The sequence below is a fragment of the Salinisphaera sp. SWV1 genome (assembly GCF_052044155.1).
Classification (GTDB): Bacteria; Pseudomonadota; Gammaproteobacteria; order Nevskiales; family Salinisphaeraceae; genus Salinisphaera.
In genome coordinates this window covers 113,997-163,080 of sequence record NZ_JBQDYE010000003.1, presented here as the reverse complement: position 1 = coordinate 163,080, position 49,084 = coordinate 113,997, and the positions used below count along the sequence as shown (strand labels likewise).

General features: G+C 66.0%; 45 protein-coding genes. 27 read left to right on the top strand and 18 right to left on the bottom strand.

Annotated elements, in window-relative coordinates:
• Nucleotides 1-292: 292 nt before the first annotated feature.
• Entirely contained in the window at nt 293-1,912 is a 1,620-nt protein-coding gene (locus tag ACS8YF_RS02785) for a peptide chain release factor 3 (protein ID WP_440848692.1), read from the bottom strand.
• Between the two features lie 346 nt (nt 1,913-2,258).
• Nucleotides 2,259-2,531 carry an acylphosphatase gene (locus tag ACS8YF_RS02780; protein ID WP_440848691.1) on the bottom strand — a complete coding sequence of 91 codons (273 nt, stop codon included), beginning with the start codon at nt 2,529-2,531 and terminating at the stop codon, nt 2,259-2,261.
• Nucleotides 2,532-2,587: 56 nt separating this feature from the next.
• Here ACS8YF_RS02780 and ACS8YF_RS02775 point away from each other — a divergent pair, with 56 nt between their 5' ends.
• On the top strand, nt 2,588-3,268 hold the full coding sequence (locus ACS8YF_RS02775; protein WP_440848690.1) for a hypothetical protein: 681 nt from the start codon (nt 2,588-2,590) through the stop codon (nt 3,266-3,268).
• A 30-nt stretch (nt 3,269-3,298) separates the two neighbouring features.
• On the opposite strand, the gene ACS8YF_RS02770 is transcribed toward ACS8YF_RS02775, so the two are convergent.
• The gene (locus tag ACS8YF_RS02770; protein ID WP_440848689.1) at nt 3,299-4,135 is read right to left on the bottom strand and encodes a ParB/RepB/Spo0J family partition protein; all 837 of its coding nucleotides are present in this window, start codon (nt 4,133-4,135) and stop codon (nt 3,299-3,301) included.
• Nucleotides 4,136-4,227: 92 nt separating this feature from the next.
• On the opposite strand from ACS8YF_RS02770, the gene ACS8YF_RS02765 reads away from it, so the two are divergent.
• Genes ACS8YF_RS02765 through plsB form a run of 5 tightly spaced genes read left to right on the top strand, consistent with a single transcriptional unit; the run spans nt 4,228 to nt 10,147 of the window.
• Nucleotides 4,228-5,046 carry a lysophospholipid acyltransferase family protein gene (locus tag ACS8YF_RS02765; RefSeq protein ID WP_440848688.1) on the top strand — a complete coding sequence of 273 codons (819 nt, stop codon included), beginning with the start codon at nt 4,228-4,230 and terminating at the stop codon, nt 5,044-5,046.
• A gap of 3 nt (nt 5,047-5,049) precedes the next feature.
• Nucleotides 5,050-6,117: an NAD-dependent epimerase/dehydratase family protein gene (locus ACS8YF_RS02760; RefSeq protein ID WP_440848687.1), complete on the top strand. Its 1,068-nt coding sequence runs from the start codon at nt 5,050-5,052 to the stop codon at nt 6,115-6,117.
• A gap of 36 nt (nt 6,118-6,153) precedes the next feature.
• Complete coding sequence (locus ACS8YF_RS02755; protein WP_440848686.1) at nt 6,154-6,945, top strand: MlaA family lipoprotein; 792 nt, start codon at nt 6,154-6,156, stop codon at nt 6,943-6,945.
• A 7-nt stretch (nt 6,946-6,952) separates the two neighbouring features.
• Nucleotides 6,953-7,648 (top strand): hypothetical protein, encoded by a 696-nt coding sequence (locus tag ACS8YF_RS02750; protein ID WP_440848685.1) that lies wholly within the window; start codon nt 6,953-6,955, stop codon nt 7,646-7,648.
• Nucleotides 7,649-7,654: 6 nt separating this feature from the next.
• Nucleotides 7,655-10,147 carry a glycerol-3-phosphate 1-O-acyltransferase PlsB gene (gene plsB, locus ACS8YF_RS02745; RefSeq protein ID WP_440848684.1) on the top strand — a complete coding sequence of 831 codons (2,493 nt, stop codon included), beginning with the start codon at nt 7,655-7,657 and terminating at the stop codon, nt 10,145-10,147.
• 155 nt (nt 10,148-10,302) lie between these two features.
• Here plsB and ACS8YF_RS02740 read toward each other — a convergent pair whose 3' ends face one another.
• The 5 genes from ACS8YF_RS02740 to ACS8YF_RS02720 are packed head-to-tail and all read right to left on the bottom strand — an operon-like array spanning nt 10,303 to nt 13,758.
• Complete coding sequence (locus ACS8YF_RS02740; protein WP_440848683.1) at nt 10,303-10,818, bottom strand: hypothetical protein; 516 nt, start codon at nt 10,816-10,818, stop codon at nt 10,303-10,305.
• 48 nt (nt 10,819-10,866) lie between these two features.
• On the bottom strand, nt 10,867-12,213 hold the full coding sequence (locus ACS8YF_RS02735) for an ATP-binding protein (protein ID WP_440848682.1): 1,347 nt from the start codon (nt 12,211-12,213) through the stop codon (nt 10,867-10,869).
• Entirely contained in the window at nt 12,213-12,920 is a 708-nt protein-coding gene (locus tag ACS8YF_RS02730; protein WP_037339052.1) for a response regulator transcription factor, read from the bottom strand. The genes ACS8YF_RS02735 and ACS8YF_RS02730 overlap by 1 nt, the downstream gene beginning before the upstream one ends.
• Before the next feature lie 23 nt (nt 12,921-12,943).
• Nucleotides 12,944-13,345, bottom strand: a complete 402-nt coding sequence (locus ACS8YF_RS02725; RefSeq protein ID WP_440848681.1) for a PepSY domain-containing protein — start codon at nt 13,343-13,345, stop codon at nt 12,944-12,946.
• A 38-nt stretch (nt 13,346-13,383) separates the two neighbouring features.
• Nucleotides 13,384-13,758, bottom strand: a complete 375-nt coding sequence (locus ACS8YF_RS02720; RefSeq protein ID WP_440848680.1) for a glycine zipper 2TM domain-containing protein — start codon at nt 13,756-13,758, stop codon at nt 13,384-13,386.
• A 181-nt stretch (nt 13,759-13,939) separates the two neighbouring features.
• On the opposite strand from ACS8YF_RS02720, the gene dusB reads away from it, so the two are divergent.
• Both dusB and ACS8YF_RS02710 read left to right on the top strand, forming a co-directional pair.
• Complete coding sequence (gene dusB, locus ACS8YF_RS02715) at nt 13,940-14,926, top strand: tRNA dihydrouridine synthase DusB (RefSeq protein ID WP_440848679.1); 987 nt, start codon at nt 13,940-13,942, stop codon at nt 14,924-14,926.
• A gap of 94 nt (nt 14,927-15,020) precedes the next feature.
• Nucleotides 15,021-15,833, top strand: a complete 813-nt coding sequence (locus ACS8YF_RS02710; RefSeq protein ID WP_440848678.1) for a universal stress protein — start codon at nt 15,021-15,023, stop codon at nt 15,831-15,833.
• Nucleotides 15,834-15,867: 34 nt separating this feature from the next.
• Here the strand turns inward: ACS8YF_RS02710 and ACS8YF_RS02705 are convergent, their stop codons facing one another.
• The 3 genes from ACS8YF_RS02705 to ACS8YF_RS02695 form a co-directional block, all read right to left on the bottom strand.
• Nucleotides 15,868-16,191: a chaperone modulator CbpM gene (locus ACS8YF_RS02705; protein ID WP_440848677.1), complete on the bottom strand. Its 324-nt coding sequence runs from the start codon at nt 16,189-16,191 to the stop codon at nt 15,868-15,870.
• 1 nt (nt 16,192) lies between these two features.
• The gene (locus ACS8YF_RS02700) at nt 16,193-17,176 is read right to left on the bottom strand and encodes a DnaJ C-terminal domain-containing protein (protein ID WP_440848676.1); all 984 of its coding nucleotides are present in this window, start codon (nt 17,174-17,176) and stop codon (nt 16,193-16,195) included.
• Between the two features lie 86 nt (nt 17,177-17,262).
• Complete coding sequence (locus ACS8YF_RS02695) at nt 17,263-18,132, bottom strand: universal stress protein (protein WP_440848675.1); 870 nt, start codon at nt 18,130-18,132, stop codon at nt 17,263-17,265.
• Nucleotides 18,133-18,318: 186 nt separating this feature from the next.
• On the opposite strand from ACS8YF_RS02695, the gene ACS8YF_RS02690 reads away from it, so the two are divergent.
• A complete protein-coding gene (locus ACS8YF_RS02690) occupies nt 18,319-19,005 on the top strand; it encodes an OmpW/AlkL family protein (protein WP_440848674.1) in 687 nt (228 codons plus the stop codon).
• Between the two features lie 73 nt (nt 19,006-19,078).
• On the opposite strand, the gene ACS8YF_RS02685 is transcribed toward ACS8YF_RS02690, so the two are convergent.
• The gene (locus ACS8YF_RS02685) at nt 19,079-19,822 is read right to left on the bottom strand and encodes a helix-turn-helix domain-containing protein (protein ID WP_440848673.1); all 744 of its coding nucleotides are present in this window, start codon (nt 19,820-19,822) and stop codon (nt 19,079-19,081) included.
• 192 nt (nt 19,823-20,014) lie between these two features.
• On the opposite strand from ACS8YF_RS02685, the gene cydD reads away from it, so the two are divergent.
• The 5 genes from cydD to ACS8YF_RS02660 are packed head-to-tail and all read left to right on the top strand — an operon-like array spanning nt 20,015 to nt 26,497.
• Nucleotides 20,015-21,760, top strand: a complete 1,746-nt coding sequence (gene cydD / locus ACS8YF_RS02680; RefSeq protein ID WP_440848672.1) for a thiol reductant ABC exporter subunit CydD — start codon at nt 20,015-20,017, stop codon at nt 21,758-21,760.
• Nucleotides 21,753-23,531 carry a thiol reductant ABC exporter subunit CydC gene (cydC, locus tag ACS8YF_RS02675; RefSeq protein WP_440848671.1) on the top strand — a complete coding sequence of 593 codons (1,779 nt, stop codon included), beginning with the start codon at nt 21,753-21,755 and terminating at the stop codon, nt 23,529-23,531. The genes cydD and cydC overlap by 8 nt, the downstream gene beginning before the upstream one ends.
• Nucleotides 23,532-23,575: 44 nt before the next feature.
• A complete protein-coding gene (locus ACS8YF_RS02670; protein ID WP_440848670.1) occupies nt 23,576-25,162 on the top strand; it encodes a cytochrome ubiquinol oxidase subunit I in 1,587 nt (528 codons plus the stop codon).
• 3 nt (nt 25,163-25,165) lie between these two features.
• Nucleotides 25,166-26,299: a cytochrome d ubiquinol oxidase subunit II gene (cydB, locus tag ACS8YF_RS02665; protein ID WP_440848669.1), complete on the top strand. Its 1,134-nt coding sequence runs from the start codon at nt 25,166-25,168 to the stop codon at nt 26,297-26,299.
• 9 nt (nt 26,300-26,308) lie between these two features.
• Nucleotides 26,309-26,497, top strand: a complete 189-nt coding sequence (locus tag ACS8YF_RS02660) for a hypothetical protein (protein ID WP_424822102.1) — start codon at nt 26,309-26,311, stop codon at nt 26,495-26,497.
• 120 nt (nt 26,498-26,617) lie between these two features.
• Here the strand turns inward: ACS8YF_RS02660 and ACS8YF_RS02655 are convergent, their stop codons facing one another.
• A complete protein-coding gene (locus tag ACS8YF_RS02655; RefSeq protein WP_440848668.1) occupies nt 26,618-27,175 on the bottom strand; it encodes a YIP1 family protein in 558 nt (185 codons plus the stop codon).
• A gap of 157 nt (nt 27,176-27,332) precedes the next feature.
• Here ACS8YF_RS02655 and ACS8YF_RS02650 point away from each other — a divergent pair, with 157 nt between their 5' ends.
• Nucleotides 27,333-28,253 (top strand): lipid kinase, encoded by a 921-nt coding sequence (locus tag ACS8YF_RS02650; protein WP_440848667.1) that lies wholly within the window; start codon nt 27,333-27,335, stop codon nt 28,251-28,253.
• 7 nt (nt 28,254-28,260) lie between these two features.
• Nucleotides 28,261-30,438, top strand: coding sequence for an acetyl-CoA hydrolase/transferase C-terminal domain-containing protein (locus ACS8YF_RS02645; protein WP_440848666.1), 2,178 nt, complete (start codon nt 28,261-28,263; stop codon nt 30,436-30,438).
• Between the two features lie 20 nt (nt 30,439-30,458).
• Here the strand turns inward: ACS8YF_RS02645 and ACS8YF_RS02640 are convergent, their stop codons facing one another.
• The gene (locus tag ACS8YF_RS02640) at nt 30,459-31,553 is read right to left on the bottom strand and encodes a DUF5924 family protein (RefSeq protein WP_440848665.1); all 1,095 of its coding nucleotides are present in this window, start codon (nt 31,551-31,553) and stop codon (nt 30,459-30,461) included.
• 152 nt (nt 31,554-31,705) lie between these two features.
• On the opposite strand from ACS8YF_RS02640, the gene lipA reads away from it, so the two are divergent.
• On the top strand, nt 31,706-32,701 hold the full coding sequence (gene lipA, locus ACS8YF_RS02635) for a lipoyl synthase (protein ID WP_440848664.1): 996 nt from the start codon (nt 31,706-31,708) through the stop codon (nt 32,699-32,701).
• Between the two features lie 93 nt (nt 32,702-32,794).
• Here the strand turns inward: lipA and hmpA are convergent, their stop codons facing one another.
• A complete protein-coding gene (gene hmpA / locus ACS8YF_RS02630) occupies nt 32,795-34,021 on the bottom strand; it encodes an NO-inducible flavohemoprotein (protein WP_440848663.1) in 1,227 nt (408 codons plus the stop codon).
• 87 nt (nt 34,022-34,108) lie between these two features.
• Between hmpA and ACS8YF_RS02625 the strand changes: the two genes are divergently transcribed.
• Complete coding sequence (locus ACS8YF_RS02625) at nt 34,109-34,540, top strand: RrF2 family transcriptional regulator (protein ID WP_440848662.1); 432 nt, start codon at nt 34,109-34,111, stop codon at nt 34,538-34,540.
• Nucleotides 34,541-34,605: 65 nt separating this feature from the next.
• Here ACS8YF_RS02625 and ACS8YF_RS02620 read toward each other — a convergent pair whose 3' ends face one another.
• The 3 genes from ACS8YF_RS02620 to ACS8YF_RS02610 all read right to left on the bottom strand — a co-directional run bounded on the left by ACS8YF_RS02620 (nt 34,606) and on the right by ACS8YF_RS02610 (nt 37,216).
• A complete protein-coding gene (locus tag ACS8YF_RS02620) occupies nt 34,606-35,376 on the bottom strand; it encodes an SDR family NAD(P)-dependent oxidoreductase (protein ID WP_440848661.1) in 771 nt (256 codons plus the stop codon).
• A 133-nt stretch (nt 35,377-35,509) separates the two neighbouring features.
• On the bottom strand, nt 35,510-36,343 hold the full coding sequence (locus ACS8YF_RS02615) for an SAM-dependent methyltransferase (RefSeq protein WP_440848660.1): 834 nt from the start codon (nt 36,341-36,343) through the stop codon (nt 35,510-35,512).
• 15 nt (nt 36,344-36,358) lie between these two features.
• Nucleotides 36,359-37,216 (bottom strand): glycine/sarcosine N-methyltransferase, encoded by an 858-nt coding sequence (locus tag ACS8YF_RS02610; protein ID WP_440848659.1) that lies wholly within the window; start codon nt 37,214-37,216, stop codon nt 36,359-36,361.
• Nucleotides 37,217-37,470: 254 nt separating this feature from the next.
• On the opposite strand from ACS8YF_RS02610, the gene ACS8YF_RS02605 reads away from it, so the two are divergent.
• The 9 genes from ACS8YF_RS02605 to ACS8YF_RS02565 all read left to right on the top strand — a co-directional run bounded on the left by ACS8YF_RS02605 (nt 37,471) and on the right by ACS8YF_RS02565 (nt 48,673).
• Entirely contained in the window at nt 37,471-39,102 is a 1,632-nt protein-coding gene (locus ACS8YF_RS02605) for an ATP-dependent DNA ligase (RefSeq protein ID WP_440848658.1), read from the top strand.
• A gap of 68 nt (nt 39,103-39,170) precedes the next feature.
• Nucleotides 39,171-40,079: a LysR family transcriptional regulator gene (locus ACS8YF_RS02600; RefSeq protein WP_440848657.1), complete on the top strand. Its 909-nt coding sequence runs from the start codon at nt 39,171-39,173 to the stop codon at nt 40,077-40,079.
• Nucleotides 40,080-40,292: 213 nt separating this feature from the next.
• A complete protein-coding gene (locus ACS8YF_RS02595) occupies nt 40,293-41,717 on the top strand; it encodes a gamma-aminobutyraldehyde dehydrogenase (RefSeq protein WP_440848695.1) in 1,425 nt (474 codons plus the stop codon).
• Entirely contained in the window at nt 41,717-42,766 is a 1,050-nt protein-coding gene (locus ACS8YF_RS02590; RefSeq protein ID WP_440848656.1) for an ABC transporter ATP-binding protein, read from the top strand. Before ACS8YF_RS02595 ends, ACS8YF_RS02590 begins: the two co-directional genes overlap by 1 nt.
• A gap of 47 nt (nt 42,767-42,813) precedes the next feature.
• Nucleotides 42,814-43,986, top strand: coding sequence for an ABC transporter substrate-binding protein (locus tag ACS8YF_RS02585; protein WP_440848655.1), 1,173 nt, complete (start codon nt 42,814-42,816; stop codon nt 43,984-43,986).
• A 60-nt stretch (nt 43,987-44,046) separates the two neighbouring features.
• A complete protein-coding gene (locus tag ACS8YF_RS02580; protein WP_440848654.1) occupies nt 44,047-44,964 on the top strand; it encodes an ABC transporter permease in 918 nt (305 codons plus the stop codon).
• A 10-nt stretch (nt 44,965-44,974) separates the two neighbouring features.
• On the top strand, nt 44,975-45,772 hold the full coding sequence (locus tag ACS8YF_RS02575) for an ABC transporter permease (protein WP_440848653.1): 798 nt from the start codon (nt 44,975-44,977) through the stop codon (nt 45,770-45,772).
• A 155-nt stretch (nt 45,773-45,927) separates the two neighbouring features.
• Nucleotides 45,928-46,191, top strand: a complete 264-nt coding sequence (locus ACS8YF_RS02570; protein WP_440848652.1) for a hypothetical protein — start codon at nt 45,928-45,930, stop codon at nt 46,189-46,191.
• Nucleotides 46,184-48,673 carry a ligase-associated DNA damage response DEXH box helicase gene (locus ACS8YF_RS02565; RefSeq protein WP_440848651.1) on the top strand — a complete coding sequence of 830 codons (2,490 nt, stop codon included), beginning with the start codon at nt 46,184-46,186 and terminating at the stop codon, nt 48,671-48,673. The genes ACS8YF_RS02570 and ACS8YF_RS02565 overlap by 8 nt, the downstream gene beginning before the upstream one ends.
• Nucleotides 48,674-49,084 lie beyond the last annotated feature (411 nt).

Here is a 49,084-nt window from a genome sequence, read left to right as displayed (position 1 = left end):
CGCGGAGAACAAAGCGCAGGCAGCCGTTCGCGCCACGATCGAACCAGTGCCCCCAAATGACTCACCGCCATCTGCGTAAATCTGTGAAATCTGCGGATAAATGTCTTAAAGAACGAAGAGACAGGTCACGTGGCGCCTCGAAACCATAGAGATCTCGAACCCAATCCGCCATTTGCGTTCATTGGCGGACTGAAAACGTGAAATGCCAACCCTCAACGACCCACCACCACCTGCGTGAATTGTGGACAATGTGGTGGGTTTACACGCTTGGGGTTGCGCCGCGGGTGGTCTCTCATGCCTGGGTGCCGGTGTTGAACTCGCGCACGTTGGCAAACGTGATATCCGGCCAGCGTTCCTCGGTGAGCTGTAGCTTGACCCGAGAGGGGGCCAGATACACCAGTGCCCCCGAGTGGTCTTCCGCCACGCCGGTATCCATGCGATTACGGAAGCGCTCGATCTCGCGGGGCTCACCGTAGATCCAGCGGGCGGTGTAGACCTCGATTCCCTCGAAGCCGGCGTTGACGTTGTATTCCGTGCGCAGGCGCTCGGCGACCACGTCGAACTGCAGCGTGCCGACCGCCCCCAGAATTACGTCGTTGTTGTGCAGGGGCCGGAACACCTGGGTCGCGCCTTCCTCGCAGAGCTGGTCCAGACCCTTGTGCAAGGCCTTGGCCTTGAGCGGGTCGCGCAGGACCACGCGCTGGAACAGTTCCGGCGCGAAGTTCGGGATGCCGGTGAAGGCCAGATCCTCGCCTTCCGAGAAGCAATCGCCGATGGCGATGGTGCCGTGGTTGTGGATGCCGATGATGTCGCCCGGCCAGGCGGTGTCGGCTGCCTCGCGGCGGTTGGCCATGAAGGTGATGGCATCGCCGACGCGGATATCCTTGCCGGCGCGCAGATGCCGCATCTTCATGCCTTTCCTGTAATGGCCCGAGCAGATGCGCATGAAGGCGATGCGGTCGCGATGCTGCGGGTCCATGTTCGCCTGGATCTTGAACACGAAGCCCGACAATGGTTCTTCGCTGGGGACGACTTCGCGCGAGGTGGCTTCGCGCGGTCGCGGCGCCGGCGCCCATTCGACAAACGAATCGAGCAGGGGCCGGATGCCGAAGTTGTTGACCGCCGAGCCGAAGAATACGGGCGTGACCTCGCCGGCCAGATAACGATCAAGGTCGAAGCCGGAGCCGGCCTCGCGCACCAGCTCGATTTCCTCCAGCAGTTCGTCGTAGTAGTCGCCGGCGATTTCCTTGAGGCGCGGATCGTCCAGGCCGTCGAGGGTCACGGTCTTGCCGCCGGCCTCGTTGTCGGAGCCCTCGTAGAGATGCACCTTGTCCTCGAGCAGGTGATACACGCCCTTGAACGCCCGGCCCATGCCGATCGGCCAGGTGATGGGCGCGCACTCTATCTTGAGAATCTCCTCGATCTCGTCGAGTACCTCGATCGGCGGCCGGCCGTCGCGGTCCATCTTGTTGATGAAGGTGAAGATCGGCGTGGTGCGCAGCCGACAGACCTCCATCAGCTTGATCGTGCGCGGCTCCACGCCGCGGGCGATGTCGATCACCATCAACGCCGAGTCGACCGCGGTCAGCGTGCGATAGGTATCCTCGGAGAAATCCTCGTGGCCCGGCGTGTCCAGCAGGTTGACGATGCGTTCGTTGTAGGGGAACTGCATCACCGAGGTGGTGACCGAGATGCCGCGCGATTGTTCCATCGCCATCCAGTCCGAGGTGGCATGGCGGGTCGCCTTGCGGCCCTTGACCGTGCCGGCGAGCTGGATCGCGCCGCCGAACAACAACAGTTTTTCGGTGAGGGTGGTCTTACCCGCATCCGGGTGCGAGATGATGGCAAACGTGCGTCTCAGCGCTGCCTCCTGCGCGGTCTGACGGGTGTGGGCAGTGGCGGCCTGGTTCATTTTGCACTCCGATCGGACGACCGAGCGTTCGTATGTCGCTGAGTCGACTCGAAATAATAGCTGTATAGTGCAGCTCTATGTTGCCTTGAGAGAATTTCAATTAGCCGCGGTCGCGGCCGGTGACTATATTTTCATCCAACGGCGACGGCGCAATACCGTTGCCATCGCAGAACCGGTGTTCCCCCTTCACCGACTCTGCCCGCGCAGCCGCACCCTACCCGAGTCGAGCGGCTGCGCTTACAGGGTGCCGCCCGCCCCCTGGCGGTGCCCACTGGCTGGCCCGGATCGGATGCCCTCCCGATTCGGGCCTCTTTTTAGGTGCGAAACAAGCCGGCATGCCCCCGAGTCAGGCCACCGTGAACGGCGATGGCAGATCGATTTCGTCGGCGGCCTGTTCAGAAACGTCGCCGACCCGGGCCATGCCGGGGCCTTCGTGCAGCCAGTCGCGCAGTGCGTCGAGATTCCCGGGCGCACCGCGAGCCATCAACTCCACATCGCCGTCGCCGCGATTTCGCACCCAGCCGTCGAGAGACAGCTTGCGGGCGGTGTCGCTGGTCGCGGCTCGAAAGCCCACGCCCTGAACCCGACCGCGGACACGGAAATAACGTGTTTCGGACATGGCGTCTTGCAGGCGTATACTCAAAGCCGAGATTGTACATGTTCGGAGACACGTGCATGTGGCGAGCCATCAAGCATCGGGCCGCCCGGCTGGGCGGTCTGGCGACGGCGGATCGGTCTGGCGCGCGCGAGGCCAGTCTTCGTCTGACCCTGCCCAATCCCTATGGCGGGCCCGCGTGGGTCACCGCCACGCTGGCGTTGTCCGCCCGTCAGCGGGGCATGGGCGAGACGGTGCGGGTGCGCGGGCATATCGACAGTTGTTTTCGCATGCCGGCACATGGTGCCGATCGTGTCGCACTGGCGCACGAAACGACCGCCGATGCGCATCCATTGACGCGTTACGCGCGCCGGGCGGCGGCCTCGTTGACGCGTCGGGCGGTGGCGCGGTTGCCTCGTGGCGCCGGTCTGCAGCTCGCTGAACAGCGCCGGCGGCGCTGGATCGACATGCAGATCAGTACGGCGCCGCTGGCGGCCGGGGCCGCTGCCTTGATGCCGGAAGCCCTGCGCGCCGTCTATGGCGATCGGTTGCCCCAGGCCATGCCGGGCGGTCCGCGTGTGGGGGTCTGGTCGGGGCCGGCCGGTGGCCCGCGTGGTGGCCTGGCGCGGCTGGCCATGGTCCAGTTCGATCAGCGTGATCGCGACGGGCACTATGGCAGCGACGCGGATGAGCGTTTCAGTCTGAATCTCAGTCTCGCCGAGGTGGTCGAGCCGGCCGGCGACAGCGATCACCCGGAGTAGGCAGGACGCCGGCACCGGTCGCGGCAGCGGCTACGCGCTGTTGTCCTGTTCCGGGTTGAAGCCCAGCCGGGCGAGCAGCCCTTCGAATTCATCGAGATCGTGGAACGCAATGCGCAGTTCACCCCGACGCCGGCCCGGGTCGTACTGGATGTGCACCGCATTGCCCACGTGCTCTGCCAGCCGCTGTTCCAGGTCTGCCAGTTCGGGCGGGACGCCGGTGGTGGTCGCGCGCGGCTGACCCTGTTCGCGCACCCAGTGTTCCAGCCGGCGTACGCTGACGCGCTCGGCCACGGCGCGCCGGGCCAGCCGGATCTGGGCCGGCACATCCAGCCCGGCCAGAATCTTGCCGTGCCCGATCGACAGTCGGTTCTCGTCGAGCAGGGCCTGGACCGGTGCGGCGAGCTGGCGCAGGCGCAGGAAATTGCTCACGTAGGCGCGTGATTTGCCGATGCGCGTGGCGATCGCGTCATGGGTCAGGCCATGGATCTCGCCCAGTCGGGCCAGGCCGTGGGCGGTATCCATCACGCCGAGCGATTCCCGTTGCAGATTCTCGATCAGTCCGAGTACGCGGGCCTGTTCAGGATCGAGATCGTTGCGCACGATCGCCGGCAGTTCGGCCAGCCCGGCGCGCTGCGCCGCGCGCCAGCGCCGCTCGCCGGCCAGCAGCCGGTAACCGTGTCCGGCATCGCCGGTCACCACGATCGGCTGGATCACCCCCGATTCGCGGATCGAGGCCGCCAGTTCGGCCAGGCCGGCCTCGTCAAAGCGTGTGCGCGCCTGATTTGGGTCGCGCACAATCGATTCGATCGGCAGTCGCGCGATACGGTGTTCGGCAGACGGAGCTGGTTTGTCGATATCGGGGGTCAAGATGGGTGGGGTCTGCGTGCTAAGCTCGAACCAACTGAGCCAGTGTAAACCCCGGCGGCCTGGCGGACCCCGAGCCGCGAGCGAGGAGTGATATGCGCATTCGGCAGTATCTCAAGCCGCGGACCGTATCGCGCGAGGTCGAGTCGATCGTGGATCGGTTGCCGATGGGCAACATCGGCAGCCTGGGGTACGACCCCTGGGGGCTGAATCCGGATACCGCCAAGATCACGTTCACGGCAGTGCGCTGGTTGTACGAGAACTACTTCCGGGTTCAGGCGCATGGTCTGGAGAACGTGGCCGCCAGCGGTCGACTGCTGATCGTCGGCAACCATAGCGGCCAGTTGCCCATGGACGGGGTGCTGGTATCGTTTGCCGTCGCCAACAAGGGCGACGGGGCGCGCCTGCCGCGGTCGATGATCGAGCGCTGGTTTCCCTCCGTACCGTTTCTCGGCAACTGGATGAACTCGGTCGGCGGTGTGATCGGCGATGCCAAGAACTGCGCCAAGATGCTCGAACGGGAGGAAGCGATCACGGTCTTTCCCGAAGGCGTGCGCGGTTCGGGCAAGCCGTATCGGCTGCGCTATCAGTTGCAGCGCTTCGGCCATGGTTTCATGCATCTGGCGATGGAGTACAACACGCCGATCGTGCCGGTCGGTGTGGTCGGTTGTGAGGAGACCATGCCGTCGCTGGTCAATATCCGGCCGCTCGCGAAGATGCTGGGCATGCCGTATTTTCCGCTCTCGCCGCTGGTGCCGCTGCCGGCCCGGGTGATTCTGAATTTCGGCCCGCCGATGCATTTCCCCAACGACGTCACCAGCGAGCGTGATGTGGAATGGCGGGTGGAAGAGGTCAAGGACGCCATCCGCGACCTGATCGATGCCGGCATCGCCCAGCGCAAGAGTATTTTCTAGATCATGAGCGCAAGCGACGACAACAAGGACGACAAGCCTTCCGCGGGGCCGGCCGGCCGGGACGCCCGCAAGACGCCGGCGCGCCGCGGCCCGGTCGGCGCGCCGAAGCCCCGGGCCTCGAAAGTCGGCATGGGGCACGGTGATCGCGGCAAGATCATGGTTACCGGGGCGGCCGGCGCGCTGGCCCAGCATGTGATCGCCGATCTGACCGAGCACGGCTACCAGGTGGTCGGCGTCGAATTCCGGGGGGTCCAGGATGAGTACCCCGATACCGTCGACTACGTCGTGGATTTCAATCAGCGTCCGTTCGAGGACGTGTTTCGCGAGCATGACTTCGTCGGGATTGCGCATCTGGGCCGTATCCGGTTCACCCAGTCGACCCGCGGCCGGCGCTATTCGGCCAATGTGGTGGGTACGTCACGTCTGTTGCGGCTGGCGCGCAAGTACGGCGTGGAGAAGGTGCTGGCGTTGTCGACCTTCCACGTCTACGGTGCGGATGCGCGTAATCCGAGCCTGATTGACGAGGAGTATCCGATGCGGGCGGCCAATCTCATGCCCGAGATCGTGGATGCCGTCGAACTCGAAAACCTGTTCAATATTCACCTGTACAAGCATCCGGAGCTCAACATCGTGGTGCTGCGCCCCTGCAATATCGCGGGTCCGGGTATCAAGAACGAAATCAGCCGCATGCTCGCCCAGCGGGTGGCGCCGTGCCTGGTCGGGTTCTCGCCGTTGATGCAGTTCATTCACGTTGCCGACATGTCGGCTGCCGTGGTCGCGGCGTTCGAGCAGAACCACCCGGGCGTATATAATGTGGCACCAGACGATTACGTGACCTATCAGGACGCCCTTCAGCTGGCAGGATGCCGCCGCCTGTTCCTGCCATCGGTTCCTCCGGCACTCGCTCGACGCGCGGTTCGCACGCTCGGTCGGTTGGCGCCGCCCGAATACCTGATCGACTTCTTCAAGTATTCGGTGATCATCGATGGTGGCCTGTTCTCACGTACCTATGACTTCACACCGCAGTATTCGCTATCGGAGTTGTTCGCCCACTATCGCGCCTTGAAGTAGCGCGGGGGCTGCGCCCGTTCCGAGGTTGAGAACTTCATGCCTACTACGTCGCGTTTCCATTTCGCCCTGGTCAGTCTTCTGTCCGTGCTGGTCCTGGCGGGCTGTGTCCACAGCCCGCCTTCGGATCCGTGGGACCCGTTGGAGCCGGTCAACCGCTTCGACTTCAAGCTCAACAACAAGGCCGACCAGTACGCCGTCCGGCCGGCGGCCAAGGTGTATAACAAGGTCGTCCCGGCGCGGGTCCAGGCCAGCGTGACCAATTTCTTCGACAATGCCAGCCAGCCGGTGACGATGGTCAACAGCCTGCTGCAGTTGAAATGGGGCAAGTTCAACCAGTCCCTCGGCCGTTTCATGATCAACACCTCGGTCGGTTTGGGCGGGCTGTTCGATGTGGCGAGCAAACTCCACGTGCCGCACCCGGACGAGGATTTCGGCCAGACCCTGGGCTACTGGGGGTTGGGTCCGGGCATGTACATCTACCTGCCCCTGCTGGGGCCGTCCGACGGGCGTGATCTGATCGGCAAATTCGGGGATCAGTTCACCAACCCGATCAACTACATGAGCCAGGTCAACGCGATCAGCAACGACTATCCCTGGGTGCCGTATGCGCTGCGCGGGATCGAGGGCCTGAACCTGCGGGCCAGCCTGCTTGGCTTTGATTCGACGCTCAAGCAGCAGTTCGATCCCTATGCCTTCGTGCGCAGCTATTATCTGGAGAGTCGCCAGAAGGCGGTGTACGACGGCAACGTGCCGGCTCGCCTGACGCGCTCCGACGACGGTTCCAGCGATTTTCCGGCCGCCGCACCCGACTCGGGCAAGAGCAACTAGTCGATTCGTGTCCGATGACGCGGATATGGCAGCGCTCATGCAGATGACGCGCGATCAGCTGCATGCGGCCGCGACGCGCTACTACAAGACCCGCGGTCCGACCGAGCCCGATGTTGTACTGATCGAGTACGGTGCGGCGCGCGCGGTGTTCAAGGACTACGGGCGCGCGCCCGGTTGGTTCAACCGCTGGCTTGCCCCGGCGCTGCTCTGGCGCGAGGTGAGCGCACTGGTGGCGCTGGATGGCCTGGACGGCGTGCCCCGTTTGTACCGCCGGGTCGATGCGCGTGGCGTGCTTGTCGAGTATTGCCCGGCGGCGCCCTGGGCGCGGGCGCGCCCGCGCGATGTGGCCTACCAGCGGCTGGATACGCTGGTGACGGCGATGCACGCGCGCGGCGTGGCGCATGGCGACCTGCGGGGCGGCGGCAATATCCTGGTCGATGATGACGATCGGCCCTATCTGGTCGATTTCGTGGCGCGCGTGCGTCGCGGTCGGCGCTGGAATCGGCCCTGGAACTGGGTCTTCGACCAGTTGGCCGCCGCGGATCGCAGCGCGCTGGCCAAGCTGCGGGTACGTCATGCGCCCCATCTCGCGAGCGCCGAGGACTATGCGCGACGCCATCCGAGCACCGGCTTCGCGCGTTTCGCACGGCGCCTCGGCCAGCGTATTCGCCGCGGCGTGCGTTTGTTCGGGGCACGCGGCTGAGCGCCCATGCTTCGATTCGTTCTGCGTCTGTTGCTCATATTCATGCCGCTCGTGCGCTGGCCGCTACGCGCATGGATCGGCACCCATGTATCGCCGTCGGACCTCAACGAGCTGGCGCTCGATATCAGCAAGCCGGTCTGCTATGTGCTGCCGGTGAACAGCCTGCTCGACTGGCTCGTGCTGGAGGCGGTCTGCGATAGCCACGGGATGCCGCGGCCCCATCTGGCCGGCAACCGGTTGCCGACGGCCCGGCGCGCGGTGGTGCTCGCCGTCCCGGTGGGGCGCTCGCGCCAGCGCTCCGAGCTGCAACGCATCGTCGCCCGGGGTCTGCACGATCAGTCGTTCGATGTGCAGCTGGTGCCGGTGTCCGTGTTCTGGGGCCGCAATCCGGTGCAGGAAACCTCGATCTTCCGGATACTTTTCGCCGATTCCGAACGCTCCAGCCGGTTGCGCAAGATACTGATCGTGGCCGCCAACGGCCGTAACACCCTGGTGCACTTCGGCCAGCCCATCGATTACCGCAATGTGGTCGACGAATCCGCCACGCCCGGCGTGCTGGTACGCAAGCTGGTGCGCGTGCTGCGGGTGCATTTCCGGCGCCAGCGCGCCGCCACGCTGGGACCGGGGGTGTCGCGCCGGGCCCAGCTTATCGACACCTTGATGGCCAGCCCCAAGGTGGTTGCCGAAGTCACGGAAACGGCGCGTCGCGAGCGCAAGAACGTGGCCGCGATTCGGGTGCGCGCGCGCGAGTATGCCGACGAGATCGCGGCCGACTACTCGAATATTGCCATCGGCTTCATGTTGCGGGTGCTGACCTGGCTTTGGCATCGCATCTACGACGGCATTGACGTCAAGCATTTGCCGCGGCTGCGCGAGGCGGCCCACGACAACCGCGAGGTGATCTATCTGCCGAGCCATCGCTCGCATATGGATTATCTGCTGCTGTCGTACATCCTCTATCAGGAAGGGCTGGCGTTGCCGCAGATCGCGGCCGGCGTGAACCTGAACTTCTGGCCGGTCGGCGGCCTGCTGCGCCGTTGCGGGGCGTTCTATCTGCGCCGCAGCTTCAAGGGCGACCGGCTGTATGCCGCCGTCTTCCGCGCCTATGTCGAGACGCTGGTCGCGCGCGGCCAGCCCATGAAGTTCTACCCCGAGGGCGGGCGCAGCCGTACCGGTCGTCTGCTCGCGCCCAAGACCGGCATGCTGCAGATGACCGTGGCCAGCGCGCTGGCCACCAGCGGTCACGCCCCGGTATCGGTGGTTCCGGTGTATATCGGCTACGACCGGGTGATGGAGGTCAAGGGCTACTTCGACGAACTGCGCGGCACGCGCGTCAAGAAGGGCGAGACCATGGGGGATCTCGTGCGCGGTTCCACCCGGGTGCTCAAACGTAAATATGGCCGTGTGTTCGTCTCCTTTGGCGCGCCGATCGAGCTGCGCGGATTCGCCGATACCCACCAGCCGGACTGGCGCGAGCGCGTGGCCGAACTCGGCGTGGATTCGCGCGCCAAGTGGCTGCAGGAGTTCACGGATACGCTGGCCGCCGAGGTCATGCGCGGCATCAATGCAACCGCCACCCTCAACGCCACCGGCCTGGCTTGTCTCATCCTGCTCGGCGCCCCACAGAAGTCGGTGGCCGAGGACGAGATGATCCACAGCATGACGTTGCTGGCCCGGCTGGCGCATGTCTGCCCGTATTCCATCGATGCCAGTGCGCCCGAGCCCGACGGCGCGGCACTGCTGGCCGAGGCGGAGCCATTGATGCGGCTGATCCGGGCGCCGCACGCCTGGGGCGATATCCTGACCGTGGATTCACGCCAGGCCGTGTTGCTGACCTATACCCGCAACAACGTCATGCATCTGTTCGCGTTGCCGTCGCTGATCGCGAACTTTTTCGCCCACTTCGAGCAGCGTAACGAAAAAGCATTGCTCGACGACGCCGTCGAACTCTACCCACTGCTGGCCTCCGAGCTGTTCCTGCGCTGGCAGGCCGACGAATGCCGCTCAGCGTTGGTCGATGCGGTCGAGGGCATGATCGAATGCGGCCTGTTGTGGCGCACCGAAAAGGGGGCGCTGCGCCGCCCGGTGGCGGGCAGCCAGGCCTTTGCCGCGCTGATGAGTCTGGCGCGCATCATGCGGGAATCGCTGGAACGCTATGCCATGACCGCCATGCTGCTGAGCCACAATCTCGAGGTCGGCGTGGTCGAACGCGGTCGCTTCGAGCGCCAGTGCCAGCTCATGGCCGAGCGCATGGCACTGTTGACCGGTCGCAACAGCCCGGAATTCTTCGACGCGCGCTTGTTCCGCAACCATCTGCAGACCCTGGTCAAGGCGGGATTGCTGCGTCAGGAAGGCAACCGGCTGTATATCGACGAATCGCTGCGGCATCTGGCCGAGCATGCCTTGCGTCTGCTCGGCTCGGACATTCGCCAGACCATTGCGCACCTGACATCCATGCCGCAGCTCGAAGACGCCGCGCCGGGGCAGACGCTGGGCTGAGCCCATGACCGGCGCTGGCTCATGCGTCTGGCGCCGAGTCGATTAACGCGCGCAACGGCGTCCGGCGCGCACTGCCAGCCGGCGGCTGCCGGCCATGCCGCGGGTGCGCGCGATGCCGGGTCGTATGCCGGCGCCGGGACGGCAGACCCGGCCCATCAATGGGCCTTGCTTTGCCAGGTTTCGATTGCCGCGATCATGTGTTCGCAGGCCTGGGTCAGGCAGTGGTGGGCATCCTTGCGCTCGTCGTCGTCCAGATGCGACCAGGCCATGGCGATGTAGCGCACGCCGGGATCGAGCACGGCCTGCGCATTGATCTGGTTGTAGGCGGTCTCGAGCGCCGCCAGGCACTGGCCGATGGCGTCCGGCGGCAACTCGGCTTCCTGGAAGACCATGACGCAGGCGGCGGTCGCCGCCCTGTCGATCAGATCGGCCTTGTCGGTGGCGGCTTCGGGATGGTGCTCGCGATACAGGTCGGCGAGCCGGGTCACCATATCGACCAGCGCCAGCATGGCCGGCATGTCGTCGAACAGATACTTGTGCCCCCGCTTGGCGGCGGTTTCGGCCGCGGCCTGCAGCGCCGGCCCCACCACGCGGTGATAGGTTGCGGGATCCAGGGCCTCGGGCGGGATGGATTCAGGGTCCAGCGGCGTGTCGTTTTCGTTGCTGCTCATCGGATCACTCTGTCATGCCGTTCAAGATAAGAGGGGGGGCGGGTCGGGTCAGCTTTCCGCGATGGTGACCAGCACGCGGCCGCCACCCATGTCGCTTCGAGTCAGCTCGATCTCGCCGTTGTAGGAATGCACGATCTCGGCGGCCACCGCCAGACCGAGCCCCTGGCCTTCGCGCGTGCGGTCGGCGCGTACGCCGCGCTCGAGCAGGCGGTGCGGCTGGGATTCGCTGAAGCCGGGGCCGTTGTCGTCGACCCATAGCGACAGCATGCCCTGGTCGCTGCGCCGGGCATCCACGATCACGCGGTCCTTGCCGTACTTGGCCGCGTTGTCCATCAGCGTCCCCAGCAGTTCCGTGATGTCGCCCTCGTCCACGGGCACGCGCAGGGTCGGCGGGATTCGGATGTCGAAGCGGATGCCGGATTCGGCGTAAACCTTGGCCAATGCCCGGCCGAGGCGCTCGGCGATGGGGGCGAGCGCGAGTCGACGCGTGAGACTGCGCTTGCCGGCGGCGGCCGCCTTCTGCAGTTGATAGTCCAGGATGTCATTCATGCGTGCCAGCTGGGATCTCAGCGCGCTGCGTTGTTCGCCGGACAGCGTCGGGTCCTCGGCAATGCCGCGCAGAATGGCCATGGGCGTCTTCAGGCTGTGCGCCAGGTCGCCGAGCGCGTTGCGGTAGCGGGTCAAGCGTGCCTGGTCGTTGACCAGCATGGTGTTCAGGTTGCTGACCAGTGGCTGGATCTCGTCCGGGTACTGGCCTTCGAGACGCCGGTCGTCATCCGACTCCAGATTGGCGAGGTTGCGCGCGAGGCGGCGCAGCGGGGCCAGCCCCCAGCGCAGGATCAGCAACTCGACGATCAGCAGAATCAATGCCGAAACCGACAACAGCGTCCACAGCACGCCCTGAAAACGCTGCATTTGTTTGGCAAAGGTGGAGGTGTTCTCGGCCACGACCAGGGTATAGCGATAGTCCTTGCCGCCTTCGGTCACCCAGCGGAAGCCGAACGACAGGGTGAGCAGCTGATTGCCATTGTCGCGTTTGAGGCGCATTTGCTGCCACTGGCCGACGGCCGGCAGGGCCGGCATGTCGATGCTGCCGAGCAATGAGGGCGAATGCCAGATCATCTGTTTTTTCTTGTTGAGCACCATGGCGTAGAGGCCGGAGTCGGGGCGGGAAAGATCGGACTCCGGCAGGACCCGCGGCGCCAGGTTGAACTGGCCGTCGTTGGTGATGTCCGCGCTGCCGAGCAGGGCATAGGACAATCCCTGCAGGCGGTCGTGCTCGGCCTGCTCGGCGCGCTCGCGAACCGCGGTCTGCAAGGCGACGCCGGTCAGCCCGATAAACGCGACCAACAGCACCGCGGTCGCGGCCAGCAGCCGCGCCCGCAGTGAGTTCATCACGGCGCGGCGCTATCGGCGGTCGGCCGCGGGCGGTCGTCGCGGGCCAGGCGATAGCCGCGGCCACGCAGGGTCTCGATCGGCTTGCGCGTGCCGTCCGGATCGAGCTTGGCACGCAGGCGACGCACGAACACCTCGATCACGTTGGAGTCGCGCTCGGCGTTCTCCTCGTAGATGTGCTCGGTCAGGGCCGTCTTCGAGATCACCTCGCCGGCGTGCAGCATCAGGTACTCGAGTACGCGATACTCGTAGGCGGTCAGATCGATCGATTCCTCGCCAACGAAGACTTCCTGGCGCGAGGTGTCGAGCACGATATCGCCGGATTCCAGCCGCGGTTGGGCCCAGCCGCGCGAGCGCCGGACCAGCGCCTGAATCCGGGCCGACAGCTCTTCCGGCTGGAACGGTTTGACCACGTAATCGTCGGCGCCGGCTTCCAGGCCCTCGACCTTGTCCTGCCAGCGGCTGCGCGCGGTGAGGATCAGAATGGGGTAGTCCAGCCCGGCTTCGCGGACTTCAGCAATGATGTCCAGACCGGTCGGGCCCGGCAGGCCGAGGTCGATGATCGCGATGTCGATCGGGTATTCCTTGGCATAGAACAGGCCTTCTTCGCCTTCGCCGGTCTCGTCGACTGCAAAGCCTTCCGAGCGCAGACGCTCGCAGACCTGGGTGCGCAGTTCGACATCGTCTTCGATCACCAGAGCTCGCATGCGTGCTTACCTTGCGGCCGGGGTCAACGGCGTGCGTCGATATCCACCACGCGAACCCGGCCATTTTCCAGAAGTTTCACCCGATAGTAAGGCCCGCCCGGTCCGTGTTCCAGTATCACGTTGAGCACGCGCCCGCCGAAGCGGTGGCGGGCGCGTTGCGCGGCCTGCTCCGGCGTGATCGCCGGGCGTTGCCGTTTCTCGCTGTTCTGGCGCTGTTGCCGGCGACGGTCGTTGTCGCCATGCGGGCCGTTGGCGTGGTCCGGCCGGGCATGAAAGTCGGTTCGCAGCAGCAGGCTGGCGTCGCCGCGCGGCGGGGTCGAACGGGTCGCCGGATCGGCCGCCGCGTTGACCGCATACGCAAGCAGCGCCAGCGCGCACATCAGCACATAGGCCAACTCGCGCGGGCCGATCGACCGCTGCATCATGCCGACGCGCCGGGCCGGGCATGCGGGCGGACGATGCATCAATAGCCCGATTGCTGGCGTTGTCGACACTGCTGGTAACGATTGTCGGCCATGCGGTTGGCGTTCCAGTTGCCCGCGGCCACACCGGCGGCAGCCCCGGCGCCGGTGGCGATATCCTGGCCGGTACCGCTACCGAACTGATTGCCGACCAGCCCGCCGAGCGCGCCACCGAGCGCTGCCTGTCCCAGCGGGCTGGTCAGACTGCGCACGAGCACATTGCGATTATCCGGAGCGTTGGCGCAGGCATAACGCCCGCCGGGCACGGCGTTGAATATCGGATCCACCTGCGGGCCGTTCCGTGTGGCGCAGGCGGCCAGAGCGAGTACGGCACCGATCAGAGCCGTCGACAGGATGGGGCGGAGCGAATTGCGCATGGTCGAGCCTCGTTTCGACGCGAAAATACAAGGCCAGCGCTGAATCGATCCTGAAGCGAGGTCGTGGTCTCGTTGTCGTCGGCAACCGGCAGCGGCCGTTCCCGCCGGCCGGTCCGGGCGCCCCGCCAGTGAGCGCCGCGCGATCTCGTATGTCGCCGTCACAGGCTCTACACTGCGCGCCATGGAGATCGCGGGTTATCGTTTCCCCAATGCACTGGCGCTGGCACCGATGGCCGGGGTGACCGACCGCGTGTTCCGGCGCCTGTGTCGCGGCTTCGGCGCGTCGCTGACGGTAGGCGAGATGGTTTCGGCTCGCACGGAATTGCGCGCTACCCGCAAGTCGCGGCTGCGGCTGGATTTCTCGGGCGAGCCCGCGCCCCGGGTCATCCAGATTGCCGGAGGCGATGCGACCGATCTGGCCACGGCGGCGCGTATCAACGCCGACGCCGGGGCCGACATCATCGACATCAATATGGGCTGCCCGGCCAAGAAGGTCTGTCGCAAGGCGGCCGGCTCGGCGCTCATGGCCGATACCGACAATGTGGCCCGGATTCTGGAGGCCGTGGTGGCGGCCTCGCCGGTACCGGTCACACTGAAGATGCGCACCGGCATCTCGGCCGATCGAATCAACGCGGTCGCCATCGCGAAGCGGGCCGAGCAGGCGGGCATTGCCGCGCTGGCCGTACACGGGCGAACCCGGGATCAGCATTATCGCGGGGTAGCGGAGTACGCCACCATCGCGGCGGTCGCGGCCTCGGTTTCGATTCCGGTCTGGGCCAACGGCGATGTGGATTCGGTCGATCGCGCGCGCGAGGTGCTGGCGGCAACCGGCGCCGACGGCCTGATGATCGGGCGCGCGGCCGGTCGCCGCCCATGGCTGTTTCGTGAGCTGGCCGCCGCCATGGCGGGCAGGGTGGCGGTCGCGCCGGATCTGGCGGACGAGGCCGAAATCGTTCTGGGGTTGATCGAACAGGTGCACGATTTCTACGGTGAACAACAGGGGGTGCGGGTGGCCCGCCGGCACATCGGCTGGCTGTGCGAGCGCCGCGCGCCGCATCCGGCCCTGTACATGGATCTGATGACCGCGGCGAGCGCGGCGCGCCAGATCCGCCTGATCGAGCGTTACTTCGACGCGGCGGCTGCCGTGGCCTGGCGCGATGTGAGTTGATCCAGATCAGGTCCCGAGTGCCGGACCGGCGTTAATCTGGTGGTATGCCCGGCACTCGATCGGGTCGTGTCCGGATCACGCAGGGAACACTGCCATGAGCTACAAGAGTCTGATCATTGCCATCACGGAGGTCTCGCTGGATCGCGCCGCGATCAATCAGGCCGCCGCGCTGGCCGCGCGCTTCGACGCCCACCTGACCGGCTTGTACGTCTACGAGCCGCCGTATTATCGCTACCCGTTGGCCTACCCGAATATCGCCGATGTCGATCCCGAGGCCGCCAGCGGCCGGGATGAAGCGACCCTGGCGGCTCGCGAGGCCTTCGAGGCCGCCTGTCGGGCGGAAGGCGTGGAAACCAACGAATGGCGTTTCGTGCGGGGGGAAACGCTGAATACGCTGGCGCTGCATGCGCGTTATGCGGATGCACTGGTCATGAGCGGCGGCGATCTCGCGGCGCGGCTCGCGATCGTGTCGTCGCGCCCGGTGATCGCGGTGCCGGAAGCCGACCGGGACCGACCCCTGGGCCAGCGCATCATGTTGGCCTGGAACGCCAGCCGCGAGTCGACCCGGGCCGCGACGGCGGCGCTGCCGCTGATGGCGCGCGCCGAACAGGTGTGCGTGCTGGTGATCGATCCGGATGGCTCTGCCCATCGCCGCCTGGGCGACAATCCCGGCGCCGACATCGCGTTGTATCTGGCGCGGCACGGCATCGAGGCCGAAGTGCGTCTTGCGGACAGCGACAGTGTCGGTGTGGCCGATACGCTGCTCACCGAAGCGATCGAGATGAACGCCGATCTGGTCTGCATGGGCGCCTACGGCCACTCGCGGCTGCGCGAACTGGTGCTGGGCGGGGTGACGCGGGATGTGATCGACGCGCCGCCCCCGGTGCCGTTGTTGCTGGCGCACTGAGCCCGGCCTGCCCGCGGGCGGCGCCAGCCGCGCATCAATGTGCGTCTGGCGTCTCCCGTGCGGCCAGCTGGCTGCGCAGCGTGCGGATTTCGTCGATCAACTCCAGCGCCAGTGCGATGCCCGAGGCGTTGAGGTCGAGATCCTGTGCCAGCCGGCGCGCGGTGTGCACGCGCGGCAGTTGCGCGATGGCGAAGCGCCACTGGCGTTCGCGCGGCGCGACCGGATCGAGCACGCCATGCTCGACCAGCAGGGCGACCCATTCCGCATGGACGCCGCAGGACCGGCAAAGTTCGGCGAAGGTCAGTGTCTCGCCATGGTCGACGAGCTCGCAGGTCAGCGTATAGCGCGTGTCTTGCATGTCAGACCCCCAGTGTCTTGCGGGGATTGAAGTCGCTCTCGCGCGCCAGGCGCTCGTAGAGCGTACGGGTCTCGTCGTCGAGGCGTTCCGGCAATACGATCTTGAGGATGGCGATCAGATCGCCCGGCGTCTTGCCCGGCATGCCGCGGCCTTTCAGACGCAGTCGCCGGCCGGCGTTCGAGCCGGCCGGAATCTTGAGATCGACCGGCCCGGCCGGCGTCGGGGTCTTGACCGTCGCGCCGAGCGCGGCTTCCCAGGGGGCAACCGGCAGCTCGAGGATCAGGTTGCGGTCGTCCAGACGGAACAGGGGATGGGGGCGGAATTCGATCTCGAGATACAGGTCGCCAGCGTCGCCGCCACCGAGGCCGGGCATGCCCTGGCCGCTCAGCCGGAGCTGCTGGCCGGCACGCACGCCCTTGGGGATGTTCACCCGCACGGTGCGTTCGCGGTTGACGACGCGGCCTTGCGCATCGACTTCCGGCACGCGCAGCGACAACATTTTCTGCCCCCCCTGAAACGCGTCCTCCAGATCCAGCGCGATGCGAGCGGTCTGGTCCTGGCCGCGCATGGCGCCTCCTGCGGAGGCCCCGGGGCCCCGGTTGCTCGCGGCCCGGAATCCGCCGCGGCCGAAAAGGGATTCGAAGAAATCGCTGAAATCGCCGGCATCGGCACCGGTATAACCGCCGCCGTGAAAATCGAAGTTCGATTCCCAGCCCGGCGGTGGCTCGAAGCCGGCCCCGTCGTCGCCGGGCGCGCCCGCGCGCGGGCCGCCGCCGCGGCCGAGCTGGTCGTAGGCGGCGCGTTTTTCCGGATCCTTGAGCACCTCGTAGGCTTCGTTGGCCTCGCGGAACTTCTCGGCGGCGCCTTCCTCGCTGCTCACGTCCGGATGATACTTGCGGGCGAGCTTGCGGTAGGCCCGCTTGATGTCGTCTTCACTGGCGTCGCGCTCGACGCCGAGAATCTTGTAATAGTCCTTGTATTCCATAGGCCCGGATACGACTTTCGGCGTGGATACGATGGCTCGATTATAGGCCGGTGGCGCGGTCCTGTGGACCCGGGCCACCGGCGTTTTCAGGCACCGATCAGCGTGGGCACGGGCAGGCGTCGCAGCATCTCGTAGGTGGTGCCGCCGAGGAAGAACTCACGCAGCCGCGAGTGGCCGTAGGCCCCCATGCACAACAGGTCGGCGCCGCGTTCATCCACCTGCGCACACAACGCCTCGGCGACCGATCGCCCGCGGCAGCCGACCCGAGAGATGTCGACGGATACGCCGTGGCGGGCCAGATAAAGCGCGATATCGGCACCGGGCTCCTCGCCGTGCGGCGACACCCAGGCATGGTTGTCGTCGACCACGAGCAGAGTCACCGACTCGGCATCCTGCAGCAGCGGCAGGGCGCCGCTGATGGCGCGCTGTGCCTCGCGCGACGCATTCCAGGCGAGCACGACATGTCGGCCGAGGTCGGCGAACGGTGCATCGCTGGCCGGCAGGACCAGTACGGGCCGGGCCGAAGCCTGGGCGACGAGGGCGGCGGTGTCGGCGCTCGTATGGTCACGATCGGACGGCGCCGGGCGGCCGAGCACGACCAGATCGTGTGTCCGTGCTTCCTCGGCGATCAGGTCCGCGGTCTGGCGCCCGGCCAGGTCCGCCGTGCGATAGCGCCAGTCGTGGTCGGCCACATGCCGCGCCTCGACGCGTTCGGCGAAGGCGCGAGCCAGGTCCGTATCCCGGTCGCGCGCGGCCGCGTCGTCCTCGGCGACCACGGTCGGTGACGGCGCCACCGGATACTCGCCGGTGGCGACATAGCTGTTGTAGGTCGGGACATGGGTATGCAGCCCGGTGACATGGGCTCGCCAGCGCGCTGCCAGGACGGCGGCAGTGTCGGTGAACACGGCCTGGCTGGGCGTGTCCTGGACATGGGCGAGAAGGCTGGCGTAGCGCATGACGGGGCGTTCGGTTGGGGGTCTATCGGCGTCATCATGCCATGCGCGCCCCGGCTGACGATTGACCTGAATCAAGCGCCCTCGGGCGGCGCCGGCAAGACCGCACCGACTTGATCTGTGTCAACCCGCCCGGGCGGTCACGGGCCTAGATTCGCTCCCGGATTCATTCGACCAAGGGAGTACATCATGCACAGAAATACCTGGATCGGCGCCGGTGCGGGGCTGGCGCTCGTGCTGGGCGCGAGCGCCGCGAATGCGGCCCCCGTCTGGCACGCGGGCGACGTGATCGTGCGCGGCGGCGCCAGCGCCGTGGTTCCCGACGAACAGACCCACCGTAAATCCGGCACGCTGGCGCCGGCGCTGGCGGGCACCCATGTCGCGGTCGGCAACGACGTGAAGCCGAGCGTGACACTGGCCTACATGATCACCGATCACATCGACGTCGAATTGCTGGCGGCCTGGCCGTTCAAGCATGACGTGAAGTTGCAGGGCGGCGCGCTGGGCGGGACCGATCTCGGCTCCATCAAGCACCTGCCGCCCACGCTGAGCTTCGATTATCACTTCGAGACCGGCACGCCGTTGTCGCCCTATGTCGGCGTGGGCGTGAATTACACGCTGTTTTTCGACGAGCATGTTCACCGTCAGGCGGCCGCCGCGGGGGTGACCGGGCTCGATCTGAGCAATTCGTTCGGCCCCGCCGCCCAGGTCGGCCTGGATTACCGGATCGGCGATCACTGGCTGGTGAACGCCAACGTGCGCTACATAAGCATCGATACCAATGCGCACGTCGACACCGCCGGCGGCGGGCACACCAAGGTGAACCTCGATATCAATCCGTGGGTGTACACGGCAGCGGTGGGCTATCGCTTTTAAAGGATGAGCGGGTACCCGGGCGACTCCGGATCGGGCAGAGCCACGATCCGGAGCGCCCTGCGGGCCGGTCGGGTTATTGGTCGGCCACCCAGGCGCCGCGCGTGGCCCATGCTTCCAGCGCGTCGAAATCGAGAACCGCGACATCCGCACGATCCACGGCGATGATCCGGCATTCCTGCAGTCGGCGCAGTACGCGGCTGACGGTTTCGATACGCATGCCGAGAAAGTTGGCCAGATCGGCGCGCTTCATCGACAGGCGGATCGGCGAGGCCGGCAATCCGCGCATCTTCCTCCGCCGCGACAGGCTCAGCAGCAGCGTCGCGATCCGGCCTTCGCTGCTCTTGCGGCCCAGAGTCAGCAGAAGCTGCTCGTCATCGGACAGGGCATGGCTCATCAGGCGCATGAGCTGGCGGCGCAGGCCGGGCACCTCGTCGACCAGGTGATCGAGTTGATCGAACGGAATGCGACAGATCTGGCTGTCCTCGAGTGCAGTCGCCGTGCAGTGGTGAACTTCATCGCCCATGCCGTCCAGGCCGAGCAGATCGCCGGGATAGTAGAAGCCCATGATCTGTTCCAGGCCTTCGGCGTCGATCATCGAGGTCTTCATGGCCCCCGAGCCCACCGCGTACAGGGCGCTCAACCGGTCGCCCTGGGTGAACAGTTCGGTGCCGCGGGCCAGCGGCCTGCCGACATCCACCAATGTTTCCAGGCGCTGGATATCGCCCGTGCCGAGCCCGTAGGGCAGGCACAAATGCGCCAGCGAGCAGCGGCCGCAGGCCTGCTGGACGTCGTCAAGATGTCGGAATGTCGCCGGCATGTACGGCTCCGGTCGACGGTGGGAGGGATAGCCCATCACTGTACCCAAAAATTCGTTCGGATCGGAGGTGTCCAGTCCACCATCATGTTGTGCGCGTCAGATTGATGATTGATCCAGATCAACGCTGTTGATCGGGTGACCGATTAGTGTGGCCCCCGTCTGCTTCGACCGGCGGCTCGGCCGCACCGCATGATGAGCCATTCCGCTGCCACGCCCACGCTTGTCTGGTTGAAATCCAACCGGGCGCATATCCGTCGCCCGGTCGCGATCACGGTCGGCCTCGGCCTGGCCGGCGGCCTGCTGCTGATCGTTCAGGCGAGCGTGCTGGCGCATCTGGCCAATGCGGTGATTTTCGACGGCGCGGCATTGCCCGCGCTGGTGTGGCTGCTGGCCGGGCTGGCCGCGATCGTGCTGGTGCGGGCCGGGCTGGTCTATTTGGCGCAACAGGCCGCCTTTGCCGCCGGGCGTGCCATCAAGACCGAGATCCGGGCCCGGCTGGTGGCCCGGCTGGCCGGGCGCGGCATCGTCTGGCAGCGCAGCCAGGCCACCGGCGATCTGGTCAACACGCTCAGCGACGGGGTCGAGGCACTGGAAGCCTACTATGCCCGCTATCTGCCGCAGAGCGCGCTGGCCGCGCTGGTGCCGTTGGCGATTCTTGCCGTGATCGCGCCCATCGACTGGATCTCCGGGCTGATCCTGGTGGTGACCGCGCCGCTGATCCCGGTATTCATGATTTTCATCGGGCGCGGCGCCGAAAAGCTCAACCAGCGCCAGTGGCGGCGCATGGGGGTGTTGTCGGGGCATTTCCTGGACGCGTTGCAGGGGCTGACCACGCTCAAGCTATTCAATCTCGGTGCGCGCGAAGCCCGGCTGATCGCGAAGCTGTCGGATGAATACCGCCTGGCCACGATGCGCGTGCTGCGGCTGGCGTTCGTGTCGTCGCTGGTACTCGAATTCCTGGCCACGGTCAGCATCGCCATGGTGGCGGTATTGATCGGGTTTCGTCTGCTCTGGGGCGATATCGGCTTCACCTCCGGTTTCCTGGTGCTGCTGCTGGCGCCCGAGTTCTATCTGCCGCTGCGCAACATGGGCACGGTCTACCACGCGCGCATGGAAGCCATCGGCGCCGCCGAGGGGATCGTCGCCCTGCTGGATGCCCCCGTCGATGCGAATCCGGGCAGCCGTTGCGACGGGCTGGTGGCCGGGCGCGCGCCGGCTGTCGTGCTCGATGCGGTGTCGTACGCCTACCCGGACGGCACCCAGGCGCTGACCGGTGTGGATCTGTCGATCGCGCCGGGCGAGACGGTGGCCATCGTCGGCGCCTCGGCGGCGGGCAAGAGCACGCTGGCACTGGTGCTCATGGGGCTGCTCGCGCCGACAACCGGCCGCGTCACGGTGGATGGCATCGATCGCGCGACGTTGGCCCCCGACTACTGGCGGCGTTGGTGTGCCTGGGTACCCCAGCAGCCGCGGTTGTTCCATGGCAACGTGCGCGACAACCTCACGCTCGGCGCGATCGAGGTGCCGGACGATGTCCTGTGGCAGGCACTGGAGCGTGCCCAGGCGCGGGCGTTCGTGGCCGCGCTGCCGGACGGTCTCGATACGCCGATCGGCGAACGCGGGGTGCGCTTGTCCGGCGGCGAAGCCCAGCGGCTGGCCATCGCCCGGGCGTTCGCGGCCGCCGCACCCTTCGTGGTGGTCGACGAAGCCAGCGCGCATCTGGACGCCCCCAACGAACAGGCGCTGACGGCGGCGCTCGGCGAGCTGGGCGCGGATCGCAGCCTGGTGGTCATCGCGCATCGTCTGGCCACCGTCCGCGAGGCCGATCACATCGTGGTGCTGGATGCCGGCCGGGTGGTCGAGACCGGCCACCATGAGGCGCTGGTGGCGGCCGGCGGGCGGTATGCCGCCATGCTCGCGGAGGGCCGGCATGAGTGATCTGCGCTGGTGGCTGCAACTCGCCCGGCCGTATCGCGGGGCGTTTGCGCTCGGCGTCGTGCTCGGCATTGTCACGGTCGCCTCCAACATGGCGTTGCTGGCCGTTTCCGGCTGGTTCATTGCCAGCATGGCGGCGGCCGGGCTGGCCGCCGCCGACATGAATTACTTCACGCCGGCCGCGGCCATCCGCGGCCTGGCGATCGCGCGCACCGGCGGACGTTATCTGGAACGGCTGGTCACCCACGACGCCACGTTGAAGCTGCTGACTGGCCTGCGGGTGTGGTTCTACCGCCAGGTCGAGCCGTTGTCGGCGCATCAGTTGTCCGGCCTGCGCAGCGGCGATCTGCTGGCCCGCGTGCGGGCCGATATCGACACGCTGAGCGCGGTCTATCTGCAGTTGATTCTGCCGGTGACCGTGGGCGTGGTCTGTGTGGCGGGGGCGGTCGCGGTCTGGGCCTGGTACAGCGTGGCGGTGGCCCTGGCCAACCTGGCGCTGCTGCTGATGGCCGGGGGGCTGTTGCCGTGGTGGGTGGCACGCGCCGGGCGCGCGCCGGGGGCGCAGTCGGTGGCGATCGCCGCCCGGCTCAAGGCCCAGCTCGTGGACATGGTCGAAGGTCTGGGCGAATTGGTGGTGTTCGACGCCTTCGCCGCGCGTGAATGCAAGGTCGCCGCGTTGACCGCGGCCCATCTGGACAGCCAGGCGCGTCTTTCGCGCCTTACCGGGCTCGGCCAGGCCGGCATGCTGCTGTTGATCAATGCGGCGGTACTGGCCTCGATCGGGCTGATCGTGCCGGCGATTCGTACCGGCGCGGCGGCGCCGATCGATTTCGCGCCGGTCGTGCTGCTGGTGCTGGCGAGCGTCGAGGCCGTGACCCAGATGCCCGCGGCCTGGCAGGCGCTGGGCCAGCTCCAGGCCGTAACCCGCCGGCTGCGCGCCTTCGAGTCGCTGCGTCCGGCCATCGTCGAACCCGAGACGCCGCGGCCGGCGCCGGTCGATCACCGTTTGGTGTTCGAGCATGTCTTCGTCCGCCACGCGCCGGATACACCCTGGGCACTGGCTGATGTATCGCTTTCGATCGCACCCGGTGAGCGCGTCGCGATCGTCGGCGCCAGCGGGGCGGGCAAGAGCAGCCTGGTGCATTTGCTGACCCGGATGACGCTGCCCGAGCGGGGTCAAGTGACTTGGGGCGGCGCCCCCGTGACGGCGTATCGCAGCGCCGATCTTCGGGCCGCGATCGCGCTGGTGCCGCAACGTATCTACCTGTTCCACGCCACGGTGACCGACAACATCGCCGTGGGCGACCCGGACGCCGACGAAAACGCGATCATCGCCGCCGCGAGGGCCGCCGCCATTCATGACGAAATCATGGCGTTGCCCGAAGGCTACGCCACGCTGGTCGGCGAGGAAGGACTGCGCCTGTCCGGCGGCCAGATCCGCCGTATCGGTATCGCCCGCGCGCTGCTGCGCGACGCCCCGGTGGTGATCATGGACGAGCCCGGCGAAGGGCTGGACGGCGCCACCGGCGCGCGGCTGTGGTCCGCGGCCGCCGCCCGCCTGTCCGGCCGGACGCTGATTGTGGTGTCGCATCAGCCGGAATGGGTGGCCCACTGCGAGCGCGTGATCGTGCTCGATCGCGGGCGGGTCGTGGGCGACGGCGCGCCGGGCGATCTGGCCGAGACCTGTGCCGAATATCGTCGTCTGACCCGTCCGGGTTATCGCCTTGATTCAGATCAACGACCCGCCGCCGGGACCCTTTTAACCTTGCCCTGAACGGCCGCTGTCTGGCCGGGCCGCCTTGATCGGAGACGTGACCGATGCACTCCCTGGATACTGTTGTCGACCTATCGCGCTGGCAGTTTGCTGCCACCGTGCTCTACCACTTCATATTCGTGCCGCTCACCCTCGGGCTGAGCATGCTGCTGGCGGCCATCGAGACGGTGTATGTCATCACCGGTCGCTCGATCTACCGCCAGATGACACACTTCTGGAGCAAGCTGTTCGCGATCAACTTCGCGCTCGGCGTGGCCACCGGGCTGACCATGGAGTTCCAGTTCGGCACCAACTGGTCGACCTATTCGCACTTCGTGGGCGATATCTTCGGCGCGCCGCTGGCCATCGAGGGCCTGATGGCGTTCTTCCTCGAATCCACGATGGTCGGGTTGATGCTGTTCGGCTGGGGCAAGCTGTCGCGCGGCAAGCATCTGCTGGTGACCTACATGGTCGCACTCGGCTCGAACCTGTCGGCGCTGTGGATTCTGATTGCCAACGGCTACATGCAGTCGCCGGTGGGGTCCACGTTCAACCCCGCCACCATGCGCATGGAGTTGACCAGCTTCACCAATCTGGTGTTCAACCCGGACGCCCAGGCCAAGTTCGTGCACACCAGCATCGCCGGCTATCTGACCGCGGCGATGTTCGTGCTGGGCATCAGTGCCTTCTACATGCTGCGCAAGCGCCACATCGAGCTGGCCAAGCGCTCGTTCCGGATGGCGGCCCTGTTCGGTATTTTCGCCAGTATCGCGGTGATCTGCCTGGGCGATGCGCTCGGCTTCATCAACGGCGAGGACCAGCCGACCAAGCTGGCGGCGATGGAAGGGCTGTGGAAGACCGCGCCGGCACCGGCGGGCTTCAACGTGATCGCCTGGCCCAACCAGGCGGCACAGAAAAACGAGTTCGAGCTGCAGATTCCGTATCTGCTCACGCCGCTGGTCACACACAGCTTCAGCAAATCGATCCCCGGCGTGGACGATCTGGAAAAACAGGCCGCGCAGCGTATTCGCAACGGCATCCCCGGGCTGGTGGCGCTCAAGACCCTGCGTGAGCACCCGAACGACGCGGCCGCCCGCGCCCGGTTCAATGCGCACAAGGACGATCTCGGCTATGCCCGGCTGGTCCAGCGCTACGCGCCGAACGTCGCCCATGCCACCGATGCCCAGATCGAAAAAGCCGCGCGTGACGCCATCCCGCCGGTGGCGCCCGTGTTCTGGAGCTTCCGGATCATGGTGGCCGCCGCGTTCTTGATGCTGGCCTTCCTGATCCTGGCGGTGAATTATTCGCTGCGCGGCACGATCGCCGACAAGCGCTGGTTCCTCAAGGTCGCACCCTGGATGATCCCGGTCCCCTTCATCGCCAACGAGGCGGGCTGGCTGGTCGCGGAGCTCGGACGCCAGCCCTGGACGGTCTACGAGCAGCTGCCGACCTGGGTTTCGGCCTCGACCCATTCGGTCGGCTACATGATCTTCTCGCTGACCGGCTTCGTGCTGCTGTATTCGATCTTCATCGTCATCGAGATGTTCCTGATGGTGAAGTACATCCGGCTCGGGCCGGACGATCCCGACGACGGCCATGGCCAGACTGAGCCGGCCACCCCACCCCGCATGTCGCAGTGGAGCGAGGCATAAATCATGGATGCGTATGTTGTACTCAAATTGATCTGGTGGGCGCTGCTCGGCGTCCTGCTGATCGGCCTGGCCGTGATGGTGGGCATGGACATGGGCGTCGGGGCGGCACTGCGCTATTTCGGGCGCACCGATGGCGAGCGGCGTGCGGCGATCAACATGATCGCCCCGCACTGGGACGGCAACCAGGTGTGGTTCATCCTGGGCGGCGGCGCGGTGTTCGCGGCCTGGCCGACGATCTATGCCACCGCGTTTTCCGGCTTGTATGTGGTCATGCTGCTGCTGCTGTGGGCGATGATCGTGCGGCCGCTCGGCTTCGAATACCGCAGCAAGATGCCCAGCATGGGCTGGCGCAATCTGTGGGACTGGACATTGTTCATCTCCGGCGCGGTGCCGATGATCGTGTTCGGCGCGGCCATGGGCAACATGCTCGAGGGCGTGCCCTTCCACTTTTCCTGGGACATGGTGTCGTACTACACCGGCAGCTTCATCACGCTGTTCAATCCGTTCGCGATTCTGTGCGGGCTGGTGTCGCTGGCGCTGGCGCTGTATCAGGGATCGACCATGATCATGGGCCGCGGCGAAGGCGTGATCCGTGAGCGTGCGATGCGCCTGGCCACGGTCAGCGGCCCGGCCGCGCTGGTGCTGTTCACCATCGGCGGCGTCTGGGTCGCATTCATACACGGCTATGTGATCACCGCGGGCGCCGATCCGGGTGGGGCCGCGCTCCCGTTGAACAAGACGGTGGTTCGCGAAGCCGGCGCCTGGCTGCATAACTACGGCGCCGTGCCGGCGCTGTGGGCGATCCCGGGGCTGGTTTATGTCGCGATCGTGGCGGGCGTTGTTGCCGCGCGCCGCGGCGCGGCGATCGTCGCCTGGTGGGCGGGGGCCGTCGCCTGGGCGGCGACCATCGGCACCGTGGGCGCGGCCATGTTCCCGTTTCTCATGCCGTCGTCGAGCAACCCGAGCCAGAGCCTGACGGTCTGGGATGCGTCATCCAGTGCCGGCACGCTGGGCTGGATGCTGGTGTTCACGCTGATCTTCGTGCCGATCATCCTCGTCTACACCAGCTGGGCGTTTTACGTGATGCGGGGCAAGGTCACACCGGCCTCGATAGAAAACGACGACCACGCCTACTAGGAGAGCGTCATGAAAACCGTATTGCAACTCATCTTCTGGTTGCTCGTGGCCTTTGTCGCCCTGTTCCTGGCCATCGTGCTGGGCGAGCGCGGCGCCTGGTACCTGGCCTGGGTGCTGGGCACGGTCATGATCATCCTGATTGCCGTGGCCGGCACGGTCATGCTCGATGCGCGCTATGAGGACGAGCCGCTCGAGTAAAACGAGAGGGGAGAGGCAGGGGCTGCCGAGGCGTGGGGCAAAACCTTGGCGGGCCCCAAAAAGGGAGCGGGAGAACGCCGGGCGACCGCCCGGCGTTTTTTTTGTCCGTTGTGCCTGCGCTCAGACCGCGCCACCGCCGCCGGCGGGCGGGCCGCCCATGCCGTAGATGGCCGCGCCGCCGATCAGCCAGGCGATCAGCAGCTGGATGACCCAGCCGATCACCACTACGCCGATCGCGCGCCAGGTGTTGTCGTAGTCGAGTGCCTGGCGTACCGCGACGATCATGGCGACCAGCATCCAGATCGAAACCACCAGCGCGACCAGGCCGCCGAGCACCGGCACGATCTCGAACAGGCGCAACAGGCCGGGTGAGGCGGCGAAGCCCATGGTGCGCAACAGTTGGCCGATATCGGCCTCGGTCTGGGCCTGCGGCAGCATCTTGGTGCCGACGAACCAGACAATCACCGCCCAGATCACCCAGCCCAGCAGCGCCCCCACCAGCGCCAGGATCAGGCCGCCGAAACCGGCGTGGCCGAGCGCGCCGATGCCGGCCGCGATCGAGGCCAGGATGACGACACCGGCGGCCTGCCCGGTGGCCGCGCTGTCATGTTCGACTTCCTCGTAGATCGGCACCTCAAGCCTGGCGGCGCCGACCATGCGTTCAATGAATCCACTCATGTAATGATCTTGGTTTGCGTGAACGCGTCACAGCGTGGCGCAAACCGTCGGTGAAGACCAGCCGGCCCGCGTGACCGCGGGCCGCCCCGGCCGCGGCAATTCTCGATTGCCCTGTCCGCGACAGCCGCTTACGCTAGCAGCACATGTTTCGATCAGGGTGACCAGCCTGCGCGCTCTATTGCTCATCAACCGCGAATCGCGCCAGGGCGAGGCCAATGCGCGGGCTGCGGTCGAACACCTGGCCGCGCGCGACGTCGACGTCGTCGAGGCCCGCTTCGACCGGCCGGACCACGTGCCGGCCGCCATCCACCGCCAGGCGGGGGATGTCGATGTGGTGGTGCTCGGCGGCGGTGACGGGACGCTCAATCTGGCGTCGAAGGCGATGCTGGACTGCGGCAAGCCGATGGCCGTGCTGCCACTCGGCACCGCCAACGATTTCGCCCGGACGCTATTGATACCCACCGATCTGGCCGCAGCCTGCGACAACGTGGTCGACGGCATCGATCATGGCATCGATCTGGGCCAGTGCAACGACGTCTATTTCCTTAACGTCGCCAGTATCGGTCTGGCCGTGCGGGCTTGTGAGTACCGCTCCGATACGGCCAAGAAATGGCTGGGTTCTCTCGGCTACGCCACCAATGTTTTCTCCGCGGTGCGGGATACCGAAGCCTTTCGGGCCGAAGTCCGTTTCGAGGGGCGCAGTGAACATCTCGAATCGATTCAGATTGCCGTCGGCAACGGGCGCTATTTCGGCGGAGGGCTGGCGGTGGCCAGCGACGCCGCGCTCGACGATGGCCGGCTTGATCTGTATAGCCTCAAGCCGCAGCCGCTGCCCTCGCTGATCGCGATGCTGCCGGGGCTGGTGCGCGGGCCGCACAAGGCCATGCAGGGCGTGCAGCTGTTCGAGAGCACGGCGTTCGAGATTCACACCGAGCAGCCGATGGCTATCAACACCGATGGCGAGATTCTCACGGCCACGCCCGCGACCTTCCGGGTGTGGCCGCGGGTGCTGACCGTCAAGGTGCCGCGTGCGTACATTGATCGTTACGGTCGCGCCAAGCCGGCCTCGGCCGCGTAGGTGTCCGGTGACGCGTGCGCCCGAACGATTCACCGATGCCGAGGCGCTGGTCGACTGGCTGATCGGGCGCGTCGGTCGCAGGCTGTGTGTGGGTGCGCCGTTGGGGCTGGGCAAGGCCGCGACACTCATGAACGCGCTGTATCGGCGCGCCTGTGCCGACCCGGCCATTGATCTGACCTTCATCACGGCGCTTTCACTGGATGTGCCCGAGCCGTCCGGCGATCTCGAACGCCGGTTGATGGGGCCGATCGTCGAGCGCGTGTTCGGCGACTATCCGGGGCTGGATTATCTGCGCGATCTCAAGCGCGGCGCGCTGCCGGCCAACGTTACCGTATCGGAGTTTTTCTTCCAGCCCGGCGCCATGCTCGGCAACACCTATGCCCAGCGCCATTATCGCTCGGTGAACTACACCCACGCGGCGCGCGATCTGCTCGATGCCGGGGTGAACGTCCTTATGCAGATGGTCGCGCCCGGCATTCGCGATGACGAAATCTCGTTGTCGTGCAACACCGATGTCACGCTGGATCTGATGCCGGTCGTCGAGCGCATGCGCGAGGCCGGCACCGCGCCGCTGATCGTCGGCCAGGTCAACCGCCGGTTGCCGACCATGACCCGCAGCGCGCTGGTGTCCAGCCGCCGGATGGATGCATTGTTCGAGGGCCCTGCCGCCGACTTCAAGCCGTTCGGCGCGCCGGCCGCGCCCGTGCCCGACGCCGATTACGCCATTGCCGCACGCGTGGCGGCGCTGGTGGCCGACGGCGGTACGCTACAGATCGGCATCGGCAGTCTGTCCGATGCCATCGCCTATTGCCTGGCGCTGCGCCACAACGACAATGCCCGCTTTCGCCGGCTGATCGGGCGCATGCCGGCGACCGCCGCCGAACACGTCCTGGTCGATCGCCATGCCGGTCGGGGCGTGTTCGAGCGCGGGCTCTATGGCTGTACCGAAATGCTGGTGGATGCCTATCTGCAGCTGCATCGCGCCGGGGTGATCAAGCGCGCGGTCTACGACGACCTGACCGTCCAGACCCTGCTCAACGCTGGCGCCATCGACGAGGCCGTCGGTCCGCGCACGCTCACCGCGTTGCAGGATGCCGGCGCGATCGATGGCCAGCTCAGCGCGGATGATGTCGCGTATCTGAAGTCCATCGGCGTGTTTCATGCCGGGGTGGTGTGGCTGGACCGGCACCTGTCCGCTGGCGACCACGAGCCGCCGATCGCGGCGAATCTGGCTGATCGCGACGCCCGGAGCGAGATCGAGGCGCGTTGTCTGGGCACGCATCTGGCCGGGGCGACGCTGGTCCACGGCGGTTTCTTTCTCGGGCCGAACGACTTCTATCAACGCCTGCGCGATCTCGACGCCGACACGCGCGAGCGTTTCCACATGACCAGCGTCGGCGAGATCAATCATCTGTACGGCCACGAGGCGCTCAAGCGCGCCCAGCGCACCGACGCGCGCTTTATCAACACCGCGCTCAAGGCTTCGCTGGACGGCGCGGTGGCGTCCGACGGCCTCGAGTCGGGGCAGGTCCTGTCCGGCGTGGGCGGGCAATACAATTTCGTGGCGCAGGCGCACGAACTGGCGGGCGCGCGTTCGATTGTCTGCGTACGCGCGGTGCGGTCGGGGGCGAGCGGGCCCGAATCCAACATCGTGGCACGCTACGGCTACAACACCATCCCGCGCCACCTGCGCGACATCGTGGCCACCGAGTACGGCGTGGCCGACCTGCGCGGCAAGACCGACGAAGACGTCGCCATCGCCCTGATCGAAATCGCCGACGCCCGTTTCCAGGACGAACTGCGCGCGGCCGCGGTGGCCGCCGGCAAGCTATCGCCGCGTTATCGCATCCCCGCGGCGGCCCGGGCCAACATGCCGGCGGCCGTGCATGACTGGCTGGCCCCGGATCGCCGCGAAGGCGGCTTTCCCCAATATCCCTATGGCTGCGATTTCACCGATATCGAGCGGGCGCTGATCGGCGCGCTGCGCTCGTTGCGCTCGGCCCCGCCGGCCCGGCTCGTCGCCGTGGTGGCCCGCAACGCGCCCAGGCTGGGCCGCGCGCATGCGGCGGCCGTCCCGTATCTCGAGCGGATGGATCTGGATCGGCCCAGGGATTGGCGCGAGCGCTGGCAGGCCCGCCTGGTGACGATGGCGCTGCTTGAATCCGGTGCCATCGACGGCCACTGAGGCCGATCGCGACACGCGCTTCAATCGCCCGGGCCGTTGCCGCGGGCAGGACCGACGGTGAAGCGTTCCGCGCCGATCAGCTGGCCGTCGTCGGTGACCACGGCGACCCGCCAGTGGCCGGCGGGGTTCGGGCCGAGCGAGGTCTTGTGGCTCCAGGTCCGGAAACCGTTGTTGCGTGTGCCGCCGCGGATATGCAGCGGGATCCGGCTCACCACCTTGCCGTCATGCGACCACACATGCAGCACCTTCTGGTGCAGACCGCGCGGCGCCTTGATCGCCGAGAACGCATACAGGCCGTTGGCCCGCAGTTGGGCTACGGTGAAATGATGCCGGTCCGGTCCGGGTTGTCGATTGGCGGTGTCCATCCGGGTGGTGATGGCCATGTGCTTGGCGTTGAGCGTGGCCGGCGGGATCCAGAAACGTGCCATCCAGGCGCCGCCGCCGAGCGCGACCGACAGGCCGGCGAGTACGAACCAGCGCGACCAGTGCCGGGCCCGCAGCACATCGTTGAAACTGGGCAGGGCGCAGACCCCCATCACCGCGGAGGCGAGCGCGATGGAGTTGCCCGTGGTCAGGGACAGAATGATCGGCCCGCCGGCCAGGATGGCCGCGAACAGCGTGAAGGCGTGGTAGCCGAGAAACAGCCAGCGCCGGCGCGCGATGACGTCGTAATACAGCGGATCGATCGCCGAGGCCACGGCGGCGATGACGATCAGCCCGGTGAATACGCATTGCGCCGACTGCCAGGTGGTGGTGGTCAGGAAAAACGGCAGGACGAAGAACAGCGTTTCCTGGTGCAGCACCTGGGCGGCATAGCGCACCAGGATCTGCGGTACACGCTCGCCGACGAAGCGGGCCAGAACGCGACACAACAGACCTTCGAACAGCAGCGCCAGCCAGCCCAGCAGCATGAGGGCGGTCAGCCACTGGGCCAGGGCGTTTTGGCGCTGGATGAGAAAATAGCTGCCCAGGCCGATCGCGAACGACGCCACGGGTACCAGGCGTCGGAACCGATAGGCCAGCTGCCCGGCGCGGCTGTTCATTACGCGCGCGATCAGCTGATCGGTGCGGCTCGCCGGGACGGTGGTTGCAAGCGCGGAATCGGAACGCGACACGGGCGGCGAGGGCTCGTCGGCGGGCGGCGAAATCAACGCGTCATCATAGCAGCGGCGCGCGGCGGCAACGACTTACGCGACACGCGCATGGGCCGAATCGGTGAGTGTTATCATGATCGGCCGATCGATAACCGCCAGACCGGATCGAGGATATGAGCGAGTTCAAGGGCATTCCCGTGGTCACCGGGACCAAGGTGAGCAAACCCAACGGCACGCGCGCCATCAAGAACGGCATGAAGGCCTCCAAGAAGGCGGCCGCGGTGCCGATCGGGCGCAAGCCGGACTGGCTGCGCGCGCGCCTGCCCTCCGGCGGCGAGTACGCCAGGGTCAAGGACAATGTGCGCCAGCACAAGCTGGCCACGGTGTGCGAGGAGTCGATGTGTCCGAACATCGGCGAATGCTGGACCCACGGCACCGCCACCATCATGATCATGGGCGATACCTGTACCCGCGCCTGCAAGTTCTGCGCGGTGGACACCGGCAATCCGCACGGCTGGCTGGATGCCGACGAGCCGGAGCACTGTGCCGACTCGGTCGAGATCATGGGCCTGAACTATATCGTGCTCACCTCGGTCGATCGCGACGATCTGGCCGACGGCGGCGCGCAGCACTATGCCGATTGCGTGAAGGCGATCAAGCGGCGCACGCCGGAAACACGGGTGGAAGCGCTGGCACCGGACTTCCGCGGCGTGGAAGCGCATGTCGAGACCGTGGTCGATTCGGGCCTCGAGGTATTCGCCCAGAACGTCGAGACCGTCAAGCGCCTGACCCATTACGTGCGTGATGCGCGCGCCGGTTACCAGCAGACGCTGGACGTGCTGGCGCATGCCAAGAAACACAATCCGGACGTGTTGACCAAGACATCGGTAATGCTTGGGCTGGGCGAGACCGAGGACGAAATCGCCGAAACGCTGGACGATCTGGCCGCCATCGGCGTCGACATCGTCACCTTCGGCCAGTACCTGCGCCCGACCGTCAATCACCTGCCGATCGATCGCTATGTCCCGCCGGACGACTTCAGGAAATATCGGCAATGGGGCCTGGCGCGCGGTTTCATGGAAGTGGTCTCCGGGCCGCTGGTGCGCAGCTCCTATCGCGCCGATCGGGTGTTCGACCAGAACAACGCCGGGCTGGAGGAAACAGCCTGAGCGCCCTATGCGCTTGTCCCCGCGGCCCCGAGCCCGATGCCGCCGATGCCGCAGCGACCGGCCGTGCCGCCGGTCGCTCTGTGACATAGACGCTCAGGCGGCTTGGTCGAGGCCGTCGGCCGGACCGAAGAACTCATAGTGCATCGCCGAATCCGGCACCCGGCGCTGGTCCAGGAGTCGCCGCATCAGGGCCAGCATCGGCTTGGGGCCGCAGAAGTAGTAATCGGCCGGCCGATCACCGACCAGCGCATCGAGCAGGGCGTGGTCGATCAGGCCGCGGCTCGCGTCGTCGCTATCCGTCGGATCATCGGCCGCCGGCTCGCTGTAGCGGACATGGATGCGCAGGTTGTCGTGTGCGGCGGCGAGCGCGTCGATTTCGTCGCTGAACGGGCGCAGTCGGCGTTCACGCACGGCCTGTACGAGCACGATGTCGCGCTTGGGGTCGGTTTCCACGGCGGCATGCAGCATCGACAACAGCGGCGTGATGCCGACCCCGCCGGCCAGCAGTACCAGCGGTCGTGAGGCGTCGTCCGCCTGCAGGGTAAATTCACCGCAGGGCGGGCTGAGCCGAACATGGTCGCCGACGGCCAATTGGTCGTGCGCGTAGTTCGAGAATTTGCCGTTGGGCGCGTTCGCCGCCGGGGCGTCCTCGCGTTTGATGCTGATCCGATAGTACGGCGTGCCCGGTGCGTTCGACAGGCTGTAGTTGCGCAGCGCGCTGTCGCCGTCGGGCAATTCGGTCTGGATGGCCACGTATTGCCCCGGGCGATGTGCCGCCAGCGACTGGCCGTCGACCGGTTCCAGATACAGCGACACGATATTGTCGGCGGCCGGTTCGCGGCGCGTGACGACGAACCGCTTGAAGCCGGACCAGCCGTCGCGGGCCGCCTGCTCGGCGTAGATCTGGCGCTCGCGCTCGATGAAGATATCGGCCAGTTGGCCGTAGGCGGCGGCCCATGCATCGATGACTTCGTCGGTGGCGGCCTCGCCCAGTACCTCGCGGACGGCGGCCAGGAGATTCTCGCCCACGATCGGGTAGTGTTCCGGTGCGATTCCCAGCGAGGCATGCTTTTGCGCGATCAATTCGACCGCATCGGCCAGGGCCGACGGGTTGTCGATGTGCTGGGCATAGGCACAGACCGCGTTCGACAAGGCTTTCTGCTGGCGGCCGGAGAGCTGGTGGGCCGGGTTGAAATAGGCCTTGACCTCGGGATTGTGACTGAACATCCGCGCGTACATGGTGCGGGCCAGCGTTTCACCGTGTTCGTTGAGAAGCGGGACGGTTGCCTTGATCGCGGCGGTCTGCTGCGCTGTGAGCATGGAGGGCTCTCCTGGGTTTAAAAAAGCATGTGATATACCAATTTAAATGAGTATATATTCTGCCGATTCAGAGTCAAGATTCCGCCCATGCAACTGACCACCCATACGGATTACGCGCTGCGCCTGCTGATCTATCTCGGCGTGCGCGATGCCACCGAGCCGGCTCGTGTCCAGGAGGTCGCGGCTCGCTATGCCATATCGAGCCATCACGTGGCCAAGGTGGCACAGACGCTGGTGCAGCTCGGCTATATCCACAGCTATCGGGGGCGCGGGGGCGGGCTGTTGCTGGCCGTACCGGTTGAGAGCATCAATATCGGCACCCTGGTGCGCCAGACCGAGAATCTGCGACTGCTGGAGTGCTTCGGGCCGGATTCGACCTGCCCCATCGATCCGGTTTGCGGTCTCAAGCACGTGCTGGGGGCGGCGCAGCAGGCGTTTCTGGCGGTGCTGGACGGTTATACGCTGGATCGCCTGGTCTCCAACCGGGCGGAGCTGTCGGCGTTGCTCGGGCATCCCTGACCCGAAAAAAGCAAAAAAACCCGGCGCGCCGAGGCGGGCCGGGGTGTGACGGTCTGGCGCCGGGATCAGGCCAGCGGCGGCTGCCCGTTGGAGGCCGACAGGCCGCCGTCGACCGGCAGGTTCACGCCGTTGATGAAACGGGCATCGTCGCTGGCCAGGAACACGATCACGTCGCCGACTTCCTCGGCCTCGGCACCGCGACCCATGGGAATACGCTCGGCGAACTTCGCCATCAGGTCGTCTTTTTCGAACATGTCGTCGGTGAGCTCGGAGCGGGTCAGGCTCGGGCAGACCGCGTTCACGCGCACGCCGGTATTGACGTAGTCCAGTGCCACCGCACGGGTGAAGTTGCTCACCGCGCCCTTGCTGGTGTTGTAGGTGGCAAACGACCAGTCGCCGCCCAGGCCCGACACCGACGACGTGTTGACGATGGAGCCGCCGGTCTTTGACAGATGCGGCATGGCGGCGCGCGTGCAGTGGAATACGCCGTCGACGTTGATCGACATCACTTTTTTCCAGTCGTCGTCGGAGACCTCGGAGATCGGACCGCCCGAGGCCACGCCGGCGTTGTTGACCAGCACATCCAGGCGGCCGAATCGATCGATGACGGCCTTGAACAGCGCGTCGACCTGATCGGCATCGGAGACGTCGGCGGCATGGATCATCAGCGTGTTCTTGTCCGCGACATCGCCGAACAGGGCCTCGAGTTTTTCGCGGGTGCGCCCCACGAGCACCACGTTGGCGCCCTCGGCAGCGAATCGCCTGGCGGTGGCGGCGCCGATACCCGAGCCGGCGCCGGTGACGACCACGGTCTTGCCGGAAAATCGTTCAGTCATGGATCCATCCTTTCGATAAAAAAGCGCCGCCGGCTGGGCCGGGCGGCGCCTTGAAGCCAGTGACCGCGACTATGACGCGTTGTGCGTCACAACCCAAGTCCGGGCCGCTACGCTACGGCAGGGTAGCGTTCGGTCAGTTGTCGAACACCATGATGCCCCAGGCCAGCCGGCCGGCCGATCCGGCGTCCACCCAGTGCTGCAGGCCTTTCTTCATGTTGGCGATATAGGTCTCGGATATCCGGCCGTCGAGCTCGCCGCGGCGGGCGTCGAGTTCACGGTGGATCCGGTCATAGTGGCGCGGGACCTGCTCGGTGTGGTCCTCGAAGGTGCGCTCGGTCAGACCGCGCCGCGTCAGCTGTTCGCGGTAGAAGCCGGGCGAGCCCATGGTCTCCAGCTGAATGCGGTCAAGCACCGGCTGCAGGACCTCGGCTGCCACGCCGTCGGCCGACATCGGGTCGGTGAATACGAACACGCCGCCCGGCTTCAATACGCGCACGACCTCGTCGAGCACGCGCGGCCGATTGCCGGAATGCAGGATCGCATCCTGCGACCAGACCACATCGAAGCGGTCGGCATCAAAGGGAACATTCTCGAAATTGCCGTCGACGATGGTGACCTTGTCGTCCAGGCCGCGTTCGGCGGTCTGCCGGCGACCGCGCTCGTTCTGGACCTCGGACAGGTTCAGCGACACGACCTCGGCGCCGTATTTCCCGGCAATATAGCGGGCCGACCCGCCATAGCCGCCACCGATATCCAACACCCGGGCATCCGGGCCGAGCTTGTCGGCCACCAACTCGGCCATGCGGGCGACGGTGCGATGGCTGGCCTCGGTGACCGGCTCGTCGTCGGACTGGTACAGGCCGATGTGGATATCCTCGCCGCCCCAGAGGCTGGAGTAGAAATTATCGGCGTCGTCGCTGTTGTAGTAGTTCTGGGCGGTCCTGACCGCCTCGGAATACTCGCTCATCGGTTCCCCCTCGTTTTATTCGCTGACGTCGTCGTCTTCGTCGGCCGAGAGATAGCTCTTCTCCGCGACATTGATGAAGAAATCCGGATCGTCCTCGCGATAGCTCGACTGGAAATCGCCGAAGGTGGTCACGCGCTGGAAACCGACCTGGTGCATCAGGTCGTGCACATAGGCCTTGCGTAGCGGGAACATGTTCAGGTGGTAGACGGAGCCGTCGTCCGAGAATTCATAACGGAAGCGCGCCAGACCCTCGTCGACATGCTCGGGCTGGGCGGACACGCCTTCGCCGCAGTAATAGAACTTATGGCTCGGGCCGCCGGTCTTGCCGTCGAGCAGGGCATCGTAATTGCGCTGGTCGAGGATGAGGATGCCGTCGTGCTTGAGCATCGAGTAGAACTCGGCGAGCGTGCGGCGCCGGTCGTGTTCGTTGAAGATATGGGTGAAGGAGTTGCCGAGACAGATGATCGCGTCATAGCGACCGACCATGTCGCGGGTCATCCAGCGCCAGTCGGTGTGTACGGTCTTGAGGATGAAGCCGCGCTCGCGGGCGTTATCGAACGCCTTGCTGAGCATCTGGGGGCTGCCGTCGACGCTGGCGACTTCGAAGCCGGCGCGCAGCAGCTGGACGGAATGGAAGCCGGTGCCGCAGGCTGCATCGATGACCGTCTCGCAGCCGTACTTCTTGAGTACATCGATGAAAAAACTGCCTTCGCTGGCCGCCCGGCCGTCCCAGTCGATCAGGTCGTCCCAGCGTTCGACGAAATCGTGCACGTATTCGTGCTGGTAGTGGTCGGTTTCGCGGATTTCGGTCGGCTGGTCGCCAAAGTCCTGCGTGCGTTGAAACATGGGATCGACCGTGGGATCGCTAGTCATACGCAAATGCCTCCGTAGCAGCCGTTGCAGCGCTTCAAGCGCCGGCCGCGAGCTTTTCAAATGATGCCCTGTCACCGTATGCACAGACCGCACCGACTTCAATTTGCCGCGCACCCCGCTGCGCGCGGGCCGGCCCGCGTTGATCGCGCTGCAAGCCTGTCTGGACAAGGCATCCGCAGGAATACGGAGTTGACAAGTCAATCGTGTACGGCCGATTTGAATCGGGCTGTCATCTGCGCAAACAATATTGCTTGATGCAGCTATTTACCGCCCTCTACGCACGTCTCGATGCCACCACGGCGACCAACTCGAAGGTGGCTGCGATGCGCGATTACTTCGCCGAAGCGCCGCCGGCCGATGCCGCCTGGGCGGTATCATTCCTCTGCGGACGGCGGATCAAGCGGCTGATCGCCGGGCCGAAGCTGCGGGAATGGGTGGCCGAGGCGATCGACATGCCGATGTGGCTGGTCGAGGAGAGTTATGCGGCGGTCGGCGATTCGGCCGAAACCATGACGCTGTTGCTCGACCAGATCGGCTCGAGCGAGGCCGGGCTCGACGTGCCGCTGCACGAGTGGGTCGAGAACCGCATTCTGCCGCTCAAAAACCTCAGCGAGGCCGAACAGAAAGCATGTTTGTACGGCTATTGGCGCGAACTGCCGACCGAGGCACGTTTCACGCTCAACAAACTGCTCACCGGCGCCTTCCGTGTGGGCGTCTCGCGGCGGCTGGTCACGCGGGCGCTCGCCGAATATGCCGGCATCGAGCCGGCCCGGTTGGCCCGTCGATTGATGGGACGCTGGCAACCCACCCCGGAATTCTTCGAGCGCCTGGTCGACCCTGAGGACCACGGTGAGGATGCGGCGCAGCCGTACCCGTTCTTCCTGGCCTCGCCGATCGAGAATGCGCCGATCGAGACGATCGCCGACCTCGGCCCGGCCGGAAACTGGCACGCCGAATGGAAATGGGACGGCATCCGGGCCCAGCTCATCCGGCGTGCTGGAGAATGTCATATCTGGTCGCGCGGCGAGGACTTGATGGAAGGCCGCTTTCCGGAACTGGAGGCCGCCGCGGCCGCGCTGCCCGACGGCTGTGTGCTGGACGGCGAGATCCTGGCCTGGGCCGCCGGCGACAGCCTGCCGCTGCCGTTCGCCCGCCTGCAGCGCCGTATCGGCCGGCTCAAGCCCTCGGCCAACATGCAGCAAAAACATCCGGTGCGGTTCTTTGCCTACGACCTGATGGAACACGAAGGCGTCGACATCCGTGAACAGCCGCTGGAGGATCGGCGGGCGCGCCTGGGCGACGTGCTCGTTGGCATCGACGAACGCATCGCGCTATCGGAAAGCCTGGCCGCCGGCTCCTGGGACGAACTCGCCGCCCTGCGCGAGCGCGCCCGCGAATATGCCACCGAGGGTTTCGTGCTCAAACGGCTTGGCTCGCCGTATCGGGTCGGGCGCATACGCGGCGATTGGTGGAAATGGAAGATCGATCCGTTTTCGGTGGATGCGGTACTGCTCTATGCCCAGCCGGGCTCGGGCCGGCGTTCGAACCTGTTGACCGACTATACCTTCGCCGTCTGGGACGGCGACGCGTTGGTGCCGTTCGCCAAGGCCTACTCCGGGCTTACCGACAAAGAGATTCGCCAGGTGGATGCCTGGATCCGAAAAAACACCAAAGAGCGTTTCGGCCCGGTGCGCTCGGTGACGCCGCAACATGTCTTCGAGCTGCATTTCGAGGGCATCCAGGCCTCGAACCGGCATAAATCCGGTATTGCCGTGCGCTTCCCGCGCATCGCCCGCTGGCGTACTGACAAGCCGCTGGAAGAGGCGGATACGCTCGACAATGTCAAGGCGCTGCTGCCGCCCAGCGAACGCGCCGAACTCGGCTGAACGCGATGGTCTGTTGTCGTGTCCGGTTCCGGTAGCATCGCGGCTTCAAGGCGAAGCGGGCGTGGCCGATGAGTTTTTCCTTCCAGCAACTGCGTTATTTCGTGGCCGTGGCCGAGATCGGTTCGATCTCCGGTGCGGCGCGCGAGTTGTTTGCCTCGCAGTCGACGATCACCGAGGCGATCAAGTCGCTGGAGTCGGACCTGGGCGTGACGCTGGTGCAGCGCCATGCCCGCGGCATGGCGCTCACCCATCGCGGCCATACCTTCCTGCGTCATGCCCAGCGTATTCTGGCCGAGGTCAGCCATGCACGATCGGCGTTCAACGCCGGGCGCCAGCGCATCACGGGTACGCTCAATCTGGGCGTCACGTCTCTGGTGGCCGGCTACGCGCTGCCGGAACTGCTGGCGCGCTATCGACGGGCATTCCCGGCCACCGCGGTGTCGGTGTATGAAGACAGCCCCGAATATCTCGAGCATTTCCTGCTGGGCGGCGAACTCGACGTGGCGTTGTTATTCCTGTCGGCGCTTGGCGAGCCTTCGGCATTCAACAGCGCGGTGATTCAGCGTTACCCTTTCCGGCTCTGGGTGCCGTTCGGCCACCGCCTGGCCGAGGAAGGGCGGGTACAGCGCGCCCGGCTGGTCGACGAGCACTATGTCCTGCTCAATCTCGACGAAATCCAGGCTTCGACCGAAGCGTTATGGCGCGACATGCGCCAGACGCCGCGCATCGCGTATCGCACGACCTCGGTGGAGGCCGTGCGCAGCCTCATCGCAACCGGCGCCGGCGTGTCGGTGTTACCCGATCTGATGTACCGCCCCTGGTCGCTGGAAGGCGATCGCATCGGCGTGGCCGAGTTGGTCGATGCGCTGGAGCCGGTAGCGGTCGGCGTGGTTTCGCGTCGCGGCACGCGGCTGTCGGCGGCAGCGTCGGCCTTCGTGGAGATGGCGCTTGAAAAGACTTCGCCCGGGCCCGGCTGAATCGCAGCCGGTTGGGTCGACCGGCGCATTTGAATGCAGGTCTTTGTCGGGGCATAGGTTTCGTTTTTTCCGATAGCGCTTTTCTATTTTTTGTTATTGCGATAACGCGGCGCGTTTGCGGATACTCGAATGAACACGGATTGACGCGGGATGCTGCGTCTGATCCGCGATCATTCGAGGAGAGCAGGCATGCAGCAGGGCGGCCAGAACAATATCCCCACCGCGCTCCTGATCGGCGACGAGAACGTCGCCGGCCAGGGCGATTCCGAGACCATTCTCAACCCGTTCACAGGGGCGGCGATCGGCGCGATCCCCGAGGCCACCGCCGGCCAGGTCGATGCCGCGGTGGCAGCCGCGCGAGCCGCGTTCGAGCCCTGGTCGCGCCGTACGCCGGGCGATCGCTCGGCGGTACTGCTGGCGCTGGCCGATGTGATCGAGCGGCATGCCGACGAGTTCGTGCGACTGGAAGCCATGAACTGCGGCAAGCCGGCACATATCGTGGCCGCCGAGGAGTTGCCGGCGACCGTGGATGTGATTCGCTTTTTCGCCGGGGCGGCGCGCTGCATGTCGACCAGCGCGGCCGGCGAATACATGGCCGGCTACACCTCGATGGTGCGGCGCGACGCGGTCGGCGTGATCGGTTCCATCGTGCCCTGGAACTACCCGTTGATGATGGCCGCCTGGAAATTCGCCCCGGCGCTGGCGGCCGGCAATACGGTGGTCCTCAAACCCTCCGAACAGACGCCGCTGACCGCGCTGCTGCTGGCGAAGATCGCCGGCGATGCGCTGCCGGCGGGCGTGCTCAACATCGTCACCGGGCGCGGCGAGACGGTCGGCGATCGGCTGGTAAACCACGATGGCATCGACATGGTCTCGCTGACCGGCGATATCGCCACCGGCAAGAAGATCCTGACGGCTGCCTCCAAGAGCGTGAAGCGCACCCATCTGGAACTGGGCGGCAAGGCGCCGGTGGTGGTGTTCGACGATGCCGATCTGGCGGCGGTGGTCGAGGGCGTGCGCACCTTCGGCTATTTCAACGCCGGCCAGGACTGTACGGCCGCCTGTCGCGTCTATGCCGGGCCGAAGATCTACGACCGGCTGGTCGCGGATCTGTCGTCGGCGGTTTCCGGCATCGCCTATGGCCGGTCCGAGGATGCCGCCAACGAGATCCCGCCACTGATCTCCGCGCGCCAGCGTGATCGGGTGGCCAGTTTCGTCGAGCGCGCCTCTGAACTGCGGCATACCGAGATCACCACCGGCGGCCGGGTTGCCGACGGCGATGGCTTCTTCTACCAGCCGACCGTGATCGCCGGCGCGCTGCAGGAAGACGAGATCGTGCGCCGCGAGGTGTTCGGGCCGGTGGTGTCGGTCACGCGTTTCGACCACGACGATCAGGCGATCGCCTGGGCCAACGACTCCAGTTACGGTCTGGCTTCGTCGGTGTGGACGGCCGACGTCGGCCGGGCGATGGATGCGTCGGCCCGCATGCGCTATGGCTGCACGTGGGTGAACTGCCACTTCATGCTCTGCAACGAAATGCCCCACGGCGGCATCAAGCAGTCCGGCTATGGCAAGGATATGTCGATGTATTCGCTGGAGGATTACACCGCCGTCCGGCACGTCATGGTCAAGCATTGATGAACGGCTCCGCGCCCGCTCGCGCAACCGTCACGGCCGACGACAGCATCGTCCGGCTGGCCGGCGTCGGCAAGACGTTTGGCGCCACGGTGGCGGTGGAAACGCTGAATCTTGATATCCGGCGTGGTGAGTTCTTCACGCTGCTCGGCCCGTCGGGCTCGGGCAAGACGACGACCCTGCGCATGATCGCGGGTTTCGAGCGGCCGAGTGCCGGCACGATCGATATCGACGGGCGCGATGTGACCAAAACAGCGCCCTATGACCGCGATATCAACACGATCTTCCAGGACTATGCGCTGTTCCCGCACATGAGTGTGGCCAAGAACGTGGCCTACGGCCTGCAGGCCAAGCGGGTCGGCCGGCGCGAGATTCCGCAGCGCGTGGCCGAGGCCCTGCGGGCGGTGCGGCTGGAGAACTACGGCGAGCGCAATCCGGCGCAGCTCTCCGGCGGTCAGCGCCAGCGCGTCGCACTCGCCCGGGCGATCGTCAACCGACCACGGGTGCTGCTGCTCGACGAGCCGCTCGGTGCGCTCGATCTTAAGTTGCGCCAGGAGATGCAGCACGAGCTCAAACGCATTCAGGCCGAGGTGGCGATCACTTTCATCTACGTAACCCACGACCAGGAAGAAGCGTTGACCATGAGCGATCGCATCGCCGTGTTCAACGAAGGCCGCATCGAACAGATCGGGGACCCGGTGGCGCTTTACGAGCGGCCGGCAAGCGAATTCGTGGCCAACTTCGTGGGGACATCGAATTTCGTCAAGCGTGGCGGTGCCCGTTTTGTGCTGCGGCCGGAGAAGATCCGGCTGGCCCTCCATGCCGAGGCGTTCGCCGCCGACGGCTGGCAGGTCGAGCCGGGACGGATCGAGTTCAAGGAATTCGTGGGCATGTTCGCGCGCTATACGGTCGCGCTCGATGCCGGCGAGCGGGTCGTGGTGACCGAACAGAATCTACCGGGGCACTCGGTCTTCGACCGCGTGGCCGCGGGGGACGCCGTGCACGTCGCATGGCACCGGGACAGCCTGTATGCGCTGCCCGGCGACGTTTGACTTAACAATCTGGGTGACTCGGACAGTGTCCGAGGGAGGGTGGATCGATGAAAATAATACGTAATCGGGTTTCAACGGCCGTGGCCGGCGGCATGACGGCGGTATGGCTCACGCTGGGCGTGGCGGCCACGGCGGCCACGGCGGCGCCGGTCAAGGCCGATTATCCGGCCAAGGTGGGCAAGGGCGAGGGCCAGCTCAATCTGGTGGCCTGGGAAGGCTACGCCCAGGATGAATGGGTCAAACCATTCGAGAAACAGACCGGCTGCATGGTGCATCGAAAATATGCCGGTTCCTCGGACGAGATGGTCGCGCTCATGCGCCAGGGCGGCGGCGGCGAATATGATCTCGTGTCGGCCTCAGGCGATGCCTCGCTGCGGCTGATCTACGGCGGCGATGTGCAGCCGGTGAGCGTGAAGCTGATCCCGGCCTGGCAGGATTTCCTGCCGCAGCTGAAATCGCCGCCGAACAACACGGTCAACGGCCTGCACTACGGCGTGTCCTACGAGTGGGGCCCGAACGTGCTGCTCTACAACAGCAAGAAGGTCAGCCCGAAACCGGCCAGCTGGGATGCGATCTACAGCGCGGACCACAAGGGCCAGATCACGGTGCCCGACAACCCGATCCAGATCGCGGACGCCGCGCTCTATTTGAAAGCCCACAAGCCGGAGCTGGGCATCAAGGATCCCTACGAGCTCACGCAGAAACAGCTCGCCGCGGCGGTCGATCTGCTGCAGAAGCAACGGCCGCTGATCAAGAAATACTGGGCCCAGGCCTCGGACGAGATCGAGCTGTTCAAGAACGGCGACGCGGTGGTGGGTGCGGCCTGGCCGTACATGACCAACGCGCTGCAAAAAGACGGCGTGCCGGTCGCGGACACCATCCCGAAGGAGGGCGCGACCGGCTGGTCGGATACCTGGATGCTGTCGGCCCACGCCAAGCACCCGAACTGTGCCTACAAGTGGATGCAGTATGTCTCCACGCCCAAGGTACAGGCCGAACAGGCCATCTATTTCGGCGAGACGCCGGCCAACAAACAGGCCTGCAGCGCGATGGACAAGATCCAGGATGGCGCCTGCCACAAGTTCCATCTCGATGCGCCGTCGTCCTACTTCGACCAGATCTATTTCTGGAAGACGCCGCGCACCCAATGCGCCGATGGCCAGCACGACTGCACCAGTTATCGCGACTGGCAGCGGGCCTGGCAGCGGGTGAAAGGCTAGCGATGTGGGGCCGGCCGCTGCGAAAAGCGGTCGGCCCGGTCGCGAACAGGGGAGCAGGGCATGCGACGATCCACGGCAGCGCTTGATTTCAATCCGGCCCAGCGTTTCCTGCGGGCGGCTTCGTCCGTGTTGTGGCGGCGGCCGCGCCTGGCCGCAACGGCGCTGCTGGCGCCGCCGATGCTGTGGTTCGTGCTCATCTATCTGGCCGCGCTCGGCATACTTTTTCTATCCGCGTTCTGGACGGTCGATGATTTCACCGGCGAGATCGTGCATCGCTGGACGCTGGTCAACTTCGAAACGCTCGCCACCAGCGAGACCTACCGCGCGATCGCCGGGCGCACGCTCGGTATCGCGGCACTCGTGACCCTCACCGACATCGTGCTGGCCTTTCCCTGTGCCTATTTCATGGCGCGCATCGCCGGGCCGCGACTGCGCGCGACGCTGTTCGTGGTGATGTTGCTGCCAATCTGGCTGAGCTATATCGCCCGCGTCTATGCCTGGCGGCTGATCCTGGCGCACGACGGCGTGCTCAACTGGACGCTGCACGCATTGGGACTGCCGGCAGCGGACATCGGTTACACCAACACGGCGATGTGGCTGGTGTTCTCCTATATCTGGCTGCCATTCATGATCACGCCGATCTATGCCGCCATCGAGCGCGTGCCGGGCTCGCTGTTCGAGGCCTCGGCCGATCTCGGTGCGAAGGGCTTGCGCACCTTCACGAAAGTGACACTGCCGCTGGTGGTGCCCGGCATCATCGCCGGCTCGATCTTCACCTTCTCGCTCACGATGGGCGACTACATCACGCCGATCCTGATCGGCGGGCCGGGCTCGTCGTTCATCGGCAACGTGGTGTATGCCAACGTCGGCATCGCCAACGACATTCCGTTCGCGGCGGCCTTCGCCACGATCCCGGCGCTGGTGATGGTGCTGTACCTGGCCGCGGCGCGCCGGCTCGGCGCGTTCGAGATGATGTAGGGGCGCGATCATGGAAAGCACACTCACCAAATGGCTGCTCGGCATCTGGACGGCGCTGGTCATCGTCTTTCTGTTCGTGCCGATCGCGATCATCGTGGTCTATGCCTTCAATCCGTCGAATATCCAGAGCTGGCCGATTCCCGGGCTGTCGCTGAAATGGTTCCCGGCCGCCTGGCACAATCGCGAGATCCGGCACGCGCTGTGGCTGTCGATCAAGGCCGCGCTGCTGGCCACCACCATTTCGGTCGTTCTCGGCACGGCCGCAGCCTTTGCCGTGCATCGCTTTCGGTTCTTCGGCCGCGACGCGGTGTCGTTCATCGTCGTGCTGCCGATCGCGCTGCCGGGCGTGCTCACCGGTATCGCGCTCAATTCCTTCTTCGGCTTCTGGCACGTCGGGCTGTCGTACTGGACCATCGTGATCGGCCACGCGACCTTCTGTATCGTCATCGTCTACAACAACGTCATCGCGCGCCTGCGCCGTATCTCCGGCTCGCTGCGCGAGGCGTCGATGGACCTCGGCGCCGATGCCTTCTCGACCTTCCGGCGCATCACGCTGCCGATGCTGTCCACCGCACTCATCTCCGGCGCGCTGCTGGCCTTTGCCCTGTCGCTGGACGAAGTGATCGTGACCACGTTCACGGCCGGTGCGCAGAACACGCTGCCGCTTTGGATCTTCGGCGCCATCCGCCTCGGCCAGCGCCTGCCGGAGGTGAACGTGGTGGTCACGGTCGTGATGCTCGCCACGCTCGTTCCGGTGATTCTGGCCTATCGCCTGATGAACCGCGCGCCGGCCGATACCGGCAAATAACGCATCGCCGGGGCGGTTGATCGCGTATTCGTTCAGCAGCCAGCCGCTCCGCGGCTGGTTTGCTTTGGCCCGGCGTGCCCGCATGTTGTGAGTACGCAATCCTGCGATCGGATGCCGCGATGTCCTACGCCACGCGTGACGACCAAGAGCCCCGAGTGATTCGCTGGGCTGATATGACCTGGCGCGATTACCTGCGCATCGGCGCCGGCGTCTTCTTCTTTTTTCTCGGCGTCGCAGGCCTGGTGCTGCCGATTCTTCAGGGCGTGCTGTTCCTGATCGTCTCCGCGATCCTGCTGGCGCCGTATTCGCGCTGGGTGCAGAAGCAACTCGCGCGCTTCGAGCGCAGGTTCCCGTGGCTGTCGGACAAGGCACGCGGCATCGCCACGCGCTGGAGCCGCAAGAAACCGGCCGATGAGTGAGGCGATCGCGCCGGATCGTGTCGCTGTCGATCCCCGTATCGAGCGTTGGTTCGCCGACCGCGAGTGGCGGATCTTCGATTTCCAGCGCGCGGCCTGGGCCGCCCAGCGCCGCGGCGAATCGGGGCTGATCCATGCGCCGACAGGCACCGGCAAGACGCTGGCTGCCTGGTTCGGCGCGGTCAACGACTGGCTGGCGCGTGTCGACGACGAGTCCGCCACGCCGGGCCTGACCGTGCTCTGGATCACGCCACTGCGCGCACTGGCCGCCGATACCACGCAGCATCTGGCGGCGTCCGTCGCCGAACTGGGCCTGAACTGGACCGTCGAGCGGCGTACCGGCGATACCAGGTCGCACGTCAAGGCGCGCCAGCGCAAGAAGCTGCCGAGCGCCCTGGTGACCACGCCGGAAAGTCTGAATCTGCTGCTGTCCTACGCCAATCACGAGCAGATGTTTGCCGGGCTGCAGTGTGTGGTGGTCGACGAATGGCATGAACTGCTTTCGACCAAGCGCGGCGTGGCGCTCGAACTGGGGCTGTCGCGCCTGCGGGCCATTAATCCGCGGCTGCGAACCTGGGGTGTGTCGGCCACACTGGCCAATCTCGACGAGGCCGGCGACGTGCTCACGGGCGGCCAGCCGGTCACCCATATCCGCGGCGTGGTGCCTTCCACCACCGAAATCACGGCGTTGGTCCCCGAAACCATCGAGCGTTTCTCCTGGGCCGGGCATATGGGCACGCAGATGGTGGCGCCGGTAATCGCCGCGCTCGAAAAAGCCCGGACCACGCTGCTGTTCACCAACACGCGCTCGCAGGCCGAACTCTGGCATCAGGCGCTGATTCGGGCCCGGCCGGACTGGCTGGAGAAAATCGCGCTGCACCACGGCTCGCTCGACCGCGAGCTGCGCGACACGGTCGAGGCGATGATCGCCGATGGCCGGCTGGCCTGCGTGGTGGCCACGTCCAGCCTCGATCTGGGCGTGGATTTCTCGCCGGTCGATCAGGTGATCCAGGTCGGCAGCCCCAAGGGCGTGGCGCGGCTGCTGCAGCGGGCCGGGCGCTCCGGCCATCGCCCCGGCGTGCCCAGTCGGATTCTGTGCGTACCGACCCATGCCTTCGAGCTGGTCGAGATCGCGGCCGCGCGCAAAAAAGCACATGCCGGCGAGCTGGAGGCGCGGCGCCCGCTGACCGGCGCCATCGACGTGCTCGCCCAGCATATCGTCACGCGAGCGCTCGGCAGCACGGGCGCGGGTGGGGTCGCACCCGAGGATCTGCTGGCCGAGGTTCGCAGCACGCATGCCTATCGCGATATCACCGACGACGAATGGCAATGGACGCTGGATTTCGTCACCCGCGGCGGGGCGGCACTCGCGGCTTATCCGGAATTCCGGCGTGTAGATCTCGTCGGCGGCAGCCTCGTCGTCAACGACCCGCGCATCGCGCGGCGGCACCGCATGACCATGGGCACCATCACCTCGGATGCCGCGATGAGCGTGCGCTGGGTCAAGGGCGGCCGGCTCGGCTCGGTCGAGGAACGCTTCATCGCGCAGCTCAAGCCGGGTGACGTGTTTCTGTTCTCCGGGCGGCTGCTGGAGCTGGTGCGCGTGAAGGAGCTGACGGCCTATGTGAAAACAGCCACCCGCAAGAATCGCCAGGTACCGCGCTGGGCGGGCGGGCGCATGGCGATCTCCGGCACGCTCGCGGATGCCATCCGCGAACTGCTCGAAGCCGCTCGAAACAACCACTACGACGAGCCGGAACTGGCCGCGATCCACGATCTGCTGGCAATACAGCAACGCTGGTCGGTGCTGCCGGCCGCCGATGAACTGCTGATCGAGCACGTCACCTCCCGCGAAGGCCGGCACTGGTTCTTCTATCCGTTTGCCGGGCGGCTTGCCCACGAAGGCCTGTCGGCGCTGGTGGCCTGGCGGCTGGCGCGCATGCACAAGGCGACGTTCCGCTTTTCGGTCAACGATTACGGCTTCGAATTGGTCACCCGTTCGAAGGTGGATTTCACCGAGAATGAACTGCGAGCCGCGTTGCCGGAAGACAATCTCGTGGACGATCTGCTGACCTGTCTCAATGCGTCGGAGCTGGCCAAACACGCCTTTCGCGATATCGCGCGTATCGCCGGGCTGGTATTTCCCGGTTACCCGGGTACATCCAAGAGCGCGCGCCAGATCCAGGCCTCCAGCGGGTTGGTCTACGACGTCCTGGCGCGTTACGACGCCGAAAATCGCCTGCTGGGACAGGCGCGCCGGGAAGTGCTTGAGCGGGAGCTGGAGATCGGACGGCTGCGATCCGCGCTCGCCGCGATTGCGGACCAGTCGATCCGGCTGGCCGAGCCGCCGCGGCTCACGCCGCTCGGTTTTCCGCTCTGGGTCGAGCGGGTGGCCAGTCAGGTGACCGGGGAATCCTGGCGTGATCGGGTCGAGCGCATGACCGTGCAGCTCGAAAAAGCGGCGGATAAGAAATCGGGGCGTTGAGTTCCGGTCATGGATGCCGGACGATTCGCGAGGTGCGCAGTGGTTCGGGTTTCGCACTGCAGTGCGAGCCCCTTCTTTTGCTTGCCCAAAGAGGGTGTAGACAAACCCTTATTCCGCCTACCGAATTTAAAAACAATGTCTTGGGTTTAGGTCGGATTAGCGCGCAGCGCGCGACCCGACGCTCAATCGGCGAGTGCCGAGGCTCGGCTGTCGGATTACGGTGCAAGCACCTAATCCACCTACGTAACGATCTGATATTGCGTTTATCACCGGCAGTTAAGTTGTCTACACCCTCAAAAAAAAGAAGGAACCAAGAAAAGGGCACCCGCATCGGCGCCGACTTTGCCGGTGCCGTACGAGGCGAGGAGCAGGGTTTTCCCGGCGTAGCCGGGATGCGACCGCCGGCGTTCG

Bases quoted from the DNA above. Each gene is read 5' to 3' on its own strand.
- lipA (WP_440848664.1), top strand. From the start codon at position 31,706: ATGAGCGAGTTCAAGGGCATTCCCGTGGTCACCGGGACCAAGGTGAGC.
- ACS8YF_RS02780 (WP_440848691.1), bottom strand. From the start codon at position 2,531: ATGTCCGAAACACGTTATTTCCGTGTCCGCGGTCGGGTTCAGGGCGTG.
- ACS8YF_RS02610 (WP_440848659.1), bottom strand. From the start codon at position 37,216: ATGACTAGCGATCCCACGGTCGATCCCATGTTTCAACGCACGCAGGAC.
- ACS8YF_RS02580 (WP_440848654.1), top strand. From the start codon at position 44,047: ATGCGACGATCCACGGCAGCGCTTGATTTCAATCCGGCCCAGCGTTTC.
- ACS8YF_RS02740 (WP_440848683.1), bottom strand. From the start codon at position 10,818: ATGAGCAGCAACGAAAACGACACGCCGCTGGACCCTGAATCCATCCCG.
- ACS8YF_RS02690 (WP_440848674.1), top strand. From the start codon at position 18,319: ATGCACAGAAATACCTGGATCGGCGCCGGTGCGGGGCTGGCGCTCGTG.
- ACS8YF_RS02775 (WP_440848690.1), top strand. From the start codon at position 2,588: ATGTGGCGAGCCATCAAGCATCGGGCCGCCCGGCTGGGCGGTCTGGCG.
- ACS8YF_RS02695 (WP_440848675.1), bottom strand. From the start codon at position 18,132: ATGCGCTACGCCAGCCTTCTCGCCCATGTCCAGGACACGCCCAGCCAG.
- ACS8YF_RS02615 (WP_440848660.1), bottom strand. From the start codon at position 36,343: ATGAGCGAGTATTCCGAGGCGGTCAGGACCGCCCAGAACTACTACAAC.
- cydD (WP_440848672.1), top strand. From the start codon at position 20,015: ATGAGCCATTCCGCTGCCACGCCCACGCTTGTCTGGTTGAAATCCAAC.
- ACS8YF_RS02755 (WP_440848686.1), top strand. From the start codon at position 6,154: ATGCCTACTACGTCGCGTTTCCATTTCGCCCTGGTCAGTCTTCTGTCC.
- ACS8YF_RS02710 (WP_440848678.1), top strand. From the start codon at position 15,021: ATGAGCTACAAGAGTCTGATCATTGCCATCACGGAGGTCTCGCTGGAT.
- dusB (WP_440848679.1), top strand. From the start codon at position 13,940: ATGGAGATCGCGGGTTATCGTTTCCCCAATGCACTGGCGCTGGCACCG.
- ACS8YF_RS02585 (WP_440848655.1), top strand. From the start codon at position 42,814: ATGAAAATAATACGTAATCGGGTTTCAACGGCCGTGGCCGGCGGCATG.
- ACS8YF_RS02565 (WP_440848651.1), top strand. From the start codon at position 46,184: ATGAGTGAGGCGATCGCGCCGGATCGTGTCGCTGTCGATCCCCGTATC.
- ACS8YF_RS02625 (WP_440848662.1), top strand. From the start codon at position 34,109: ATGCAACTGACCACCCATACGGATTACGCGCTGCGCCTGCTGATCTAT.
- ACS8YF_RS02605 (WP_440848658.1), top strand. From the start codon at position 37,471: ATGCAGCTATTTACCGCCCTCTACGCACGTCTCGATGCCACCACGGCG.
- ACS8YF_RS02685 (WP_440848673.1), bottom strand. From the start codon at position 19,822: ATGCCGGCGACATTCCGACATCTTGACGACGTCCAGCAGGCCTGCGGC.
- ACS8YF_RS02655 (WP_440848668.1), bottom strand. From the start codon at position 27,175: ATGAGTGGATTCATTGAACGCATGGTCGGCGCCGCCAGGCTTGAGGTG.
- ACS8YF_RS02765 (WP_440848688.1), top strand. From the start codon at position 4,228: ATGCGCATTCGGCAGTATCTCAAGCCGCGGACCGTATCGCGCGAGGTC.
- ACS8YF_RS02720 (WP_440848680.1), bottom strand. From the start codon at position 13,758: ATGCGCAATTCGCTCCGCCCCATCCTGTCGACGGCTCTGATCGGTGCC.
- ACS8YF_RS02725 (WP_440848681.1), bottom strand. From the start codon at position 13,345: ATGATGCAGCGGTCGATCGGCCCGCGCGAGTTGGCCTATGTGCTGATG.
- cydB (WP_440848669.1), top strand. From the start codon at position 25,166: ATGGATGCGTATGTTGTACTCAAATTGATCTGGTGGGCGCTGCTCGGC.
- ACS8YF_RS02700 (WP_440848676.1), bottom strand. From the start codon at position 17,176: ATGGAATACAAGGACTATTACAAGATTCTCGGCGTCGAGCGCGACGCC.
- ACS8YF_RS02575 (WP_440848653.1), top strand. From the start codon at position 44,975: ATGGAAAGCACACTCACCAAATGGCTGCTCGGCATCTGGACGGCGCTG.
- ACS8YF_RS02600 (WP_440848657.1), top strand. From the start codon at position 39,171: ATGAGTTTTTCCTTCCAGCAACTGCGTTATTTCGTGGCCGTGGCCGAG.
- ACS8YF_RS02735 (WP_440848682.1), bottom strand. From the start codon at position 12,213: ATGAACTCACTGCGGGCGCGGCTGCTGGCCGCGACCGCGGTGCTGTTG.
- hmpA (WP_440848663.1), bottom strand. From the start codon at position 34,021: ATGCTCACAGCGCAGCAGACCGCCGCGATCAAGGCAACCGTCCCGCTT.
- plsB (WP_440848684.1), top strand. From the start codon at position 7,655: ATGCTTCGATTCGTTCTGCGTCTGTTGCTCATATTCATGCCGCTCGTG.
- ACS8YF_RS02705 (WP_440848677.1), bottom strand. From the start codon at position 16,191: ATGCAAGACACGCGCTATACGCTGACCTGCGAGCTCGTCGACCATGGC.
- ACS8YF_RS02785 (WP_440848692.1), bottom strand. From the start codon at position 1,912: ATGAACCAGGCCGCCACTGCCCACACCCGTCAGACCGCGCAGGAGGCA.
- ACS8YF_RS02760 (WP_440848687.1), top strand. From the start codon at position 5,050: ATGAGCGCAAGCGACGACAACAAGGACGACAAGCCTTCCGCGGGGCCG.
- ACS8YF_RS02660 (WP_424822102.1), top strand. From the start codon at position 26,309: ATGAAAACCGTATTGCAACTCATCTTCTGGTTGCTCGTGGCCTTTGTC.
- ACS8YF_RS02670 (WP_440848670.1), top strand. From the start codon at position 23,576: ATGCACTCCCTGGATACTGTTGTCGACCTATCGCGCTGGCAGTTTGCT.
- ACS8YF_RS02730 (WP_037339052.1), bottom strand. From the start codon at position 12,920: ATGCGAGCTCTGGTGATCGAAGACGATGTCGAACTGCGCACCCAGGTC.
- ACS8YF_RS02590 (WP_440848656.1), top strand. From the start codon at position 41,717: ATGAACGGCTCCGCGCCCGCTCGCGCAACCGTCACGGCCGACGACAGC.
- ACS8YF_RS02620 (WP_440848661.1), bottom strand. From the start codon at position 35,376: ATGACTGAACGATTTTCCGGCAAGACCGTGGTCGTCACCGGCGCCGGC.
- cydC (WP_440848671.1), top strand. From the start codon at position 21,753: ATGAGTGATCTGCGCTGGTGGCTGCAACTCGCCCGGCCGTATCGCGGG.